Origin of the sequence: Pseudooceanicola sediminis (assembly GCF_003575965.1) — a bacterium.
Classification (GTDB): domain Bacteria; phylum Pseudomonadota; class Alphaproteobacteria; order Rhodobacterales; family Rhodobacteraceae; genus Pseudooceanicola; species Pseudooceanicola sediminis.
Genome location: NZ_QWJJ01000013.1, coordinates 57672 through 114944, shown reverse-complemented (window position 1 = coordinate 114944; position 57273 = coordinate 57672). Strand labels below are relative to the sequence as shown.

Sequence of the window (57273 nt, the reverse complement as noted above, 5' to 3'; positions counted from 1 at the left end):
ATCTGGACCGCTCCAACGCGCTGAAGCAGCGCGGGGTGCTGTCGAACCAGACAGCAGATGAATCCCAGCTGAGCTATGAACAGGCGCAGGCCGCCGTGCAACAGGCCACGGCCAACGCAGAGACGGCACGTCAGTCCCTGGCATCGGTCATCACGGGGCGAACGTCGCTGGAGGCAAATGTGCGCCAGGCCGAGGCCACCGTCAAACTGGCGCAGATATCGCTGGATAACACCCGGATCGTGGCGCCGGTCGACGGGCGGTTGGGCGAGGTTGCTGCCCACGTCGGCCAGTATGTCACCGCGGGCACCAAGCTGACGTCCCTGGTGCCGGACACGATCTGGGTGGTCGCCAATTTCAAGGAAACGCAGCTGTCCGGCATGAACATCGGGCAAAAGGTCAGTTTTACAGTCGACGCCCTGGGCGAAGCCGTGATGACAGGGCGGATCGCCAGCTTTTCACCCGCCACGGGTTCGGAGTTCAGCGTCATGGGCAGTTCCAACGCGACCGGTAATTTCATCAAGATCTCGCAGCGGCTGCCTGTGCGCATCAACATCGACCCCGATCAGGCGTTGGCGGCGCGTCTGGTGCCGGGCATGTCGGTTGTGGCCCGTGTCGATATCGGCCAGACCGAGCGTGAAGCAGCCGGGGATCAGTCGCATTCCGGGTTCGGTCTGGGCGCCGCCGATCAGCTGGCGGTGTTGGATGGGGGCGATGCCGGGTCAGCCGACCTCGTACGGTAGCGTCCCGCGGGCGTTCACGTTGATGCTGAGCTTGCGCTCCAGCGGTGGGACGGAGCGCTGGTGGCACTGTTCGCGTTCGCAAATCCGGCAGGAAATACCAATCGGCTCAAAGGCTTTTGGATTGGTCAGGTCCAACCCGTCGGCATAGATCAGGGCACCCGCGTGGGCCACCTCGCAGCCGAGAGCGATGGCAAACCGGCGTACCGGTGCGCCGAATGAACCGCCTGCCTTGCTGACGTCGCGGGCCAGCGAGACATACCGGACACCGTCGGGGGTTTGTGCAAGCTGGCGCAGGAATTGCCCCGGTGTTTCAAAGGCACGATGCACGTTCCAAAGCGGGCATGCGCCGCCAAATCGCGCGAATTGCAGGCGCGTCGCGGAATGGCGTTTGGTGATCGTGCCGGCCTGATCCACACGTACAAAGAAGAAGGGAATACCCTTGGCACCAGGTCGTTGCAGCGTCGACAGCCGATGCGCGACCTGTTCGATCGATGCACCGAAGTGCATGGCGAGGCGTTCGAGATCATGTCGGACCTCCTGTGACTTGGCCAGGAAGCGGGTGTACGGCATCATTGCTGCACCGGCAAAATAATTAGCCAGGCCGATCTTGGCTATGGACCGGGCCGTGTCGGACTGAAACCGCGCAAGATCCAGCGTTGCCTCGAGCAATTTGTCCTGCTCCAGCAGCGCGACTTGCAGCAAGAGCTGAAAGGTCTGGGTTTCCGGCGTGGCGCGGAGTGAAAGGGTCAGCCGTTTCGCTGCCGGGTCGTAGACGCGCAGGTGCTGGATGTCCGCAAATACGACGTCGATACCCAGGTTGCCCAGGACGGAAACCGCACGTACGCGCAGGTTGTTTTCGCTGCGCACCGGTGCGGCGAAGCGTTCGGCCGCGCGATCGACCGGATCAATGTAATTGTCGCAGTAGTGGAAGAAATCGCGCACCTCGTCCCACGGGGATGGCGTGCTGCGCGAATCCTCTCTCCCCAATGCCTCGTCAAGCGAGGCGAGGCGTTCGTGGGTTTGCCGATACGCCCGGTGCAGGTGCAGAAACGCCCGCGCAAGGCTGGGTGCATTCGATGCCGTCAGCCGCAGATCAGCCATCAGGGGCGCCGTGTCCGCCAGCACGGGGTCGGCCATCGCTTCTTTCATGTCGGAAACCAGGCGTTCGCTATCGCCAGTCGAAAGTTCGGTCACGTCCAGCCCGAACTCCTGTGCCAACGACAAGACGACCGAGGTCGAGACCGGCCGGTTGTTGTTTTCCATCTGGTTCAGGTAGGGCAGCGAAATGCCGAGCTTGGTGGCGAAATCCTTTTGTGTCAGCGCCAGACGTTGCCGCATTTCACGCAACTTGGCGCCAGCATAGAGTTTCTGTGCGGCCATTCCCCACCTGTCAGCGATTTGCAGTTTTGCCTGCGTCGAAGCTAACTTTGCAAATCGTGGTTAACAAGCGGTAACCCGGAGCGGCAAAACTGCCGCGATTTCACGTCATGATCCGGCGCTCACGGTGCATTACGGCCAGGATGGCGACGCCCCCGGCAATACCACAGAGCATCATGATCCAGATCAGTGGCGTGGCACCCGACGCCGGGCTGAGCAGCGCGCCGGCCAGGGCCGACAGAGCTGCGCCGCCGCCGATCATCATGGCCCCGCCGAGGCCCGAGGCGGTGCCTGCAAGGTGCGGGCGGACTGACAGCATCCCAGCATTGGCGCAAGGGATCGTCATGCCATTGCCAAGGCCCACAAAGATCATCGTACCGAAAAAGGCGTAATGGCTGCCGATCTCAAGCGTGGAAAGGATGAGCGAGACGATCATGCCTCCCGCGATCAGCATCGAGCCGATCAGGATCATCCGGTTCATGCCGACGCGGGCGGCATTCAGGCCGGTGAACCAGTTTCCGGCAAAGTACCCGATGCCGGCCGCAGCGTTGAACATGCCGAATTGCGCCGGGCTGAGGGCGAAAACTTCGGTCGCGACAAATGGGCCGCCACCGAGGTAGGCAAAAAAGGCCCCCGAGGAAAGCGCCGCCGCCATGCAGTAGCCCCAGAACCGGGGGGATTTGAACAGCTCGGGGTATTCGGCAAACTGACGCAGGATCGACAGGTCGCTGGGTGCAGCCGTTTCACCCAGGTCGACCCAGCTGATCGCGAAGATCATCGCCCCACCCGCGAACAGCAACCAGAAGGAGGCCTGCCAGCCGAAATATTGATCCAGAACGCCGCCAACGACTGGTGCAAACATCGGGACCATGGACATGCCCATGGTGACGTACCCCATCACCGCCGCCGAACGATCACCCTTGTACATGTCGCGAACGATGGCACGCGAAAGCGCCATGCCGCAGGCGACCGAGGATTGCAGGACGCGAAAGGCGATGAAGGTCGCAAAATTGTCCGCCATCAGGCAGCCGAGTGTTGCAACAAGAAAGACGGCCAGGCCGATCAGCAGGATGGGGCGACGCCCGTACTTGTCGGCCAGAGGGCCGATGAACAATTGCAAGAAACCGCTGGCAGCAAGATAGGAGGCGACCGAAAGCTGCACCAACTTGTAATCAGTGCCGAAATGATCTGCGATGTGCGGCAGCGACGGCAGGAACACGTTCATCGTCATGGCGGAAACCCCCGCGAGCATGATGAGCGTCGTGAGGTGTGGTGGCGTTCGCCGGGGTCGCTTGCCAATAGGTTGTGTCATAGGCTTCTGCTAAGCGCATGAAACGCGCATGTCCATGTGGGTTGCATGTAGTTTGCAGTTTTGCAATTTGCAGTTCAGGGTTTGTCAAGGGTTTGCAAATTTGCCCAATTTCTCTTTGTTTGCGCCCTTGTCTGCGCCTATGGTTCGGCAGCACGGTCGGCGCGAAGGCGTCGGCCAAGGTGATGGCCAAGATCGGGAGGCGAATATGAAGGACATTCTCCAGGAGCTGACGGCGCGGCGCGATACGGCGCGTCTCGGCGGGGGCGAAGCCCGCATCGCGGCCCAGCACTCGAAAGGCAAGCTGACCGCGCGCGAGAGGATCGACCTGCTGCTTGATGACGGCAGCTTTGAGGAATTTGACATGTTTGTCGCGCACCGCTGCACCGATTTCGGCATGGAAAAGCAACGGCCTTACGGGGATGGTGTCGTCACGGGCTGGGGAACGATCAACGGCCGCATGGTCTATGTCTTCAGTCAGGATTTTACAGTATTCGGTGGATCGCTTTCGGAGACCCACGCCCAGAAAATCTGCAAGATCATGGATATGGCGGTGCAGAATGGTGCACCGGTCATTGGGCTGAACGATTCCGGGGGCGCGCGGATCCAGGAAGGCGTCGCCTCGCTTGCCGGTTACGCGGACGTGTTCCAGCGCAACGTGATGGCAAGTGGTGTCGTACCGCAGATCAGCGTCATCATGGGCCCTTGTGCGGGTGGCGCGGTTTACAGCCCGGCGATGACCGACTTCATCTTCATGGTGAAAGACAGTTCCTACATGTTCGTGACCGGGCCGGATGTGGTCAAGACCGTCACGAACGAGGTTGTGACGGCAGAGGAGCTTGGCGGGGCCTCGACGCACACCCGTAAAAGCTCGGTTGCCGACGGCGCTTTTGAAAACGACGTCGAAGCGTTGGCCGAGGTCCGCCGCCTGGTGGACTTTCTGCCGCTGAACAACCGGGAAAAACCGCCGGTGCGCCCGTTCTTCGACGACGTGAACCGGATCGAAAACAGCCTGGATACCCTGATCCCGGAAAACGCCAATACGCCCTACGATATGAAGGAACTGATCCTGAAGGTCGCGGATGAGGCGGATTTTTACGAGATTCAGGAGGAATTTGCCAAGAATATCATCACGGGTTTTATCCGTCTCGAGGGGCAGACCGTGGGGGTCGTGGCAAACCAGCCGATGGTGCTGGCTGGATGCCTGGACATCGACAGTTCACGAAAAGCGGCGCGCTTTGTGCGGTTTTGCGATGCGTTTGAAATTCCGATCCTGACTTTTGTCGATGTTCCGGGCTTTCTGCCGGGCACCAGCCAGGAATTCGGCGGGGTCATCAAGCACGGTGCAAAGCTGTTGTTCGCCTACGGCGAGGCGACGGTACCGAAAGTGACCGTGATCACGCGCAAAGCCTATGGCGGTGCCTATGACGTGATGTCGTCAAAGCACCTGCGGGGCGATTTCAACTATGCCTGGCCGACAGCGGAGATCGCGGTGATGGGGGCGAAGGGCGCGACCGAGATCATTCATCGCGCAGACCTGGGGGATGCCGAAAAGATTGCGGCCCATGCTGCCGAATACGAGGCGCGGTTTGCCAATCCGTTTGTCGCCGCCGAGCGGGGGTTCATCGACGAGGTCATCCAGCCCAGGTCAACCCGCCGACGTGTCAGCCGAGCGTTCGCCAGTCTGCGCAACAAGAAATTGGCGAACCCCTGGAAAAAACACGACAACATCCCGCTTTGAGAGCAGGGGCCGGTACGCATCCAGTCAGTGAAAGGACGAAACGACAGATGCCGCGCAATGTTTGGCACAGGTTGAGGGAGGCGGAGGCCGTCACCGTGACACGGCGCCTGCCGGTGCAATTTGATCTCGAGGCCAGGACCGAGGTCGCCACCACCGGCCCGGTGTCGCTGACCCGTGTCGCCCATCAGGTCCGTCAGGACATGTGGCGGGGGTTGCAGGGGGTGCGGGGGTTCTCTCCTGCCGTGCGGGTCGAGTTGCGCACGGGCGGCGTGTGCATCATTGCGGGGGGCCGCATCGATGGCGCAGCGCCCACCGAGGCCACGCTGCACCGCTTGCAGCGTTTGCTGGAAAGTCGCGCGCATCAGGGCCGCTGGCTGCGCCATGCAGCCCTTGATCCGAGCGCCAGGGAGCGAGGCTGCGCATGCACCTGAGGATTTCCGCCTGTGCCCCGCAAATCCCGGTTTCCGCCCCTGTGAAGACGGTGTTACAGAATTTTTTTCGCGCGCCTGCGATGTTGCCGCCAAGGGCTCTTCATCTGGAGGCGTTTCTTTCGAAACCACAATATGTTGCGCGGCGGAAAGCGATGTCTGAAAAGCCTGCGGTTTTTCCATCACTTTCAGGCCGCTCCGCACGGAGTAAGTACAAAATGACGCGCCTCTGCGCTATCATCTCCTCGGGGGCCGCAAATGCGGTCCCTTCAAATGCCGCCGGCGACAAGGGATTCAAGAAGCCTGCCGGAGGCAACAGGCAAAACAGGAGACCCATATGTTCAAGAGTATCCCCTTCTTCCTCGCGGTTGGCGTTGTCACGACCATGTCCGCCTGCGCGAAACCTGAACCCGACTACGTCGTCGTGGCGCCGGAACCAATTTCGGTCGAGCCCGTCTACACCGGCAAGTACAAGTAAGCCGGCCTGCGCTGTCCAGCGCAGCTCACTACTGACGTCGGGCCTGCCCCTTGCCGCGGGCCCGGCTGATGCCTTCCTGACTGGGTTTCGCCAAGGAGGGGAGCAATCATGCTGAAGCATCGCGGGTTTCCCGGGCGTTTGCCGGGGACGGATTTCCAGTTTGTCGTGCGACGTGCCAATCCCAAAGGGGCGACACCCCTGATCAAGCGCGAACGTTACCGAGACCGACGCGCACCTGACCGGCGTGCCGACGAAGGCTTCATGGAAGCCTTGTGGCAGCAATTTGGCGATCAACCGTTCGAGCGGGGCAACCTGGATGCAGGGCGCTTGTCGTGGTTGTTCGGCCGAGAAGTTCTGCCCGCCGAAGATCCCTTCGATCCGGAAAGCTACGAAGCGCTGCTGGTCATCGACGAAGCGGCCGCGCGACTGTCCTTTCCCGGTGCGTTCGAAGAGGACGATTGGGCGTGATCTGGCTGATGCACACCGATCTTGCGCGAAACTCGGCTCAGACGGGCGGGCAAGCCATGAAAGGCTTTTCGCAGGCGTCTGATCATCGCAGCATCGATCTTGCTGCGCTGCCGGATCACTTCGCCGGGCGCGGTGTGTGTCAATACACGACCCCTTCCCCTGACGGGCGGCCACGCATCCCCAAAATGCGGCCGCCCGCTTTTTCGCGCGCGGTCCTTGGCGCGCGGCGCGGGCAGGCGCGACCAATCGTTGCGCAGGCGAAGGTGTTCGACCTTTTGAATGCTAGGATGGGTGGCTGCGCTGGTGTGTTGCTGCCCGCTCTGGGCGAATTCCCGCCGGCACGCCTGACCTACCTGTGCAATGGGGTGGAACCGCAAGGCCTGTCGTGCGTTTGCTTGTCCAGTAGCGATCAACACAAAGGAAGTATGTCATGCTCAGCAAAAAATGGATCTCGGTCGGCCTCGTTTGTGCCGCACTCGCCGCTTGCGGCCAAACCATGGGCGAACAAGCCTTGGTCGGTGGCGCAGTCGGTGTTGGCGGTGCAGCAGCCACGGGTGGCAGCATGGGGACCGGCGCACTGGTCGGTGCTGCAGCGAACGTGGCATATTGCCAGTCGAACCCGCGCTCCTGCAACTAATCGCCTAGCGCGCCTTCGCGCCGCCGTTCCCGGCGGGCGCGACAGTTATGACAATACCCCTCGCAGCGGTCTGGCCGCAGCGAGGGTTTTTTTGTGCCCGACGCCTGCCGCCAGCGGCAACAGGGCACCAATGGCATCCGGGAAGAGGGGCACGAATGTTCAATAAGATCCTGATCGCGAACCGGGGAGAGATCGCCTGCCGGGTCATCAAGACAGCGCGCAAGATGGGAATCGCGACTGTTGCGATCTATTCCGACGCGGATCGAAACGCGCTGCATGTCGAAATGGCGGACGAGGCCGTGCATATCGGACCGGCACCCGCCAACCAATCCTACATCGTCATCGACAAGGTCATGGAGGCGATCCGGTCATCCGGGGCCGAGGCCGTGCATCCGGGCTATGGCTTCCTGTCGGAAAATCCGAAATTCGCGCAGGCTCTCGAGGCGGCGGGCGTTGCCTTTATCGGACCGCCGGTCAAGGCGATCGAGGCGATGGGGGACAAGATCACCTCAAAGAAGATCGCGAAGGAGGCAGGTGTCAGTACCGTTCCGGGATATATGGGGTTGATCGCCGATGCCGATGAGGCCGTGAAGATTTCGGCAGAGGTCGGTTATCCGGTGATGATCAAGGCCAGCGCCGGCGGTGGCGGCAAGGGGATGCGGATCGCCTGGAACGATGACGAAGCCCGTCAGGGCTTTCAATCGTCCAAGAACGAGGCCGCGAATTCCTTTGGCGATGACAGGATCTTTATCGAGAAATTCGTCACGCAACCCCGCCATATCGAGATCCAGGTGCTGTGCGATGCGCATGGCAACGGCGTCTACCTGGGGGAGCGGGAGTGTTCGATCCAGCGTCGCAATCAGAAAGTTGTCGAAGAGGCGCCAAGCCCCTTCCTGGACGAGGCAACGCGCCGCGCCATGGGGGAACAGGCTGTTTCACTGGCAAAGGCCGTGGGATACGCCAGCGCGGGGACAGTGGAATTCATCGTGGATGGGGACAAGAATTTCTTTTTCCTTGAGATGAACACCCGCTTGCAGGTCGAACATCCGGTGACGGAACTGATCACGGGTGTGGATCTGGTGGAACAGATGATCCGGATTGCGAATGGCGAACCGCTCAGCATCACTCAGGACGACATTACGCTGACGGGCTGGGCCATCGAAAACCGTCTTTATGCCGAGGACCCCTATCGCGGTTTCCTGCCATCCATCGGCCGGTTGACCCGTTATCGACCGCCGTCGGAGGTCGCGGATGCCGCGCATGTCGTGCGCAACGACACCGGCGTCTTCGAGGGCGGCGAAATCAGCATGTACTATGACCCGATGATCGCCAAGTTGTGCACCTGGGCGCCGACGCGGGGCGAAGCAATCGAGGCGATGCGGGTTGCGCTGGACAGTTTCGAAGTCGAGGGTATCGGCCACAACCTGCCTTTCCTGGCGGCGGTCATGGATCATCCCAAGTTCGTAAGTGGCACGATGACGACCGCTTTCATCGCCGAAGAGTGGCCGGATGGTTTCGAAGGGGTGACGCTGCCCGGTGAAACCCTGCGCCGCATCGCGGCCAGCTGCGCCGCCATGCACCGGGTGGGCGAAATTCGCCGGGCGCGGATCTCGGGCCGGATGGACAACCACGAACGCAAGGTCGGTGACGATTGGGTGGTGTCGCTGCAAGGCGAAAAATTCGAGCTGACGGTGCAGGCCGATACCGCTGGTGCGACGATCCTTTTCGCAGATGGAACCAGTCACCGCGTCGAAGGAGCATGGACCCCGGGCGATACGCTGGCGCACATGAGGGTCGATGACGATCTGCTGGTGCTGAAGGTGGGCAAGATTTCGGGCGGATTCCGCATTCGCAGCCGGGGGGCCGACATCAAGGTGCATGTGCGCAATCCACGGCAGGCGGCGCTGGCGGCCCTGATGCCTGAAAAGGTTGCGCCCGATACATCCAAGCTGCTGCTTTGCCCGATGCCCGGTCTGGTCGTCAAACTGGATGTGGAAGAGGGGCAGGAGGTACACGAAGGCCAGGCACTATGCACTATCGAGGCGATGAAGATGGAAAACATCCTGCGCGCCGAAAAGAAGGGCGTGGTGAGCAAGATCAACGCCACCGCCGGTGACAGCCTGGCCGTTGACGAAGTGATCATGGAATTCGAATGACGCTGCTGGCCGCCCGATCGGCAGCCAGTGCAGGGACAGATTGCCCGGCCCATCGTGCCGGGACAGGAGGACACAGCCATGACATCGAAAACGAAGGATTGGGCCAAGCTTGCTGAAAAGGAACTTCGCGGTCGCCCGCTGGAGGATCTGACGTGGCAGACGCTGGAGGAAATTCCGGTCAAGCCCGTCTACACGGCAGAGGATACGGCCGATCTCCCTCATATGGGGGCGATGCCCGGCTTTGCGCCCTTCACGCGCGGCGTCAAGGCGACGATGTATGCGGGCCGTCCCTGGACGATCCGTCAGTATGCCGGTTTCTCAACTGCCGAGGACAGCAACGCCTTTTATCGCCGTAACCTGGCTGCGGGTCAGCAGGGGGTGTCGGTTGCTTTCGATCTGGCCACGCACCGAGGTTACGACAGTGACCACCCCAGGGTTGAGGGCGACGTTGGCAAGGCCGGTGTCGCGATTGATTCCGTCGAGGACATGAAGATCCTGTTCGATGGCATTCCGCTGGATCAGGTCAGCGTGTCCATGACGATGAATGGCGCGGTGATCCCGGTGCTGGCCAGTTTCATCGTCACGGGCGAGGAACAGGGGCACGACAAATCGCTGCTGTCGGGCACCATTCAGAATGACATTCTGAAAGAGTTCATGGTGCGCAACACCTATATCTACCCGCCAGAACCTTCGATGCGCATCATCTCGGACATCATCGAATACACCTCGAACGAGATGCCCAAGTTCAACTCCATCTCGATCTCCGGCTACCACATGCAGGAGGCGGGCGCGAACCTGGTGCAGGAGCTGGCCTATACGCTGGCGGACGGGCGCGAATATGTGAAGGCCGCGATAGAGGCCGGGATGGACGTTGATAAATTCGCCGGGCGGCTGTCGTTCTTCTTCGCCATCGGCATGAATTTCTTCATGGAAATTGCCAAGCTCCGCGCCGCCCGAACGCTCTGGCATCGCGTGATGACCGAATTCGGGGCACAGAACGACCGCTCCAAGATGCTGCGGACACACTGCCAGACCTCGGGCGTATCGTTGCAGGAACAGGACCCCTACAATAACGTCATCCGCACCGCCTACGAGGCCATGAGCGCGGTTCTGGGCGGCACCCAATCGCTCCATACCAACGCGCTGGATGAAGCGATTGCCCTGCCCACGGATTTCAGTGCCCGCATCGCCCGAAACACCCAGCTTGTGTTGCAGGAAGAAACGGGAGTCACCAACGTCGTCGACCCTCTTGCGGGATCGTACTATGTCGAAAGCCTGACCAACGAGCTGATCGAAAAGGCCTGGGCGCTGATGACCGAGGTCGAGGAGATGGGCGGCATGACCAAGGCCGTCGCCTCGGGGATGCCGAAACTGCGGATCGAGGAGAGCGCCGCCAAGCGGCAGGCCCTGATCGACCGCGGCGAGGATGTGATCGTCGGCGTCAACAAGTACCGCAAGGACAAGGAAGACCCGATCGACATTCTGGACGTGGACAACGTTGCCGTGCGTGAGAGCCAGATTGCCCGCCTGAAAAAGATCCGCGAATCGCGGGACGAGGCCGCTTGTCAGGCCGCACTGGAGGAATTGACGCGGCGCACCACCGCGGGGGGGAACCTGCTGGAGGCCGCGGTCGAGGCGGCGCGTGCGCGTGCAACCGTGGGAGAGATCAGCATGGCGATGGAAAAGGAATTCGGCCGCCACCGGGCAGAGGTCAAGACGCTCGCCGGGGTTTACGGCGCTGCCTACGAGGGCGATGAGGGCTTTGCCGCCATCCAGAAATCGGTGGAGGAGTTCGCCGAGGAAGAGGGCCGCCGCCCACGCATGCTGGTGGTGAAGATGGGACAGGACGGGCACGATCGCGGCGCCAAGGTGATTGCGACGGCCTTTGCCGACATCGGCTTTGATGTTGACGTCGGACCGCTCTTCCAGACCCCGGATGAGGCCGCGCAGGATGCCATCGACAACGATGTGCATGTTGTCGGAATCTCGTCTCAGGCGGCGGGCCACAAGACGCTTGCCCCTCTGCTGATCAAGGCGCTTGAGGCCCGGGACGCCGGGGATATCATCGTGATCTGCGGCGGCGTCATCCCACAGCAAGACTATGAGTTTCTGAGGGCCGCAGGGGTCAAGGCGATCTTTGGCCCGGGGACGAACATTCCCGCTGCCGCGCAGGATATTCTGAAGCTGATCCGCAGCAGCCGCAGCTGATCGGATAGGCCCGTACCCGTCGCGGAGCAGCCTTGCGGCGGGACGGTCTTGCCATTTTCGGTCGCGCGGGGAAGATTGCACGAAACACCCCGGCGGAGCCCGCAAATGAGCCTTACCATCCGCGCCATTGCCCCGCGCGACTATGCGCGTGTGCTGGAAATATGGCGCCCCATCTACCGAGAGACGACGGCCACTTTCGCGTCCGAAGAAAAGACGGACGTGACGCTGCCGATCTATGTCGAGACCCGCCGTGCGGCCGGACGCGAGACTTTTGTGGCCGAAACCGACGGTCATTTGCTCGGATTTGCCTCTTACGACCAGTTCCGTGGGGGCGATGGATACGTGCACGCAATGGAACATACGATCATTCTGGCGCCCGAGGCGCGCGGTCGCGGCGTGGGGCGGGCATTGATGCAGGCAGTCGAGGCACACGCCCTTGCGGGCGGCGCTCATGTGATGGTCGCGGGGGTTTCCGCCGAGAACACGGCCGGTGTCGCCTTTCACGCCGCACTCGGTTATGTCGAAACCGGTCGCATGCCGCAGGTCGGGCGCAAGTTCGGCCGCTGGCTGGATCTGGTGCTGATGCAGCGTATTCTTACACCCTGACCGGGAACGGACCAATGCAAATACCCATCTATGTCGTCAATCTGGATCGCCGGCAGGACCGGTTGGAGGCCCTTGGCGGCCAGCTGGATCAAATGGCCCTGACGTGGAACCGTGTGTCGGCTGTGGATGGCCATGCTGCGCCCGCAGGTCGGGTGCATCCACGCATTGCCGACAGCGATCACATCATTCCGATGGGGCGGGGAAGCCAGGCGCGGGCAACAACCCTGTTGAACCTCTGCGAAATGATCCTGTCGCAGCCGGGCAATCCCGATGATGGGGTCGTGATGCTGGAAGACGATGCCTACCTCGCCCAGGATTTCGCGGCGTTCTGTGCGGATGACAGCTGGATTCCCGACACCTTTGGCCTCGTCCAGCTGGAGAAGAGGGTCGAGGGGAAACCCAAGAAATTGCTGAGCGCGCCTGTTGCAAGTCTACCCGGCGCGAAGGTCGAGCGTCACCTGCGCCATCTGTATCTCAGAACCGGGGGGTCGGCGGCATTCTATATCCGCCGATGGGCCATGCAGAAGATCGTCGAAGCGGACTTCGAAATTCGGTTTCCCACCGATCACCTGCTGTTTTCGCCCAACGTGTCGCCCGTGTTCGGCAAGATGGGCGTCGGGATGATCACCCCCGGATTGGCCGTTCAGAACCTCGCGCTTGATTCGGACATGAGCCGGGACCGCGGCAAGCACCGTACCCTCAAGGCCGAGTTTCGCCGCGCCGTGACCGAGGTGAATTGCCTGCCGCGTCAGCTTGCGCTGCTTGCAAGCGGTCGCGCAAAGCTTTTGGATCCGGGATTTGCCGAATGACACCGCAGCGCAGCGACAGCCGCCGCCTGTCACGCTAATATATCCGCATGTCGATCTGGTCCCGCATATCAGAGGCGCTTCAGGCGCTGACAAATGGAGAGGCGCTTTCAGCCGTCTTCGACCGTCTGCGTACGCCGCCCGAACGCAGCGTGGCGTTTGCGATTGCCGTCATCGCCCTGGGTGCCAAGATGGCCAAGGCCGATGGCGAGGTGACCCGCAACGAGGTTACGGCATTTCGCGAGGTGTTTCATATCGCACCCAGCGAAGAGGCCGGCGCGGCGCGGGTCTTTAACCTGGCCCGGCAGGACGTCGCGGGATACGAGGAATACGCCGCTCGGATCGTTCGGATGTTCGGCCCTGACAGCAACGTCTTTTGCGACCTGATGGAGGGGCTTTTCCACATCGCCGTGGCCGATGGCACCTATCATGACGCCGAAGATGCTTTCCTTGTCCGGGTTGGTGAAATCTTCGGGCTGAGCACGGCGCAGTTTCGCCGGTTGCGTGCGCGTTTCGTGCCCGAGGCCGAGCGGGATCCATTTGCCGTTCTGGGGCTGGAACCGGGCACCAGTTTCGAAGAGGCGCGCGCTGCGTGGCGGCAGGCAGTGCGGGACAGTCATCCTGACCGGATGATGGCGCGCGGCGTACCCGAGGAGGCGGTGCTGATGGCGGAAAAACGCATGGTCGACATCAATAGAGCGTGGGAAGAGATCCGGCGCATTCACGCCTGAAAGGCAGATGATACATGCGTTTGGCCACCTATAACGTCGAATGGTTTGATTCCCTGTTCGACGATGCAGGCCTGTTGCAACGCGATGCCCTGTGGTCGCGCCGCCGTGACGTGACGCGGACGGCGCAGATCGATGCCTTGGGCAAGGTGTATCGCACGCTGGACGCGGACGCGGTGATGGTGATCGAAGCGCCGGACAACAGCGTGAAACGGTCCAGCGTCCGGGCGCTGGAGGGATTCGCACAGGCCTTTGGATTGCGGGCGCGCCGCGCGGTCATCGGGTTTTCCAATGACACCCAGCAGGAAATTGCCCTCATGTACGATCCGGATGTTCTGGACGTACAGCACGACCCCTTGGGGTCGCAGGCGCAGGACACGGCGCCGCGTTTTGATGGTACCTTCCATATCGACCTGGATATCGATGCCCGAATGGACCACGTCCGTTTCTCAAAACCGCCGCTGGAGCTTGCCGTGCGCACGGCCGCGGGAAAGGCGCTGCGTCTGATCGGGGCACATCTGAAATCCAAGGCCCCGCATGGCGCAACCACCCCGAACGATGTGATGCGCCTGTCGATCGCGAACCGTCGCAAGCAGTTGGCGCAGGCAATATGGCTGCGGCGCCGTATCGAAGGGCACCTGGCGGCCGATGAAAGCGTGATCCTGATGGGGGATCTGAATGATGGACCGGGGCTGGATGAATATGAAGATCTGTTCGGCCGTTCGTCTGTCGAGATCCTGATGGGTGCGCCACCCGAGGCCTGCCTTTACGATCCACATGTCGGGCAGGCCCTGAGCCGCCGTTTCAACGCGCCGCCGACGTCCGCACGGTTTCACATCGCCCAGGAAGGCCGGTATCTTCAGGCCCTGCTGGATTACATCATGGTGTCGCCGGACCTTGCGGCACGCTCGCCCAGCTGGCGCATCTGGCATCCGTTCGATGATCCGCAGTGCTGGCAAGACCCTGAATTGCAGGCTGCGCTGCTGAATGCATCGGATCACTTCCCGGTGACGATGGATATCGCGCTCTAGCGCGACTTTGCGATCTGACTGGACCGTCCTATATCAAGTGACATGAAACGTGCACTGATTGCCCTTGCGTTGACCATTTCCGTTGCCGGCTTGCCGCCGCGCACAGCCATTGCGCAGCAGGATACCGCGCCGCCCGCGTCAAAGATGCAGGAGGGCCTGAGGCAGTTCCTGGACGGGTTGTCGGATGGCGTGGGGGAGCTTGCAGACGGGGCGGGCCCCGCATTGCAGAATTTCCTGCAACAAATGGGCCCTGCCTTCGAAGACATCCTGGGAGAGATCAAGGATTTTTCCAAGTACGAGGCGCCGCAGGTACTGCCGAACGGCGACATCCTGATCCGCCGCAAGCAGGACGCACCTGAATACATGCCACCCGTTCCCGGTGAAAACCCTGACGGATCCGTCGACCTGTAACGTTCAGACGCGGGTCATTCCGATCTTGAGTGCCGTTTCGGCGTTCAATGAATTGGCCAGCGATTTGAACCTGGCCTCTGCGACCTCACCGAACAAGGGCCAGGCCTGCTCGGCCAGATGCAGCTCAAGGATCTTTTTCTTTGGGTACCAGTTCAGCTTGCCAATTTCCGCGTCGCGTTCGGGCCAGAGCATTGCCCCGAAGCGCATGGCCTTGCCCAGGATTTCTGCCTGAATCAGGTCTTCGGGCGGCAGCAGACTGTAGAGGTTCTCGAAAGGCGTGCCCTCGCGCTTGTTTCGATAGCGATGCAGCAGCGCCAGCCCCAGAAAGACGCGTTCCGAATGATTCAGACCGCCCAGGTTGGCACGGGTGGAATTGTCGAAGCAGACTTCGGCCCGGTAATCGGGATGCGCCCGCCACGTCACGTCGTGCAGCAGGCAGGCGGCCTTGACCAGACGCTTGCGCTCAGGTCGTGCGGACCTGAACAGCGGCAAGATAAAGTCGTAGAGGGTGCGGCCAAAGCCCGGAAGTCGCGCATCCTTCTGTTCGGCAAAGCGGCAGGATTCGATCAGCGGATCGCGGTCGCGCAGGGTCTGGGGCATCTGTTCGTACAGCAGGCCTTCGCGAATGCCGTAGGACGAAATTGCGATGTCATGCGGCTTGAACCGCCGCACGACCTCCAGCAGCACTTCGGAAGCCATGGGCACCAGGGACATCCGCGACGATGACAGGTTGCAGCGGCTGCGCAGTGCATTCGCGTCTTCGTCAGCGATGAACTGGGCAGTGGCACGTACGGCCTTGGCGCTCATCCGGTATTCGTGCAGCACGTGAAGTGGGTATCCGCGCCGTTCCATGTCTATCCGCGCGATCGCCCGCCATGACCCGCCAACCAGGAACAACCGGTTGCGGTCCATGCCGATCTGTTCGTGCAGTTTCTCGACCTCGGCGCGGATATAGGCGCGCCGCCCCTTCTTGCCGCCCTTGAGGTCTGCCAGTTTCAGCGGGCCGAGCGGCGAGGTCTCGCGCTCGCCCACTTTGCCGTCCGCGATGCGTGCCAGTTCCATCGACGAGCCGCCAATGTCACAGATCAGGCCGTAGGAGCCAGGCCAGCCCAGCAGCACACCCTGTGCCGACAGGCGGGCCTCTTCCTTGCCGTCGATGACATAAAGCTTCAGCCCGGTCTGGCGTTCGACCTGTTCGGCAAAGTCGCCGCCGTCCTCGGCCTCTCGCACCGCGGCGGTGGCGACAGCGGACAGGGGCGTTGCGCCCATGCCATGCGCCAGCAGTTGAAACCGGTGAATGGCAGCCAGTGCGCGCTTGCGCCCCTCGGGGTTCAGGCGACCGGTTTCCGACAGGCCCGCCCCAAGTCCGCACATGATCTTTTCATTGTAGAAATAGGCCGGGCTACGCGCCGCGCCATCGAACACCACCATGCGGACAGAGTTCGACCCGACATCGACGACGCCGACACGCGACAGCGCCCGTGCCTGGGGATCATCGAAGAGAGGACGGCCAAAAGGCCCCCAATCCGCGGAATTTTGCAGGTTGTCCCCATCCATGACCGGCGACCCTTGGCTAGTTATTCGGTTTATGTGCATCCCGAAGGCTTCGGGTCAACCTGCTTGCGGGTCATGAGTCAATCTCGGCACGTCTGATGCACCGGCGCTTCCGCGCCCCGACAGCGAGGGATTTTCCATGAAGAACCTGTGGCAGTTGAAGGGAACGGTGCCCTCGGCCACCTCTGCACGCAGGAAACGGCCATCGGGCTGCATCACCCAGCTTTGTGCCTGGTCATGCAGGTTGGCGGCCATGATCTGACGCACGATCTGATCCTTGACGGTCTGCGTCTTGCATTCGACCAGCGTTTCGACCCGACGTCCCAGGTTCCGCCCCATCCAGTCGGCCGAGGAAAAGAACACCCGTGCCCCGTTCGAGGGCAGCCCATAGCCATTGCCGAAGCAGACGATGCGGGAATGTTCCAGAAACCGCCCGACGATGCTCTTGACGCGGATATTCGGCGACAGCCCCTTGATACCGGGCCGCAGGCCGCAGATGCCACGCACCACGAGGTCAATCTTTACCCCGTCCTGACCGGCTTCGTAGAGCGCATCGATGATATCGGGCTCGATGATCGAATTCATCTTGGCCCAGATCTGTGCAGGACGTCCGGCGCGGGCAAACTCGGCCTCGGCGCCGATCATGCGGATCAGATCCTTTTTCATCGCCAGAGGCGAGATCGACAGGTTCTCAAGCCGCTCTGGCTGGGCGTAGCCGGACAGGTAGTTGAACACGCGTGTTGCATCGCGCCCCAGTTCGGCATCACAGGTGAAAAAGCTGAGGTCGGTATAGATGCGCGCCGTGATCGGGTGGTAATTGCCTGTGCCGAAGTGGCTGTATGTTACCAGGTTATCGCCTTCGCGCCGCACGACCGAGCTGATCTTTGCATGGGTCTTCCAATCGACGAAGCCATAGACGACATGCGCCCCGGCACGTTCAAGCCGCCGGGATTGCTGGATATTCGCCGCCTCGTCGAAACGGGCCTTGAGTTCGACAAGGGCCGTGACGGATTTACCCTCTTCCGCCGCTTCGCAGAGCGCCTCGACGATGGGAGAGTTCTTGGAGGTCCGGTAAAGCGTCTGCTTGATCGCAACGACGTCCGGATCGCGCGCCGCCTGCTGCAGGAACCGCACGACCATGTCGAATGTCTCGTAAGGGTGGTGGAGCAGCATGTCCTTCTGGCGGATGGCCGCGAACATGTCGCCTTCGTGGTCCTGCACACGTTCGGGGACGCGCGGGGCGAACCGCGGCCAGAGCAGGTCGGGGCGGCTGTCGAGCACCAGTTCGGACAGGGCCGAGATACCGATGAGACCGTCGACCTCGATCACCTCGTCCCCCTCGACCCGCAGTTCGCGCATGATCACCGACTTCAGCTGGGCGGGGGCACCCGAGGATATCTTGAGACGCACGACTTCGCCCCGTCGGCGGCGTTTGAGGGCTGTCTCAAACTCTCGGACCAGGTCCTCGGCCTCCTCCTCGACTTCCAGATCACTGTCGCGCAGCACCCGAAAGGTGCAGAACCCCGTGGCCCGGTAACCGGGAAAAAGGCGCTCAAGATGCACCATCAACAGTTCTTCCAACGGCAGAAAGCGGCTTTGTCCATTGACTGAGGGCACGGCCACGAAACGGTCGATCTGGTGCGGGATCGGCAACAACGCCTGAAGCGGGCGGCGGTCCCGCTTGCGTTCCAGTTGCAAGGCCAGCGAAAAACCGAGGTTCGGGATGAAGGGAAAGGGATGCGCCGGGTCTATGGCCAGCGGTGACAGGACGGGAAACACCTTGTGCAGAAAGACATCGCCCAAATAGTCCAGGTCGTCTTCGCCCAGATCGTCGCGCGACAGGATGGCGATGCCGGAGTCCAGCATCAGGCGGCGCAGGTCACCAAGCACGACCTGCTGGTGAGCCATCAGGTTGCGCGCATCTTCGTTGATACGCACCAGCTGCTCGGCCGGGCTGAGGCCGTCAGCGGCTGGCTTCGTTTTGCCCGCCTTGGCCAGTTCCCGCAGGCCCGCCACCCGCACGGTATAGAATTCGTCAAGGTTCGTGGCGCTGATGGACAGGAAGCGCAACCGTTCCAGCAAGGGCACGGCGGTGTTTTCAGCCTCTTCCAGCACCCGCCAGTTGAAGCCGAGCCAGCTGAGTTCACGGTTGAAGAAACGGGAGGGCCCGGCAGGATCTATGTCCGGCAGGTCGACCGGCGACGGCACGGGGGAGTTCAGGAAATCTGCGTCAATCATATCGCCTGCTTGCCGGAAGTTCGTAACAGTTTTACGGGGTTATCGTGATCTGGCCCTGGAAATTGCCACCCTGGCGTTACCTTATCGCCGCGAAGCTTCTTGTTCCAGCCATTCAAGGACCCTTGCCGCCATGGAGCGCGTTACGGGACGTTTTTCCGCGAGCGACTGCGCGTCCAGTGCCGCGGCAATGCGCCGGGCGGCACTGAAAGACCGTTCGATGCGGGGCAGAAGAAACGGGATGACATCGGGGTTCGGCATGATCTGATGATCGGTGAAGAACTTGATCAGCAGCCCGCCCAGCAACGCATCGTCCGGCGCGTCGATCATGACGGTGGGGCAGGCCTGCATCCGGCTGGCAAGATCCGGGATGGTCAGGGGCCAGCGAGAAGGCGCGTTGCGGGCGGTCACCAGCAACGTGTTGCCCTCGGCCAGGGTCAGGTTGTGCAGGTGAAACAGCGCCTCTTCGGCGGCGCGGTCGCCGGCTATGGCTGGCACATCCTCGACCGCGACAGGTCCGTGCGATAGCGCCGGAATGTCGGCGTGCGCAAGATCGACGGCGGACAGGATGCTGGCGCCGCTGGTGGCGGCCCAGATGCGGGTCAGGTGAGTCTTGCCCGCGCCACCGGGACCGACGAGCGCGAGTTTGCGCGCGCTCCAGCCCTGCGGCCAGCTTTCCAGCATCGCAAAGGCAACCTCGTTTCCGGGGCCGACGATGAAGTCGTCCCGGCCCATGGCGGCCTCGGCGGGCTGTAGGGGCAGGCTTTTCTGACGGTCTTTCATGGTCTTATTCCGGGTCGCGGACCGACGTCGGCGGCGTCAGGGTGGTACCCTTGTAAAGGCTGCTCTGGCGATAGCGGGCGACCATGAACCGCGCCACGACGCCAATAGCGGCCGCCAGCGGGACGGCGGCCAGCATCCCGACGAACCCGAAGAGCGAGCCAAAGGCCGACAGCGCGAAAATCAGCCAGACGGGATGCAGGCCTACGGAGCCGCCTACCAGCTTTGGCGTCAGAAAGTTTCCCTCGACCATCTGACCGATCACGAAGATCCCCGCGACCAACCCGATGGGCAGCCAGTCGCCCCAGAACTGAAACAGGGCCAGGCCGATGGCGAGCGAGCCGCCGACCACCGCGCCGACATATGGAATGAAGGTGATCAGCCCGGCGACGGCCCCGACGACCAGCCCGAATTGCAGGCCCACCAGCATCAGCGCAATGGCGTAATAGGTGCCCAGGATCAGACAGACCGAGCCCATGCCCCGGATGAACCCGGCCAGAGTCCGGTCGATCTCGCGGGCGAGGTGACGAATGGTGGGGGCGTGATCGCGGGGCAGCAGGCTGTCGATTTCCGCCACCATATTGTCCCAGTCGTAGAGCAGGTAGAACGCCACGACGGGCACGATGACGAAAAGAACGACCATGTTCAGCAGGGTGCCGACCGAGGCAAGGGCGGTGTTGAGGAACTCACCGCCCTTGGACTGGATGGTTTCGCCAACAGCGATCAGCGATTTTCGCATCGTCGAATCCTGGTCCTGCATTTGCGGGAAATGCTGGGTCAGAAAGGATTGCAGATCCTGGAACAACTTGGGCGCTGTATCGAAAAGCTGGATGGTCTGGTTGACCAGCGTCGGCACGACCAGAAGCGCCAGAAGCACGAAAATAAAGACAGCGCAAAGGGTTATGATGGCTGTTGCCAGCCCGCGCGACGCCCCGAGACGTTCAATGCGATCCGCGACGGGATCGAGGAAATAGGCAACGGCACCGCCCAGCAGGAAGGGCATGATGACGCCCCCCAGCCACCAGAGCGCGATGAAGAACACCACGGCTGCGATGATCCAGTATTTCAGCTGCTGGCGAACAGGCAGGGCCACGGGGCAGTCTCCTTCGTATCTGTCCCTATCTCACCTTGTGGCGTTGGGAATTCAAGCACCAACAGGGCCGGAGACACGCGTGATTGCGGCGTACCGCGCGTGGAATTGCCATTGCCGGTGCGCGCGCCTTTCAATAAACCAAGGCCTGATGAGACCCTGAAAGGCCCGTGTACATGCGTCTGTCCCGCTATTTCCTGCCCGTTCTCAAGGAGACCCCCTCCGAGGCGCAGATCGTCAGCCATCGGCTGATGCTGCGTGCGGGGATGATCAAACAGGCCAGCGCCGGGATCTATTCCTGGTTGCCGCTGGGGTACAAGGTGTTGAAGAACATCGAGAGAATCGTGCACGAGGAACAGGTGCGCGCGGGCCATATCCCGATGCTGATGCCGACCCTGCAATCCGCGGATTTGTGGAAGGAATCAGGGCGTTACGATGCCTATGGACCCGAGATGCTGCGCATTCGCGACCGCCAGGATCGGGACATGCTGTACGGGCCGACGAACGAGGAGATGATCACCGATATCTTCCGCTCCAACGTCAGCTCGTACAAGGATCTGCCGCTGACGCTGTACCATATCCAGTGGAAATTCCGTGACGAGATCCGCCCGCGCTTTGGCGTGATGCGGGGCCGCGAGTTCCTGATGAAGGACGGCTACAACTTTGACCTGACCAAGGAAGATGCGCTGCACGCCTACAATCGCCACCTTGTGAGCTATCTGCGCACCTACGAGCGGATGGGATTGCAGGCGATTCCGATGCGGGCGGATTCGGGGCCGATCGGCGGCGATGATACCCATGAATTCCTGGTGCTGGCCGAGACGGGGGAGTCGGAGGTGTTCTATGATGCTGAGATCACCGATCTGAAATTCGGCAAGCGCGAGATCGATTACGATTCGGTCGAAGCCTGCCAGGCTGTGCTGGAAGAGTTCACCAGCCGTTATGCCCGCACCGACGAAACCCATGACGAGGCGCTGTTCAACGAGGTCCCCGAAGAGCGTCGCCGGGTTGCGCGCGGTATCGAGGTTGGCCAGATTTTCTATTTCGGAACAAAGTATTCCGATGCAATGGGCGCGACCGTGCAGGGCCCGGATGGCAAGCCTGTTGCCGTGCATATGGGCAGCCATGGCATTGGTGTGAGCCGCCTGCTGGGCGCAATCATCGAGGCGAGCCACGACGACAAGGGCATTATCTGGCCCGAGGGCGTGACGCCGTTTCATGTTGGCATCGTCAACCTGAAGAGCGGCGACGGCGAGGCGGATGCGGCCTGCGAGGCGCTGTATGCGCAGTTCGTGAAACTGGGGCTGGAGCCGTTGTATGATGACCGCAACGAGCGCGCGGGGGGCAAGTTCGCCACGATGGATCTGATCGGGTTGCCCTGGCGGATCACCGTGGGTCCGCGCGGCCTGAAGAACGGTGTGGTCGAGCTGACCAGCCGGCGGACGGGCGAGAGCGAGGAACTGACGCCGGAACAGGCTGTTGCGAAGGTGGCGGGGATTTACGCCAACCTGTGAGCGGTGGGCCGGTCGCACCTGCGGGTGCCTCCGGCGGGGGTATTTCCGGCCAGATGAGCGAGCCCGTCGGCAAATTGCGGTCTTTTGCGCCTAAGTGATTGAAATGGCCGGATTGCGACGTCGGTATCCTGACGGTATCTTGGCTGTATGTGAACGGTGCGGAATTCGATGTTCCGGTGTCGGCGGTGCAGTGGGTTCGGCTGCGCGATGGCCCGGGAGACCCCAGGAGGCAGGGTATGTTCTTGCGCATGATTGTGCTGGCAGGTGGCATTGCCGGGGCGGCCGGGCTGTCGCAATTTCCGGAGTTTACCCAGCAGTACCGACAGCGCCTTGCCGGGGCGGTGGATGAGCTGAGCGTGGTGACGGCCGATTTCGATGCCTCTGCGGCGGCCGAAGGGTTGAGCCGGGAGGCCGCGCTGGAGAGCATGGGCTCCGATGGCTTTATCGGGCGGCGGCATCAGGACATGGCACGGGCCTTTGCGCGGTTGGAGGTCCTGCGGGCCGACCTGGCGCTGCTGAGCGGCGCGGGGGCGTTCGAGCGGGTCTATTATGCCCGGCACATGACTGACCGGGAGGTTGCGCGCCGCGCGTTGGAGGATTTCGAGCCGGCGCTGCCCGTCACCTTTGAGGGGGTGACCTTTGCCGGGGCGGGATTCGTGCTGGGGGCTGTCTTGCTGTCGCTGCTGCTTGGGCTGCTGCGCATGCTGATCTGGCCGTTTCGTCGCAGCGGCACGAAGCGGCGCGGGCGCGGTGCAGGCAGGGGTGGCAGTGACAGGGGGGGTATTGGTCGTGGGGCGCGCCAGACGCGGGGCGGTCCCGTGGTCGAGACCTATCCCAAGGTGGGCGGGCGATCGGAGCCGCCATTGCGCCGTTCGGCGCCTAAGGTGCGCCGGGGGGGCGAGGAGCCGCCGCTGAAGCGGCCCCGGTAACGACCCTGTGCTGATCCTGTCTGGGTTGCGCGCCCGGGTTTCTGCGTCGTGCCTCAGTAGCCGCGGGTCCGGTCGACGCGGAACAGCAGGTCCTCTCCCGCTTCGCCGCGACGGATGTTTTCGGCAATGACCTCGGCTGCGGTACTGGCGCGGGTTTCAGAGGCGATATGCGGGCAGACCGTGACCTGCGGATGGGCCCAGAAGGGATGTTCGGGGGGCAGCGGTTCCTGGCGGAAGACATCCAGCGTGGCGCGGGCGATCTGGCCGCTGTCCAGTGCCGCGATCAGGGCCGCGTCGACGATCAGCGGGCCGCGACCGGGGTTCAGGATACAGGCACCCTTTGGCAGCTGTGCGAGGCGGGTGGAGTCGAGCAGGTCTGTCGTTTCGGCTGTGAGCGGCAGCAGCAGGATGAGGATTTGCGCGGTGGAGAGGGCCTGTTCCAGCCCGTCGGGGCCGGAGAGGCAGGTGAGGCCGTCGATCTGTTTCTGCGTGCGGCTCCACCCGGTGACGGGAAAGCCGAGCTGGGAGAGGGTCACTGCGCAGGCCCGGCCGAGTTCGCCCAGGCCGAGGACGGTGACGGGGCGATCCTGCGCCAGCGGGGGCACGAAGGGTTCCCAGGAGCCCGACTGGCGGGCGAGAAAATAGTCGATGTCGAGGTGGTGGCGCAGGGTGTGGCCAGTGACCCATTCGATCATGCCGCGTTCCAACCCGTGATCGACCATGCGGCAGAGCGGTTGCGTCAGGGTCTGGTTGCCCACGATCCCCTCGACCCCCGCCCAGAGGTTCAGCACGGCCTTGGTGTTGGTATAGGGGGTGAAATCGGTCAGGTCGGATTTCGGGGCGTAGACGATGTAGTCGACCTGTTCGGGCGCTATATCGCGGCTTAGGGTGACGGGCAGGCCGGCGGCATCGAAGGCGCGGCGCAGGGGGGCTTCGTATTCTTCCCAGGTGGGGGATGTCGCGGCGTAGAGCACGTTGATCATGGGGCCTCCGGCAGGTCTTGCGTGTGTCCGGAGCAGGCTAACAGGATGCGCCGGGGAGGTGTAGGGCGGGGTTCACCCCGCCTTGGAGTGCCTCACACCACCTGCGCTGCGCATTAGCGGGGTTTGTGGATATGCGCGCTTTGCACCAGCCCGAAGGCCAGCATCAGCACCAGCATGGCCGAGCCGCCGTAGCTGACCAGTGGCAGGGGCACGCCGACCACGGGGGCGAGGCCCATCACCATCGACATGTTGACGGCGAAGAACAGGAAGAAGGTCGTGGTGATGCCGAGGGTGAGCAGTGCCGCGTACCGGTTCTGGTTGGTCATCGCCGAGGAGACGCAGAACATGATGATCAAGGCGTAGAGCACCAGCAGGGCGATGCCGCCGACAAAGCCGAATTCCTCGGCCAGGGTGGTGAAGATGAAGTCGGTGTGTTTTTCGGGCAGGAAGTTGAGGCGTGATTGCGTGCCCTGCATGTAGCCGCGGCCCGCCCAGCCCCCCGAGCCGAGGGCGATCTTGGACTGGGTGATGTGATAGCCCGCGCCCAGCGGATCGGTGGAGGGATCGAGGAAGGTGTCGATGCGGCGGAACTGGTAGTTCTTGATCAGCTGCCAGTCGGTGCCCCGGCTTTCGAAGACCGCCGAGACGAGGCCGACGGCCCCGGCGATGACGGCGACGAAATAGGCCCAGTGGACCCCGGCGATGAACATCACCGCGCCGCCGCCGGTCAGCAACAGGATGGCGGTGCCGAGGTCGGGTTGCTTGAGCACCAGGAAGGTGGGCACGAGGATGATCAACACGGGCAGGATGACCCAGACCGGGTGGCTGACCTTGCGCGCGGGCAGCCAGTCGTAATAGGCGGCGAGGAACATCACCAGCGCGATCTTCATCAGTTCGGAGGGTTGCAGGCGCAGCGGGCCGAGGTCGATCCAGCGTTGTGCACCCATGCCGATGGAACCGAACAGTTCGACCGCGATCAGCAGCATGAGAGAGATGCCGTAGGCGACGCCCGAGATATTGCGCCAGAACCAGATCGGCACCATGCCGACGGCGAACATGACCGCGAGGCCGAGGGCAAAGCGTTTCATCTGCGGTTCGGCCCAGGGGGTGAAGCTGCCGCCTGCGACGGAATAGAGCATCAGGAAGCCGACCGAGGCGACCGCCGTCAGCAGCAGCGCCAGCGGCCAGTTCAGATAGAGCACCTTGCGCAGGCCGGACGGCGTGGTTTTGACGGCATATTCAAGATAGCTCATGCGCGGCTCTTCTTCTCTCGCTCGACGTCGGGGCGCAGGGCGCGCAGGCGCTCCTGGCGTTCGCGCACGGCGTCGCGGTCTTTTGCGGGGTAGGCATCGAGCGGCGGGTCACCTTCGAACAGGGCCTGGAGGGTGATGTCGCGGGCGATCGGCGCCGCGGTGGAGGAGCCCCCGCTGCCGTGTTCCACGACGACGCAGACGGCGACCTTGGGGTTGTCGAAGGGCGCGAAATCGACCCAGAGCGCGTGGTCGCGACGTTCCCAGGGCAGGTCGGCGTTGCTGGTCACCCCGGCGGCGCGTTCGGCGGCGGAGATGTTGCGGACCTGGGACGTGCCGGACTTGCCCGCCATGCGGTAGCCCTCGGCGATGATGCGCGCGCCATAGCCGGTGCCGCGGCGGTTGTTGGACACCTCGAACATGCCCTGGCGGACGTGACGCAGGTTGTTGGGGTTCAGCCCGAGGCTTTCGCCCGATCCGGAGGGCTGTTCGACGCCGTCGATGCTCTTGATGATGCGGGGGGTCACGTTGCGCCCGGTGGCGACGCGCGACGCCATGATCGCCAGTTGCAGCGGCGAGGCCAGCACGAAACCCTGCCCGATGGCGGAGTTGACGGTATCGCCGATCACCCAGTCCTGCCCGCGCACGGTGCGCTTCCATTCCTTGGTGGGGGCAAGGCCGGTGGCAACGGCGGACATCGGAAGGTCGTGGTGCACGCCGATGCCCAGCTTCATCGCCATTTCCGAGATCTTTTCGATGCCGACCTGCATGGCCAGTTCGTAATAGAATACGTCGCAGGAGTGTTGCAGCGAGCCCTCAAGATTGACCGAGCCGTGTCCGCCGCGTTTCCAGCAGTGAAAGCGGCGGTTCGAAACCTCGATGTAGCCGGGGCAGTAGAAGGTGTCTTCGGGGCCGATCACGCCAGCCTCGAGCCCGGCCAGCGCCACGACCATCTTGAAGGTGGACCCGGGCGGATAGATGCCCTGCACCGCCTTGGCGGCGAGGGGGCGATACTTGTTTTCCGTCAGGGCGCGGTAATCGGTGACCGAGATGCCTTCGACAAAGAGGTTGGGATCGAAGGTGGGGGCCGAGCCGACGGCCAGCAGATCACCATGTTCGCAGTCGATGACCACGGCAGCGGCGCTTTCACCGGCCAGGCGGGCCTGCACGTAATTTTGCAGGCGGTAGTCCGTGGTCAGTTGCAGGTTGGCGCCGGGCACGCCTTCGCGGCGGTCGAGTTCACGCATGACCCGGCCAACGGCGTTGACCTCGACCCGGCGGGCCCCGGCAGAGCCGCGCAGCTGGTCTTCCATCTTGGCCTCGAGCCCGACCTTGCCGATCTGGAAGCGCGGGATGCGCAGCAGCTGATCGGGGTCTTCGAGTTTCGACAGGTCGTAGTCAGACACCGGGCCGACGTACCCGACGACATGGGCGAAATCCTGTGCCAGCGGATAGCCGCGCGACAGCCCGACCTCGGGTGTGATGCCGGGCAGGGCGGGGGTGTTGACGGCGATGCGCGAGACGTCTTCCCAACTGACGCGATCCGCCAGGGTGATCGGCAGAAACGGTGCTGACCGCTTCATCTCGGTCATGGCGCGTTCGATCTCCTCGGGGTCGAGTTTCACGAGATGCGACAAGCGGCCCAGGACGGTATCGATGTCGCCTGCGTCCTCGCGCACGATGGTGATGCGGTAGGCGGGTTCGTTCCGGGCAATGGCGACGCCATTGCGATCGAATATCTCGCCCCGGGCAGGCGGGATCAGGCGGATGTTGATGCGGTTTTCCTCGGCCAGCATTCGGAATTCATCGGCCTGATCGACCTGGAGAAAGCGCATCCGCCAGGCCAGAACGCCGATGAAGCTGGCCTGGAGACCCCCGACGAAGAGGGCGCGGCGGGTCAGGCGGCGAGAACCTGTCGCGGTATCCTTGGGCGTGCGTTTCATAGGCGGTGTCCCAGCGAGTCGACTTCGCCCACGGCGGCGCGGCGCAGGCCGAAGAACAGGATCGAGAAGGTGGCGGTGATCGGATAGAACGCCACGGTCATCACCAGCTGGCTGAGGGTGACCGACAGCTGCGGCTTGTCCAGCAGGAACAGCCCGAGCGCGAGGCGGTAGCCCAGCAGGACCACAGCCGTCGTCATCGATGCGGCCAGCCATTCGGCCAGGAAGTTGCGGTCGCGCATGGCGCGGGCGCGGCGTTTCAGGCGGTGCAGGGCAAAGACGGCAATCGCCGCCATCAGCCCCGGTGGCCGCATTTGCAGCAGGTCCGACAGCAGGAACAGAGCGGCGATCAGCAGCGTCGGCACCAGTTCGGGACGCCGGATCGCCCAAACAACGGTGAGCGACAGCATCAGGTCCGGCCCGGCCCAAAGGCGGGGCATGGTTTCAAGCGGCAGCAACCCGAACATCATCAGCACCACGAACAGGCCCGCGTAGGCGGCGCGCAGGCCCCAGATGCGGGGCAGGGAGGCGCGGATCGCCTCAGCCATCGGTGCCCCCGGTCGCCTGCGCACCGGCGGGGGGCAGGGCGGGCTGTCCTTCGGCATCGGGAGAGGCAGAGGGGTCGGTTTCCGACGCGCCGGGCAGCGGCGCGATCAGGTCGGGCAGCGGCGCGATCAGCGAGCCGGGATCACTGAGATCCTCGGTGCCGAGATGGCGCAGAACGCGCAGGTATTCGAGACGTTCGTAATCGGCCGCGAGGCGGACGCGCAGGCGGCCGTTGGCGTCTTCGGCCACCTGTCCGACCAGGAGGCCCGCGGGAAAGACCGCCCCGTCGCCCGAGCTGATCACCCGATCACCGGGCCGCACGAGGTCGGGGTTTTCCAGGAAATCGATCGGCGGCGCGGCGGTATTGTTGCCCATGATCATCGCCGTCTGCCCGGAGGGCTGGATGATCACCGGCAGGCGCGACGACGTATCCGTCAGCAGGATGACGCGGGAAATCTGCTGGCCGACGCCCGAAATGCGGCCGACCAGGCCGATGCCGTCCATCGCGGCCCAGCCATCGACGATCCCGTCGCGCGCCCCGATGTTGAGCAGCACGGACTGGCGGTAGGGCGAGCCGCTGTCGGCCATCACGACACCGGTGATATAGGTCAGGCGCGGATCGAGGCGAACGTTGTTGAGGTCGAGCAGGCGGGCGTTTTCCTGTTCGAGTTGCAGCGCGGCTTCTTTCCAGGCCTTCATCTGCTGCAACTCTCGCCGCAGTTCCTGGTTCTGGTCGTAGATGCGTGAATAGCTCTGGAAATCGCGGAGCAGGTTGATGGTGCCGGTGACGGGTGCCATGGCCCAATCCATCTGCGGCATGACCCTGTCGATCACCTGGGAGCGGAACCGTTCGACACGCGGCGAGTCGATTCGCCACACGAGGAAAATCGCGAACAGCACGAGCACCAGCACGCTGACCAGCATACGCCGCAGCGGGGTGACATAATCGTCGTCCTGTGTCCGGTCCTTGGCCATGCGTCCCCGTTGGTGACTCCGTCAGTCAAACGGTCAGAAAACATATCCCGCGTGGCCCACGCAGGGGCCGCGCATCGTGATACGACGTCAGCCTGTGGGCCTTAGCTGTCGTAGTCAATCGCGTGACGGAGCTGCTTTTCGTATTCCAGCGCCTTGCCCGTGCCAAGGGCCACGCAATTCAAGCTTTCGTCAGCGATGGAAACGCCGAGGCCGGTCTGTTCACGCAGCGCCAGGTCAAGATCCCCCAGCAGCGCGCCGCCACCGGTCAGCATGACGCCACGGTCGACGATGTCGGCGGCCAGATCGGGCGGAGTTGCCTCAAGCGCGGTCATCACCGCTTCGCAGATCTGTTGCACGGGTTCGGCCAGCGCTTCGGCAATCTGGGCCTGCGTGATCTCGATCTCCTTGGGCACGCCGTTCAGCAGGTCGCGGCCCCGGATGTGCATCGAGGTGCCGCGACCATCGTCGGGCATGCGCGCCGTGCCGATCGAGGTCTTGATGCGTTCGGCGGTGGATTCGCCCACCAGCAGGTTCTGCTGACGACGCAGGTACGAGATGATGCCTTCGTCCATGCGGTCGCCGCCGACGCGCACGGAACGGGCATAGACGATATCGCCCAACGACAGCACCGCCACCTCGGTCGTGCCGCCGCCGATGTCGACGACCATGTTGCCGGTCGGGTCGGTGATGGGCATGCCGGCACCAATGGCGGCGGCGATGGGTTCTGCGATCAGTCCGGCGCGGCGTGCACCTGCGGACAGGACCGATTGGCGAATCGCGCGTTTCTCAACGGGTGTCGCGCCATGCGGTACGCAGACGATGATCTTGGGTTTGGAAAAGGTCGACCGACGATGCACCTTGCGGATGAAATACTTGATCATCTCTTCGGCGACATCGAAATCGGCGATGACGCCTTCGCGCATCGGGCGGATCGCCTCGATGCTGCCGGGCGTGCGGCCCAGCATCAGCTTGGCGTCCTCGCCGACGGCGAGCACCTTCTTGACGCCGTCCTTGACGTGATAGGCAACCACCGAAGGTTCTGACAGGACAATGCCCCGGCCTTTTACGTAAACCAGCGTATTCGCCGTGCCGAGGTCGATCGCCATGTCCGAGGAGAAGAGCCCCGGAAATCTGTCGAAAAGTGCCATATGTGCCTGTCCCGAATCCATACCCCATTGGGCCCGCGACTCTGCCAGACCACAACCGTGGGTCCTTATAGGCAAGGCGTTTCCTTGTGGAAAGGGCAAGCCCAAAGGAATTGAGCACCAATCCGCTTTGTCAGAGGTGATTGCGCGGCATCAAGGCAGCGCGTATCGGGGGGTATGCTGTCATATCAACACATCTATCACGCCGGAAATCCCGCAGACCTTCACAAGCACGCCCTGTTGGCGGTGATGCTGGCGCGGATGACCGAAAAGGCGAAACCGATCAGTTACCTGGAAACCCATGCGGGGCGGGGCCTGTATGATCTGGGCAGCGCCGAGGCGCTGAAAACCGGCGAAGCCGCTGCGGGTATCGGGGCGCGGGGCGACTGGTTCGCGCCCGATCATCCCCTTGCCAGGGCCGTTGCCGCGGTGCGCGCCGAGCACGGGCCGGACGCCTATCCCGGGTCGCCGCGCGTCGCGGCCGAATTGCTGCGCCAGGACGACCTGATGCACCTGGCGGAACTGCATCCGCGCGAACACGACGCCCTGCTGGAGGCGATGATCCGCCACGCGGCCCGCGTCTATCGTCAGGACGGATTTGAAATGGCCATGTCGCTGTGCCCGCCCGAACCGAAGCGGGGCATGATCGTGATCGACCCGAGCTACGAGATGAAGGAGGATTACGCCACGATCCCCGATTTCATCCGCAAGCTGCACCGCAAGTGGAACGTCGGGGTGATCGCGCTGTGGTATCCGATCCTGCGGGACGCCCGCCACCACGAGATGATCGCTGAGCTGGAGGAGGCCGACCTGCCCAAGGTGTTGAAAAGCGAGGTCGCCTTTCCACCGGTGCGCAAGGGGCACGGCATGATCGGCAGCGGCATGTTCATCGTCAACACGCCCTTCGGTGCCGAGGTCGAGGCGGCGCGTCTTGCCGCATTGTTTGCGCAAGGCTGATCACGTCGCGCCGGATCGCGCTGGCAACCGGAGCGACGCGCGCTATCCTTGATCTGGACCTGGCCGGGGGATGTCCTGGCCCCTTGATGATTGGGCATTGGACAACATGAGCGGACTAATCGCACTTCTCGATGACGTGGCGGCGATTGCCAAGGTGGCGGCTGCGTCGGTCGATGACGTGATCGGGCAGGCCGTCAAGGCATCGTCAAAGGCGGCCGGGGCGCTGATCGATGATGCGGCGGTATCGCCGAAATACGTGCAGGGGTTTTCCGCCGAACGCGAAATCCCCATCGTGTGGAAAATCGCGCGCGGATCGCTGTTCAACAAGCTGGTGATATTGTTGCCGATTGCGTTGTTGCTGGCCAGTTTTGCCCCGTGGGCAATTTCGCCCCTGCTGATGCTTGGCGGCGCTTATCTGAGTTACGAGGGCGCCGAGAAGGTCTGGCACGCCGTAGCGCCGGGGCACCACGAGGCGGCGGAGCTGGTCGAGAAAAAGAAGGCCGATCCCCACCTGGAAGAAAAGAAGGTGAAGGGGGCGATCAAGACCGATTTCATCCTGTCCGCCGAAATCATGACGATCACCCTGTCGGCGCTGCCGCAGGATCTGTCGATCTGGATGGAGGCCGGGGCGATGGCCGTGGCCGGGGTGCTGATAACGCTGGCCGTCTACGGGGCCGTGGGCATCATCGTGAAGGCGGATGATCTGGGCCTTGCCATGGCGCGCCACGGCCGCCTGTCCGTGACCCGCTGGCTGGGCCATTTCATCGTGCGCGCGATGCCGGTGTTCCTGCAGATACTGGTGGTGGTCGGCACCGCGGCAATGATCTGGGTCGGCGGGTCGATCATCGTGCATGGCGTGCATGAACTTGGCTGGCACTGGCCACAGGAATTCATCCACCATGCTGCCGTTTCGGCCAGTGCCCTGGTGCCCGAGTCACTGGTGGGGGCGGTCGAATGGGTCGTCACGGCGGCGCTGGACGGGGTCGTCGGTCTGATCCTGGGCGCGGTGCTGCTGATGGTCGTGACGCCGGTGATGTCGATGTTCGGCAGCGGCAAGGACGAGGCGAAGGCCGGGGCAAAGGCCGAGGCAAAGGCCAGAGGCTGAGAGCTGAGCCTGAGTGGCGAGAGCGGGGGAAGCAGGACTTGGCAGACGTTTGGCTGCGAGGGGCATCTCTGATGACGAGGGGCGTTTGGCGGCCAGTCGCGTGAAAAAGGCCCGGAGCGATGCACCGGGCCTTTCCTCATTTCAGCATGTGCGGCGATCAGGCTCAGCCGGCATCCTTGTAGTTGATTTCACGCGCATCGGCGCCCGCGCCGACCTTGCCGCGCCGGACGAGCAGGCGGTTGAGGGCGTGGATATAGGCCTTGACGCTGGCGACGACGGTATCCGTGTCGGCGTTGGAGCCGGTGACGATGCGGCCATCCTCGTTCAGGCGGACCGATACGGTGGCCTGGGCGTCGGTGCCTTCGGTCACGGCCGAGACCTGGTAGAGTTCGAGCCGCGCTTCGTGCGGGAAGATTTCCTTGACCGCGTTGAAGGCCGCATCGACGGGGCCGTCGCCGGTGGTGGAGGCGGTCTTTTCGGCACCTTCGACCGTCATGACCATTTCGGCGGATTGTCCGCCGGTGCCGCAGACGACGCGCAGGTCCTTGAGAACAAGGAAATCCGGGGTGGCATCATCGGAGACGCGGACGAGGGCGAGAAGGTCGTCGTCGTAGACCTCCTTCTTGCGATCGGCGAGTTCCTTGAAGCGCACGAAGACGTCGGCCAGCTGGTTGTCGGCCATTTCAATGCCGAGTTCACGCAGCTTGGAGCGCAGCGCGGCGCGGCCCGAATGCTTGCCCATGACGAGGGAGGTTGCGGCGAGGCCGACATCCTCCGGGCGCATGATCTCGAAGGTCTCGGCATTTTTCAGCATACCGTCCTGGTGGATGCCCGACTCATGCGCGAAGGCGTTCTTGCCGACGATGGCCTTGTTGAACTGGACCGGGAAGCCGGAAACCGCCGCGACCCGGCGCGAGATGTTCATGATCTTGGTGGTGTCGACGCCTGTGGCATAAGGCATGATGTCATTGCGCACCTTGAGGGCCATGACGACCTCTTCCAGCGCGGTGTTGCCCGCCCGTTCACCGAGGCCGTTGATGGTGCATTCGACCTGGCGTGCGCCAGCCTCGACCGCGGCGAGGGAGTTGGCCGTCGCCATGCCGAGGTCGTTGTGGCAGTGCGTTGCAAAGATGATCTCGTCCGCGCCGGGGACGCGTTCGAGCAACATGCGGATCAGGTCAGCAGATTCGCGCGGGGCGGTATAGCCGACGGTATCGGGGATGTTGATCGTGGTGGCGCCGGCCTTGATCGCGATCTCGACCGTGCGGCAGAGATAGTCATGTTCGGTCCGGGTGGCGTCCATCGGCGACCATTGCACGTCGTCGCAGAGGTTGCGCGCATGTGACACGGTGTCGTGGATGCGCTGAGCCATTTCATCCATGGTCAGGTTCGGGATGGCGCGGTGCAGCGGCGAGGTGCCGATAAAGGTGTGGATGCGGGGTTTTGCGGCGTGCCTGACGGCCTCCCAGCAGCGGTCGATGTCCTTGAAATTGGCGCGGGACAGGCCGCAGATCACCGCGTTTTTCGAGTTCTTTGCGATCTCGGACACGGCGTTGAAGTCACCTTCGGAGGCGATGGGGAAGCCGGCCTCGATGATATCGACGCCCATGTCGTCCAGCATGGCGGCGATTTCGAGCTTTTCCTCGTGCGACATGGTCGCGCCGGGGCTTTGTTCGCCGTCGCGCAGCGTGGTGTCGAAGATGACGACGCGGTCTTGATTTGCAGCGGTCGAGGGAGTCGTATTGGTCATTGGATGTCTCTTTCTATTCTCCTGAAGCCTTGGCGCGAAGGGCTGGTCCCCTGAGCGAGTCGCGCCGATGCGGCACCGCTCAGAGGCGGATTAGGAGAAGCAGGCCAGCACGAAGCGCCCCGAAGGGAGCTGGTGCGAAAACGGTATGTGCCTGGGTCATCATGTGGCTGTCTTTACCCAAAGGCAGAGCCGATGGGAACCCGGAAAGTTCGCTGCAGGTGCGAAGGGGGCGAGGGCACGGTCTGAGGACAGGGCAGGATCTGGATATTTGCAACAGGGAAACAGGGTGGGGCGCGATGATTTTGATCCGGGGGCTCTGCGGCGGCGTAGCAATGTCATGAAACGAGCATTGATCATCGGGGCGAGTGGCGGGATTGGAGCGGCTGTGGCGATGGCCCTGGACGCGCGGGGTGTGGAGGTCGTCGGAATGTCACGATCCGTCAACGGGCTGGATGTGACGGATGAGGCCAGCGTGGCGGCGCACCTGGGGGCGTTGGAGCCGGGGTTCGACCTGATCCTGTGCGCGACCGGGGCGCTGGAGATTGATGGGGCGCGACCGGAGAAGGCTCTGAGCGCGCTGAGCGGCAAGGCGATGGCCGATCAGTTCGCCGTCAACTGCATCGGGCCGGCGCTGGTGATCAAGCATGGCGTGCGTTTGCTGCCGGCCAGGGGGCGGGCGGTGATGGCGATCTTGTCGGCGCGGGTCGGTTCGATCGGAGACAATCGGTTGGGCGGTTGGTATTCCTACCGGGCGGCGAAGGCGGCAGTGAACCAGGTCGTGCATGGGGCGGCGATCGAGCTGGGCCGCAGCCACGCAGATGCGATCTGCGTGGCGCTGCATCCCGGCACCGTGGCGACGGCGTTCACCGCGAAATACGCAGGGCGCCACCCCACGGTCAGCCCCGATGTGGCGGCGGGGCATTTGCTGGGGGTGATCGAGGGATTGAGCGGTGCGGACAGCGGTGGTTTCCGGGATTGGCGCGGCGATGTCGTGCCCTGGTAGGGCGTGGATTTGGGCGTGACGCTGGGGCGGGGCTGCGCTATCACGCGGACGCTGATCTGTGGCCATTCCCGAGGAGCCTTGCCCGATGTCGACCCATGGAGACCCCGTTCCGCTGACCGCCCGCGCCGCTGGCCCCCTGAGAGGCGAGGCGCATGTGCCGGGCGACAAGTCGATCAGCCACCGTTCGTTGATCCTGGGGGCGCTGGCGATTGGCGAGACCCGGATTTCGGGGTTGCTCGAAGGGCAGGACGTGCTGGATACCGCCAAGGCGATGCGTGCCTTTGGTGCCGTCGTCGAGGATCTGGGCGGCGGAGAGTGGCGTGTGCAGGGTGTCGGGACCGGCGGGTTTGCCGAGCCGGATGGCGTGATCGACTGCGGCAATTCGGGTACCGGTGTGCGGCTGATCATGGGCGCGATGGCGACCTGTCCGATCACGGTGACCTTTACCGGGGATGCCAGCCTGAATGCGCGCCCGATGGCGCGTGTCACGGACCCGCTGGCGTTGTTCGGGGCGCAGACGGTGGGACGTGCAGGCGGACGGTTGCCCATGACGATCGTTGGCGCCGCCGAGCCTGTGCCGGTGACCTATACGGTGCCGGTCCCCTCGGCGCAGGTGAAATCGGCGGTGCTGCTGGCGGGGCTGAACGCACCGGGCAAGACCGTGGTGATCGAGAAGGAGGCGACGCGCGATCATACCGAGCGGATGCTGGCCGGCTTTGGCGCCGAGATCACCGTCGAGCAGACGGAGGAGGGGCGGGTGATCACCTTGACCGGCCATCCGGAGCTTAAGCCGCAGGTGATTGCCGTGCCGCGCGACCCCTCGAGTGCCGCCTTTCCGGTTTGTGCGGCACTGATCGTGCCCGGATCGGATGTGCTGGTGCCCAATATCGGGCTGAACCCGACGCGCGCCGGTCTGTTTGCCACGCTGCGCGAAATGGGCGCGGACCTGACATATGAGAACCCGCGCGAAGAGGGCGGCGAGCCTGTCGCGGACCTGCGGGCGCGCTATTCCCCCGATATGACAGGCGTCGCCGTGCCGCCCGAGCGGGCGGCGAGCATGATTGATGAATATCCCATTCTGTCGGTTGTCGCCGCCAATGCCTCTGGCGTGACGGAGATGCGGGGCGTGCGCGAGCTGCGCGTGAAGGAAAGTGACCGCATCGAGGCGATGGCGACCGGGCTGCTGGCCAATGGTGTCAACGTCGAGGCTGGGGAAGACTGGTGGTCGGTCGAGGGGTGCGGGGCCGGCGGGGTCGAGGGTGGCGCCATGGTCGAGACGCACCTGGATCACCGAATCGCGATGTCGTTTCTTTGCCTTGGAATGGCCGCGAAGGCCGAGGTACAGATCGATGACAGTGGTCCGATCCTGACATCCTTTCCGATATTCGAGAGGCTGATGACGGATTTGGGCGCGGCGCTTGAGCATACGGGATGAGGCGGCGCCCGGCCGGGCGGGCGGCTCGGCTGCCGGGTGGTAGTCGAGCGTCTTAAGTGGCAGGCTAGAGACCTTCGCCGGGCGGAGGCGGAGTGCAGGGAAGGGCAGAACATGAGCTTTACCGTTGCCATCGACGGGCCGGCTGCGGCTGGCAAGGGCACGATCAGCAAGGCGGTGGCCGAACGGTTCGGGCTGGCGCATCTGGACACCGGGCTGCTTTATCGCGCGACAGGGGCCAGGGTGCTGGACGGTCTGAAGCCGCTGGCGGCCGCAGAAACGTTGCAGGCCGACGATCTGAAACGCGATGATCTGCGCACCGGGGACGTGGCGCGGGCCGCCAGCCAGGTCGCGGCGATTCCGGAGGTGCGGGCCGCTCTCGTGGCGTTTCAGCGCGCCTTTGCGCAGCGGCAAGGCGGTGCGGTACTGGACGGGCGGGACATCGGTACGGTGATCTGCCCGGAGGCCGCGGTGAAGCTGTATGTCACGGCGTCGGACAACGTGCGTGCGGATCGCCGTTATCGCGAAATGAAGGCCAGCGGCATGGATGTGACGCCTGAAAGCGTGCTGGCGGATCTGCGCGAACGCGATGCGCGCGATTCGGTTCGCGTCGCGGCGCCGATGAAGCCCGCGGAGGATGCCGTGGTGCTGGACACGTCGTTGATGAGCATTGACGATGCCGTGGCCCGGGCCGTGGCGATCATTCAGGCGGCAATGGGGTGAAGATACTGCGTGTACTGGCGCGCAAGGATTGCGCGCCATCGCGCAGCCGAGCATTTTCTTGGGAAAAAAGTACCATTTTTCAAGTGGTTGGTGTCGCGTTGCGGCGGGGCGCTGGTGGGCCGTGCCGGTTGTAACCTTTTGCGTCATCATCATATCTGGAACCAAAGCAATCCAAATTGATGGACGAAACTGATGTTCCTTGAAAAACTCGACTGGCGTTATGCCACCAAGAAAATGGACCCCTCCAAGCCCGTGGCGGAAGAAACGGTCGCAAAGATCGTGCACGCCGTGCGCATGGCCCCGACATCGAGCGGCGTGCAGCCGTTCGAGCTGTTTGTCGTGCGTAACGCCGAGCTGCGCGAAAAGCTGAAAGACGCGGCCTTCGGGCAGAGCCAACTGACAGACGGGTCGCACCTGCTGGTGTTCGCCGCGTGGGACAATTATTCGGAAGAGCGCATCGACAGCGTGCTGCAGCAGGTCCAGCAGGAGCGCGGCGAAAACGAGGGCATGGTCGCATATTACCAGCGCCTGAAGGAGATGTACCTGCCGCGCAGCCAGCAGGAAAATTTCGAGCATGCCTCGCGTCAGGCTTACATCGCCCTGGGTTTTGCCCTGGCGGCAGCGGCCGAACTGGGGGTCGACAGCACCCCGATGGAGGGCTTTGACCCCGCCAAGTTCGACGATCTGCTGGGCCTGAGCGCGCGCGGCCTGAAATCGGTCGTGATCCTGCCGCTGGGCTATCGCGATGCCGGCAACGACTGGCTGGTCAGCATGAAGAAAGTGCGCAAACCGCAGGAAACCTTCGTGACCGAGATCGCCTGATCGCTTGGGCGGCCCGCGAGGGGGCGCCCGTGGACGAAACGGACAGGGCGGGGGCGCAGGCAAACCCCGCCCCGCTCTGTCGGGTGGTTCAACCGATCGCGCCCTGTGCCGCGGCCCCCGAAAGGGGAGTGACGGGGCCAAAAGCCGCTCTGGCAAGGTGCAGATGCCTTTTGGCCTTGATTTGCGGGCATATGCGGTTTAATCACCCCCGCGTCGACAAGGCGTAAACGCCGCGCAGGAAAAATACGGGCAGGGGTCGGGAATTCTACCGGCCCTGTTTGTTTTGGGGCATTTTGTTTCGCCCACCGGACGCGCGGCAGCTAGAGAGACCAATTTCCAAGACCGGCGGAGACAACCGCTCGGCCAGCAAAAACCAAACGTTAGGAAATCAGAGACCACATGGCTCAGAACACATCGATGGAGGAATTCGAAGCCCTCCTGAACGAAAGCTTCGAAATGGACACACCGGACGAAGGTTCGGTTGTCAAAGGCAAGGTCATCGCGATCGAAGCGGGCCAAGCCATTATCGACGTCGGTTACAAGATGGAAGGCCGCGTCGACCTCAAAGAATTCGCAAATCCTGGTGAAGCGGCTGAAATCGCTGTCGGCGACGAAGTCGAAGTCTTTCTGCGCTCGGCTGAAAACGCCCGTGGCGAAGCTGTCATTTCCCGTGAAATGGCCCGCCGCGAAGAAGCCTGGGATCGCTTGGAAAAAGCCTATGCCGACGACGCGCGTGTCGAAGGTGCAATCTTCGGTCGCGTCAAGGGTGGCTTTACTGTCGACCTCGGCGGTGCCGTTGCGTTCCTGCCCGGCAGCCAGGTCGACGTTCGCCCCGTGCGCGACGCCGGCCCGCTGATGGGTCTGAAACAGCCCTTCCAGATCCTGAAAATGGATCGTCGTCGTGGCAACATCGTTGTGTCCCGTCGTGCCATTCTGGAAGAATCGCGTGCCGAACAGCGTGCCGAAGTCATCGCCAACCTCACCGAAGGTCAGGCTGTCGACGGCGTCGTCAAGAACATCACCGAGTACGGCGCCTTCGTCGACCTGGGCGGTGTGGACGGCCTGCTGCACGTCACCGACATGGCATGGCGCCGTGTGAACCACCCCTCGGAGATCCTGGCGATCGGCGAGACGGTCAAGGTTCAGGTCATCAAGATCAACAAAGAAACCCACCGCATCTCTCTCGGCATGAAACAGCTGCAGGAAGATCCTTGGGATCTGGTTGCCGCCAAGTACCCGCTGGCATCCGTGCACACCGGCCGCGTCACCAACATCACCGATTACGGTGCATTTGTTGAGCTGGAGCCCGGCGTCGAAGGCCTGGTTCACGTTTCTGAAATGTCCTGGACGAAAAAGAACGTGCACCCCGGCAAGATCGTTTCGACAAGCCAGGAAGTCGAAGTCATGGTCCTGGAGATCGACAGCGCGAAACGCCGCGTTTCGCTCGGTCTCAAGCAGACCATGCGCAACCCGTGGGAAGTCTTCTCCGAGACCCACCCCGAGGGCGCGGTTGTCGAGGGCGAAGTCAAGAACATCACCGAATTCGGTCTGTTCGTGGGTCTGCCCGGCGACATCGACGGCATGGTTCACCTGTCCGACCTGTCCTGGGACGAGCGTGGCGAAGATGCCATCCAGAACTACCGCAAGGGCGACATGGTCCAGGCGATGGTTTCGGAAGTCGACATCGAGAAAGAGCGTATCTCGCTTTCGATCAAGAACGTCGGCGGTGACAAGTTCGCCGAAGCCGTTGGCGGCGTGAAGCGCGGTGCCATCATCACCGTGGCCGTCACGGCCATCGAAGATGGCGGCGTCGAAGTGGAATTCGAAGGCATGAAGTCCTTCATCCGCCGCTCCGACCTGTCGCGTGACCGTGCCGAACAGCGCCCTGAGCGCTTCTCGGTCGGTGACAAGGTCGACGTTCGCGTCACCAATGTCGACAGCAAGTCGCGTCGTCTGGGTCTGTCGATCAAGGCACGTGAGATCGCAGAAGAGAAAGAGGCCGTCGAACAGTACGGTTCCTCTGCATCGGGCGCATCGCTGGGCGATATCCTTGGTGCGGCGCTGAAAGGCGACGACGAGTAAGGACGACCTCGACAGTCGAGAGTTTGCAGGCGGCCCCGGAGCAATCCGGGGCCGTTTTGCATGGCGCGTCGTCTCAGACGGCTGCCATGACGACGCGCAGACGTGGCCATTTGGCGGGTGTGGAGCAATGCTGCGCCTGCGAAACCGTTGCGAATCAATTCCTTGGCAGGATGGTCCGCGCGACCTGTCGGCCGGGTCGCCGCAGTGAAAAGCCGCCATTCGGGTCGGCGGATTTGTGTCAGAAGCACAAAAATCAGGGATATTCTGCCGTTCACGCAACAGAGAGGTTGTTCCCGAAAGCCTGCAAAGCCCATATAGTCTTGTGAATTGGTGAGCTTAGAAGACCAGCGCCTGGGGAGACAGAAAACAATGATCCGCTCGGAATTGATCCAGAAAATCGCGGACGAGAACCCGCACCTATATCAGCGCGATGTAGAGCGTATCGTGAATACGATTTTCGAAGAAATCACGGAAGCCATGGCCCGCGGCAATCGCGTCGAGTTGCGCGGGTTTGGCGCGTTCTCGGTCAAACAGCGCGAGTCACGCACAGGACGGAACCCCCGCACGGGCGAAGCCGTTGAAGTGGATGAGAAGCACGTGCCATTCTTCAAGACCGGCAAGCTGCTGCGTGACCGCCTGAACGGGAAGTAACATGAAATACATCCGCTACGCCTTCATGGCCGTGATTGCCATCGTGCTCGTCTCGGTGGCGTTGGCCAACAGAGACCTGATCACGCTGAACCTGCTGCCCGAGGGGCTGGCGGAAATCTTTGGCGTGAACCAGTCGATCAGTCTGCCGCTGTTCGTCGTGATCTTTGCCGGTATCGTAGTCGGCCTGCTGATCGGGTTTTTCTGGGAATGGATGCGAGAGCACAAACATCGCGCCGACGCTCGTCGCAAGGGCCGGGAGGCACATCAGCTTGAACGTGAGGTCAAGCGGTTGAAGGGTGAAAAGCACAAGGGCAAGGACGAGGTTCTGGCGCTGCTCGACTGAGCGCCTGAACCCGCCCTGTACCATGCCTGTCCTGGTTCAACCCAATCGCGCGCCACGCGTTCGCGTCAAGATCTGCGGCCTGAGCCGCCCTGAGGATGTGATCGCCACCGCCGATGCGGGCGCGGTCTATGCCGGGTTCGTCTTTTTCCCGAAATCGCCGCGCAATATCTCGGTTGAGCAGGCGCGAGAACTGGCGATCGACGCCCCCATGGGCCTGGCCAAGGTCGCCCTGATGGTCAACCCGAACGACGCCCTGCTGGACGCGGTGACCGGCGCGGTGCCTTTGGACATGATCCAGCTACATGGCGCGGAAAGCCCCGAGCGGGTGGCGCAGGTCAAGGCCATGACCGGCCTGCCGGTGATGAAGGCGGTCGGTGTGTCGGGTGCGGATGACCTGTCTGTGCTGGATACCTATTGCGAAGTGGCCGATCAGATACTGGTCGATGCCAAGCCGGCGCCGGGCGCGGATCTGCCTGGGGGCAACGGTCTGGCCTTCGACTGGCGCCTGATCGCGGGCCGCCAGTGGAAATGCCCCTGGATGTTGGCGGGCGGGCTGACCCCGGATAACGTGGCCGAGGCGATCCGCCTGACCGGCGCGCAGCAGGTTGATGTTTCCTCCGGCGTGGAAGCGGCACCCGGGCTGAAGGATCCAGCGCGGATTGCGGCCTTTGTCAGCGCGGCGCTGTCACGCCCTTAACCTCGCCATCCCTATCCTGACCTGAGTGATCTGGCGACGCGGGCTCGGCGTATGCCTCTGGTGTGATCAGGGGCGGATGCGGAATGTTCATTGCGGTTATCGGCGGGTTGCGTGTCAGGTCGGCCCTGCGCGCGCCCGAATTCTTTTTTCTGACGATGGGATCGCTGGTACAGGCGCGCCGCGCCGAGGGTGTGCTGCATGCAAGCGTCTTTCCAGCGACCGAGGGGTTCTTTTCGCTGTCGGTATGGGACAGTCCGGCGTCGATGAAGCGCTATGCGCAGTCGGGGGCGCACAAAAGGGCGATGATCCGGTCGGGCCGGGTGGCGGTAGTGTTTCCGTTTCACCATTTCCCCTGCACCGCCATCCCGACGCAGCAGGCGGCGCTGCAAATGTGGCGAGAACGCGAGGCATTGAAAAAGACGCCCTGAAACGGGGGCAATGCCTGCCCGGTGGCACCCGCGCCGGGATCAGCCCGGCGCGGGTGCGATGTTCGTTCAGCTGTCCGAGCAGGTAAAGCTGTCGGCCATCGCCGGATTATCGCCCGTGTAGACGGCGAAAGACGGGTAGGGGCAAAGCGGTCTGCTGGCACCCATGTTCGACGCGGCCTCGTCATTGGCGGTACGTACATGCGCCGTCAAAGCGCCGGGCGCCTTGTCCTGTTCGACCCAATCTATCAGTGCGCCCAGAAGATCCGCCTCGTCAGCGGCATTTCCCCCTGCGCCATGCGGCATTCCGGGGATCGTGTAGAGGCGGGTGAATTCATCTGCTTCGGGCGTATTGGAATGCAGCGTGTCGAACCATTTGATCGTGTCGAGTATGGAAAAGACAGGATCGGCCTGGCCATGAAAGATCAGCAATTTGCCGCCTTCGGCCTGGAACTCGGCCAGGGTGGGGTTGTCCGAATGGGGCGGGGTCATCACCTGCATTGCGCTTTCGGGGAACGCGGCGGTTGTGGCGTTGATGGCATCCGCGCTGGCTTCGAAATCGAAATTCATCAGGTAGTTTTCCAGCGCCTCGGGGGTGCCATCGACGTCGCTGGGCGGGGTGGTGAACACCTGCGCCAGAGATCCCGCGCCCATGACCGCGATGATTGGTTTCTTGCCCCAGGGTGGGATCGGGCTTTCAAGCTTCCAGAACCGCCAGCCGCCGCTGGCGAGGCCCGGATCCCAGGCCCAGTCGGAATAGAGCGCGGTGCCGTCGGCCAGGTGTGGACCCTTGTGGATACGGACCAGTGCCGCCGTCTGCTCCGGCCTCAGGCAATTTTCCTGCATGTCTGCCGTACAGGTCATGCTGTCGGGATCAAAAGCGGCCTGACAGCCCTTCAGGTCAAAGACCATGCCATCCTCAAGCCCGTCCAGGGCGTCGCAGGCCTGGGTAATCTTGTCTGCGGCGACGGCCATGTCCGCCGGGCTAAAGGCCTTGGCCAGCGACGGACCTGCGCTGCGGAACGATTGCACATCCCAGGCGTGTTGCAGGGCGGCGCGTGGCAGGTTGAAGCCAGGATAACCTGCCAGAATGCCATCGAATGCCCCCGGCATCCGTTCGGCAGCGACCATCGCGTGCCGCCCCCCATTCGACGTGCCCGCCCCGTAGCTATAATCGGGCGCATGGCCGTAGTAGGCGGTGGTCAGTTCCAGCGCGGCGGGGTTCAGCATGGCCACGGCACCATAGCCGTACATGCGCCGAGCCTCGAAATCGAAACCGAAGGCGTTGCCTGCCACCAGGCCCGTTTCGGGCCGGGCCGCCCCGTCGTGCCCCGCATCGGAGCTGACCACGGCCATCCCACGCGCCAGCGCGCCGGTGCCATCGGGCAGGTTGGACCACATGCCAAGCGCGGGTTTGACCTCGCCGTCATTGCCGCCGTTGAACTGGTGCATGAAACGCCCGTCCCAGGTGTCTGGCAGGCGCAATTCGAACCGCAACGCGTAGGGTTGGCCATCATCGCCGGTGCGCGCCCCCATTTCGCCGTGCAGGATGCAATGCGCCGGCAGACCATCGCCGGCGGCCTGTGCGCTGGCATCCGTCAGGGTCACGCCTTCGACGGCGATTGTCAGCGCCTCGTCGCAGGTGACGGCCCATGCGGCATGCGTCGTTCCGGCCAGCATGGCACCGGCCAATAGCAAGTTTCTCATCATGTTCTCCTCCCGAGAGGCAGGCCAGATCACCGGACCGGACGAGACCGGCAAAGTAATTGGCACTGCAAATCAGATGCTGGCGTGAAATACATCTCTGGTCAACTATTGCGCGAGTGGGGGCGCGTTGTCGCGCCACGGGACGGCTTGTCCGAACGCTGCAAAAGCCGTAAACCCAGCAGTGATCACAGAGGGAGCGACGCCATGCCTGAAGACCTTTTGAACAGCTTCATGAGCGGCCCGGATGAAAAGGGCCGGTTCGGCCAGTTCGGTGGGCGGTTCGTCAGTGAGACCCTGATGCCGCTGATCCTGGACCTGGAAGCGGAATACGAGAAGGCCAAGACCGACGACACCTTCTGGGCCGAGATGGACGACCTGTGGAAACACTATGTCGGCCGCCCCAGCCCGCTGTATTTCGCACCGCGCATGACCGAACAGTTGGGCGGGGCCAAGATCTATCTCAAGCGGGACGAACTGAACCACACCGGCGCGCACAAGATCAACAACGTGCTGGGGCAGATCATCCTGGCGCGTCGCATGGGCAAGGGGCGCATCATCGCGGAAACAGGCGCGGGCCAGCACGGGGTGGCCACGGCCACCGTCTGTGCCAAGTTCGGGCTGAAATGTGTTGTCTACATGGGGGCGACAGACGTTGAACGCCAGGCGCCCAACGTATTCCGGATGCGCCTGCTGGGGGCCGAGGTTGTGCCGGTGACCAGCGGTCGCGGCACCCTGAAAGACGCAATGAACGACGCGCTGCGCGACTGGGTGACCAACGTTCAGGACACCTTTTATTGCATCGGCACCGTCGCCGGCCCGCACCCCTATCCGGCGATGGTCCGCGATTTCCAGTCGATCATCGGCAAGGAAGTCCGCTGGCAACTGCCCGAGCAGGAAGGCGAGGGCCGTCTGCCCGATACAATCATCGCCGCCATTGGCGGTGGGTCCAATGCCATGGGCCTGTTCTATCCGTTCCTGAACGATCCGGGCGTGCGCGTCATCGGGGTCGAGGCCGGAGGGCATGGCGTGGATGACAAGATGGAGCACTGCGCCAGCCTGACCGGTGGGCGCCCCGGCGTCTTGCATGGCAACCGAACCTACCTGCTACAGGACGACGACGGACAGATCCTTGAGGGGCATTCGATCTCGGCTGGTCTGGATTACCCCGGCATCGGGCCGGAACATTCGTGGCTGCACGACATTGGCAGGGCCGAGTACGTCTCGATCACGGACCGCGAGGCGCTGGAGGCGTTCAAGTTTTCCTGTGCGACCGAAGGCATCATTCCCGCACTGGAACCCTGCCACGCATTGGCACATGTGATGAAGATCGCGCCGGACCTGCCGAAGGACCATATCATCGTGATGAACATGTGTGGGCGCGGCGACAAGGACATCTTTACCGTGGCCAAGCATCTGGGCGTTGAGATCAACACCGGCGGCTGAGGCGCGACGGGGAAACTCAGAAAGGCAGGGCATCGCGCCCTGCCTTTTCTTTCGCGACAACGGTAGGTTACCCCTCGGCGGGGTCCTCTGCATAAAGCTCCAGTACTTCCAGCGGAACGATCTCCAACGCCCGGCGATGGGTCGCTTGCAGACGGACAAGAGGCGCGCAGCCTTCGTCGTGGGCCTGGAGGAAGCGTGCCGCGCACAGGCACCAGCGATCCCCGGCCTTGAGCCCGCGAAACTGGAACTCGGGGTGCGGGGTCGACAGATCGTTCCCGACGTATTTGGAAAAGGCGAGGAATTCGTCTGTCATCACGGCGCAGACGGTGTGGCTGCCGCTGTCCTGAACGCAGGTATTGCAGTGGCCATCGCGGAAAAAACCGGTCAGGGGATCGAGTGACGCCAGTTCCAGCGCGCTCCCCAGAACGTTGATTGCGGGATCTTTGTGAACCAATGCAGCGCTCCTCTGGCTGATCGCGGGGTGAAAAAAGGGCAAGTCCTTTGGCAAGCCTAGCAAATTTAACCGCGCGGGGCGAGATGCCGTGATGTCACGGCCGCGAAACCGGGGCCTGGGCCGTGCGGTTGCGTGTGAAAGCAGCAGCCCCTTGTGCCGGGGCGCGGTGTGACATGGGTTACTTGAACTTGTCTTTCAGCCGCTCGAGGGGGCTGCGGGTATCGCTGGCCTCGGGGGATGTTTCCTGTTTGCGGGCAGGGGCTTGGGCAGGGCGCGGACCGGACCTTGCGTCGGGGGCGGCTGTGCCTCCCGAGCTGCGGGGCGGGTTCACGCGCAACGCTACGGCATTCAGGAACCTGGGACCGTCACCCGCAGCAAGTGCGGCGGCACCGTCCGAGATGCCGCGCATCATGTCGTCCAGCCAATCCTGTTCGGCCTTGGCAAAATCCGACAGGACATAGGCGGCGACGCGATCCTTGTGCCCCGGGTGACCGATGCCGAGACGGACGCGGGCATAGCGTTCGCCGATGTGTTGATGGATCGAACGCAACCCGTTGTGCCCGGCGTGGCCGCCACCCTGTTTCAGGCGGCATTTGGCGGGGGCCAGGTCAAGCTCGTCGTGGAAAACGGTGATCTGCGCGGGCGTCAACTTGTAAAAACGCATCGCCTCGCCAACCGACTGGCCGGACAGGTTCATGAAGGTCATCGGTTTGAGAAGTAATACTTTTTCGCCGCCCAGTGTGCCTTCGGTCAGCTCTGCCTGGAACTTGGATTTCCAGGGGCCGAAACCATGATCGGAGGCAATCCGGTCCAGCGCCATGAAACCGATGTTGTGGCGGTTGGCGGCGTATTTCGCGCCGGGATTACCGAGGCCGACGAAAAGCTGCATGAGACCCTCCTGCTTGGTCATACGGATTTAGCCGACACGCTGGCGCGGGTCCAGCAGATGCAGGGTGTCCCCCGGCAGTCCATAAAAAAACGACCCCCGCGTCGCGGAGGCCGTTCGATAACACCTTGAAAGGCAGCGACTTATTCTTCGCTGGTTTCTTCGGTTGCTTCTTCTTCGTCGTCGGAAGCGCGCAGGCCGGACGGCGCCGTGATGTTCGCAATCACGAAGTCGCGGTCGATGGTCGGCAGGGCGTCTTTCGGCAGGTCGACCTGGCTGATGGTCAGCGTATCACCAATCTGTTTGCCGGCCAGATCAACAGTGATGTGATCGGGAATATCACCAGCAATAACAGACAGTTCAACGTCAGCACGCACAACGGTCAGAACGCCGCCACGCTTCAGGCCGGGGGCCTCGGCGTGGTTGATGAATTCGACGGGGATGTGCAGGTTCACACGGCTGGTACGCTTGAGGCGCATCAGGTCGAGGTGGGTCGGCAGATCCTTGACGACATCGCGCTGAACGCCGCGGCAAATGACGCGGACATCATCGTGACCATCAACCTTGAGGTTGAAGAGGGTCGCGAGAAAGCGCCCTTGTTTCAACTGCTTGAGCAGCGCGTTGAACGGGACTTGAATCGCCAGGGGGGCTTCGTCGCCACCGTAGACAACACCCGGAACCATGCCAGCACGACGTGCTGCGCGAGCGGCGCCCTTGCCTGTCCCCGCACGTTCCTGGGCTACGAAATCAGGAATTTCTCCAGCCATTTGATCTCTCCTAAATGGGGCGGGCATCCTCCAAGGCTGTATGCCCGCGTTAAGTCTCGCGCGTTTAGAGGGATTCTGGGGGGTTGGAAAGAAAAAACAGCAATAAAGTGCGATTTTACCCCATGTGCCGGCCCGCGCGGGCGTATCGCATCGGGCCAAGCCGGGGCCAAGCGGTTCCGCAAACGTGAAGGGTGCGCGCGGCGGGGCGGTGCCTGCGACGGTGCCCGACAGTGGGCGAATCAGCGCCTGACCCAAGTTAACAAGGGAAATGCCGCAAATCGCAACGTCGGTATCCTGACGGTATCTATGCGGCATGTGGGCGGTGCGCGGGAAGGGGCACGGGCCGGGTTAACGCGCCGACCGGTGATGATTGGGCCCGGTGATGCTTGGGGCCGGTGATGATTGGACCCGGCGGTGAATGCGCCCTGCCGTGATTGGACCTGGCCGTGAATGCGCCCGGCCGTGATTGGCGCGCCTCAGGCCGAGGCGCGCATCGGGGCCCGACGGCTGCGGGTGCGCGGATGTGGTGCGCTGGCACCGAAGAACGAGACGGCCTCCTGCACCTCGGCGATGCCGCTGGCGAGGTTCTGGGTCGCGGCATTGGTTTCTTCGGCCATGGCGGCGTTTTCCTGGGTCACCTGGTCGAGCTGGTTCATCGCCATGTTCATTTCGGTGATGCCGTTGGCCTGTTCATGGGCCGAGATCGCGATCTGCGAGACGCTGTCGTGAATATTGCGCACCATGCCGTCGATCGTGGTGATCGACTGCCCCGCCTGTCCGACCAGGTTGACGCCCTTGACCACCTGCGTGGTGGAATCAGAGATCAGCGAGGCAATTTCCTTGGCAGCCTCCGAGGACCGCTGGGCCAGGGCACGGACCTCTTGCGCAACGACGGCGAAACCGCGCCCGGCCTCGCCCGCGCGGGCCGCTTCGACACCGGCATTCAGCGCCAACAGGTTGGTCTGGAAGGCGATGTCGTCGATCACCTTGGTGATCGAGGAAATCTTGCTCGACGATTCCTCGATCTCTTCCATGGCGCTGACTGCATTGCGCACGATGCGCCCGGATTCCTCGGTCTGGGTCTTGGCTTCGTCCGCCTTGTTCTGCGCCACGCTGGCCGTCGCGGCGGCCTGTTTGACGGAGCCGGCCAGTTCGTTCAGCGCGACGGCGGTTTCTTCCAGCGTCGCGGCCTGGGTTTCGGTGCGGCGGGACAGTTCATTCGAGGCGCTGATGATCGCGCCGGTTTCGGTATGGACCTGGGTGGCACGTTCCAGAACGGCCTGCATCGCTTCGTCGACCTTGGTGACGGCGATGTTGAATTTCTGCCTGATGGCGTCCATCTCGCCCAGGTTCTGGTCAAGCCGGACCGAGAGATCGCCATCTGCCAGCTTGTCGAGGCCGGATTGCATCGTGTCGACCGTCAGTTGCAGGGCGGTCGTGTCGATGGCGTACTTGACGACCTTCACCACCTCTCCGGCGGCATTGCGGATGGGGTTGTAGCTGGCGCGGATATAGACGGGTTTTCCACCCTTGCCGATGCGGGTGAAGTTGCCGGAGTGTTCCTTGCCGCTGCGCAGGGTCTTCCAGAACTCGTCATAATCGGGCGAATTCGCGAAATCGCTGGAGACGAACATGCGGTGATGCTTGCCGCGGATTTCTTCGGGCGCGTATCCCATGGCGGCGCAGAAGGTGTCGTTGACAGCCAGGATGTTGCCCTGCGTGTCGAATTCGATCACCGCCTGCACCCTGTTGATCGCGGCAATCTGGCTGGCGGCATCGGCGGCCAGATTCTTGGCATTGGTGATGTCGAAGGCGTATTTGACCACCTTGAACGGGCGCCCTTCGGGATCGAGGAGGGTTTCATACGTCGCCTCGAGCCAGCGGGACTTGCCACGCTTGTCGAGGCGTCGAACCTCGCCCTTTTCCGAGGCGCCCTTGGCCATCCGATCCCAGAACCCCTTGTATTCCGCGCTCGAGGCATCTTCGGGGGGTACCAGCATCCGGTGATGCTTGCCCTGCAGTTCGTCCAGCCGGTATCCCATCGTCTTGAGAAACAGGTCGTTCGCGTCGGTGATATTGCCCTGAAGGTCGAATTCGACAACGGCCATCGTGCGCCTGATCGCGTCGACCTGGCTGCGATTGTCGCGCCGGCGGAAATGGGTGTGAGAGATTTCGCGGGCGATCGAGAGGACGTGTTCGGCGGTCCCGGCGTCGTTGGTGACGGGGGTATAGGTGACGTCGAACCAGATCTCCTCTCCGTCGCTGTTGAGACGGGGGACGATGCGGTTGATCATCTTGCCGGCGGCCATGTCCCGCCAGAGGTTGCGCACCTCGCTGAGATCGTGATCCTTTTCGCGCACCATCATCAGGTAGGGTTTGCCGACGACATCGGCAGGGGTATAGCCGGTCACGCGGCAGAACTGATCGTTCACCTCGCGGATGATGCCCTCCATGTCGTAGCGCACGATGATATGCGACCGGGATACGGCCTGCACTTCGGCGGCGCTGTCGATGCTGGGCGCAGCTGGTCGCCGGGAAAATAGTCTGAGCATATGGTCGCCTCCGATCCGCGTTGGGGCGACACTAGGTCCGGTCACTTTACGCACGGTTAAGCGATAAAATTGACCCTACTTTCCGTCTTGCGACAAAGCCAATGCGTGGAACGGCCCCGCCGGGCGGGGCGGGGCCGCAGAGCGGCAGGCGCCGCACAGCGGCAGTGGCAGGGGCGATCAGTCCCGCCAGGTGCCGGCGAAATCCGCGGGGATCTTGAGAATGTCGCGACCGACATCGCGAATGTCACGCTTGCCGCAGAGCGCCATCGACGTGTCCATTTCCTTGTACAGCACCTGGAGCGCGCGCGTGACGCCATCCTGCCCCATGGCCCCGAGGCCATGCACGAAGGCGCGCCCGATGAAGGTGCCCTTGGCCCCCATGGCAACGGCCTTGAGAATGTCCTGTCCCGAACGGATGCCGCTGTCGAGGTGCACCTCGACATCATCACCGACCGCCTGCAGGATCGGGTCGAGCATCCGGATGGTCGAGAGCGCGCCGTCCAGCTGCCGCCCGCCGTGGTTCGACACCAGGATGGCATCGCAGCCGACCTTGGCGGCCATCGCCGCATCCTCGGGGTCGTTGATGCCCTTGAGGATGACCTTGCCGCCCCACATCTCCTTGATCTGTTCGATCTTCTTCCAGTCGAGCTTGTCGTCGAACTGCTCGTTGGTCCACGACAGCAGCGAGGACGGGTCGGAGATATCCTTGACGTGACCGACGATATTGCCGAAGCCGCGCCGTTTCGTTTGCAGCATCTCGAGCCCCCAGGACCACTTGGTCGCAAGGTCGGCCAGGACGGCGGGGGTGAACTTGGGCGGGGCGGAGAGCCCGTTCTTGAGGTCCTTGTGCCGCTGCCCGAGGATTTGCAGATCCAGCGTGATCACAAGGGCCGAGCATTTGGCATCCTTGGCCCGCTGGATCAGGCGGCGCAGGTAGTCCTGGTCCTTCATCGTGTAGAGCTGGAACCAGAAGGGGGCCGAGGAATTCTCGGCCACGTCCTCGATCGAGCAGATCGACATGGTCGACAGGGTAAAGGGCACGCCGAACTGTTCGGCGGCGCGGGCGGCCTTGATCTCGCCATCCGCGCGCTGCATCCCGGTCAGGCCCACGGGGGCCAGGGCGACGGGCATGGTGACCTTCTGGCCGATCATCTCGGTTTCCAGCGACCGGTCGGACATGTCGACGGCGACGCGCTGGCGCAGGCGGATCTGGTCGAAATCCGAGGTGTTCTCGCGGAAGGTCTGTTCGCTCCACGATCCGCTTTCGCAGTAGTCGTAGAACATCTTGGGCGTGCGGCGTTTGTGCAGGCGCTTGAGATCGTTGATGTTGGTGATGACGGGCATCGCGGCGGTCCCCCGGACTGTGGTTAGGATTTTTTACCAATCCGGGGGGCAGGGGGCAATGCCTGTTTGGCGCGGACTAGAGGCTGGTCAACAGCGCGCGAGAGGGATCGCCGCTGGCGGGCAGGCCCCGGCTGGACTGATAGGCGCTGATCGCCTCGCGGCTTTTCGGGCCGATAACGCCGTCGGTGCCGCCGGTGTCGAACCCCCGTGCCGTCAGGCGCTGTTGCAGGGCGATGCGGTCGTCCTTGGTCAGACCATAGGCATCGGGGGGGAAGCTGGCACGCAGTGGGCCGGCCCCGCCGATGCGGTCGGCCAGGTGCCCGACGCCAATGGCATAGGAATCCGAGTTGTTATAGCGCTTGATGGCGCGGAAATTGCCGGTGACGGCAAAGCGCGGGCCACCCGGCTGCGGCTGGATGATGTCACCGCCGGGCGCGCCATTGCCGACCTCTCCGCCCCAGCGGGCGCCCCGGGTCCAACCGTTGCGGGCGAGGTAAGCGGCGGTCGAGGCCAGCGCATCCGTCGGATCGTCCGACCAGATGTCACGCCGGCCGTCGCCGGTGAAATCCACCGCAAACGACTGGTACGATGTTGGGATGAACTGGGTGTGCCCCATGGCGCCGGCCCAGCTGCCGGTCATGTGATCGGCGTCGATATCGCCGTTCTGAACGATGCGAAGGGCCGCGATCAGCTGTTTTTCGAAAAATGCGCCGCGCCGCCCGTCATAGGCCAGCGTCGAGGTCGACGAGATCACGGGCACATTGCCGCGCCGCTCTCCGTAAAAACTCTCCAGCCCCCAGATCGCGGCGATGATTTCGGCGTCGACGCCGTATTTCGCCTCCAGCGCGGTCAGCGTGCTGCGATGGCGGGCAAAGGCGGCACGGCCCTTGGCGACACGTTCGTCCGACGCGGCGATGGAGAGGTAGTCCTCCAGCGTGCGGGTGAATTCGGTCTGGTTGCGGTCTCGGGTGACAACGCCGGGCAGATAGCCCGCGTGACGGAATGCGCGCGACAGGGTGGCGTCGGAAATCCCCTGCGCCCCGGCGCGGCTGCGAAAGGCGGCGACCCAGGCGGTATAACCCGCATTGGGGACCGGGCGCAGATCGTCCGCCAGCTCTGCCGACGCGTTCGAGCCGCGCATCACGGGGCCGCCGGCGCCGCTGCAGGCCGAGAGGCCAAGGGCGGTCAGCCCAAATCCGAAGGTTCGTCTGGAAAGGTTCATGTGCCGCCTGCTTTCTGGTTCTTGTCGACCCCGCACGCGGCATCTGCCACGGCGCATTTTGCAGCAGGGTGCCAGAAAAGCGACGGCGCGCCAAAGGGATGTTGGCGCGCCACGGGGCAGGGCGAAGGCTCGGCGTGGCTCCGCCGTCAGGCGGAATGCGCGCCGTCGGAAAGGCTTTTGACGAACCCCAGGATCTCGTCCACCGGCTTGCCGGAGGCGATCTGTTCGACAATGGCCGATCCGACGACACAGCCATCGGCGATGCCGGCGATGGCGCGGGCGGTTTCGGGCGTCTTGACGCCGAAACCGACGATGATCGGCAGATCGGTCGACGCCTTGATGCGGCTGACTTCGGGCGCAACGGCGGCGGCATTCGCCTCGGCCGCGCCGGTGATGCCGGTGATCGAGACATAATAGACAAAGCCGGAGGTATTGGTCAGCACCTTGGGCAGGCGCCGGGCATCCGTGGTCGGCGTGGCAAGGCGGATGAAGTTCAGCCCGGCTGCCTGGGCCGGCAGGCACAGCTCGTCGTCCTCTTCGGGGGGCAGGTCGACGACGATCAGCCCGTCGATCCCGGCCTCCTGCGCCTCGGCCAGGAAGGTCTCGACGCCACGGGAATAGATCGGGTTGTAATATCCCATCAGAACGATCGGAGTGGTGTCGTCGTCGGCGCGAAAGACGCGCGCCATCGCCAGGGTCTTGTCCAATGTCATGCCCGCTTCCAGGGCGCGTTGCCCGGCCAGCTGGATGGTCGGGCCATCGGCCATCGGATCGGTGAAGGGCACACCCAGTTCGATCACGTCGACACCCGCGGCAGGAAGGCCCTTCATCACGGCAAGCGACCGCGCCTCGTCCGGGTCGCCGGCCATGATATAGGCGACAAATCCCTTGCGGTTACTTTGCTTCAGCGCGGCGAAAGTGGCGTCGATACGGCTCATGTCCTGTCCCCATGATATTTTCCTCAGGGTTTGGCGGAAAAGGGCTGCGATGGCAATGGTGGAGTAGGCGGGGTCACCAAAGGGGGGCTTTGCCCCCGCGCCTTGCGGCGCTCCCCCAGGGTACTTGACGCCAGATGACAGGGAGACATGGCTCCCCCTGTCATCTGGCTGAAAATACCCCCGCCGGAGGCCCCCGACATCGGTGGACAGGGCAGCCCAGTGGGCAGAGGCGCGGATTTACCATGGAGATATGGGTGCCGCGCATGGTTCGGCTTGCGGTGTGGCCCGCAGCAAACTATGACGCGCGGGATCATTCAAAGGAGCGTCGTCATGGGATTCAAGATGGGCATCGTGGGGCTGCCGAACGTCGGCAAGTCGACACTGTTCAATGCGCTGACCAGGACGGCCGCCGCGCAGGCGGCAAACTTTCCCTTCTGCACCATCGAGCCCAACGTCGGCGAAGTGAACGTGCCGGATGCGCGGCTTGACACCCTGGCCGCAATCGCAGGGTCCAGGCAGATCATTCCGACGCGGATGACCTTTGTCGATATTGCGGGCCTGGTGAAAGGCGCAAGCAAGGGCGAAGGGCTGGGCAACCAGTTTCTGGCCAACATCCGTGAAACGGATGCCATTGCGCATGTGCTGCGGTGTTTCGAGGATGATGACGTCACGCACGTCGAGGGGCGGGTGTCCCCGGTTGCGGATGCCGAGACCATCGAGACCGAATTGATGCTGGCTGACCTCGAGAGTGTCGAGAAGCGACGCGCGGGGCTCGTGCGCAAGCTGAAGGGCAATGACAAGGATGCAGCCCAACAGGATCGCCTTCTGGCCGCTGCGCAGGCTGCACTGGAAGAGGGCAAGCCGGCGCGCACCGTCCAGGTCGATGCCGAGGATCTGCGGGCATGGAAGCTGTTGCAATTGCTGACGGGCAAGCCGGTTCTGTATGTCTGCAACGTGTCCGAGGCGGATGCGGCGACGGGGAATGCGCATTCCGCTGCCGTGGCGGAAATGGCGGCGGCGCAGGGCAATTCGCATGTCATCATCTCGGCGCAGATCGAGGAAGAGATCAGCCAGCTTGAGGATGACGAGGCCGAGATGTTCCTGAGCGAGATGGGGTTGGAGGAGCCCGGGCTGGATCGGCTGATCCGCGCGGGCTATGACCTGCTGCACCTCGAGACCTATTTCACTGTCGGCCCGAAGGAAGCGCGGGCCTGGACGATTCGTCAGGGCACGAGCGCGCCGCAGGCCGCAGGCGTGATCCATGGCGATTTCGAAAAGGGGTTCATTCGCGCCGAGACGATTGCCTATGACGATTTCGTGGCCTGCAAGGGAGAGAGCGGAGCCAAGGAAGCAGGCAAGATGCGCGCCGAGGGCAAGGCCTATACCGTCAAGGACGGCGATGTGCTGCATTTCCTGTTCAACACCTGATCGCGGGATCGAACGGGCTTGGTGCCGGGCCTGACCGGACAGTTGGGTGAGACCCTCGTTCGTGGGGGGGGCACCGTCATCTGGCGGTAGGGCGCGCCGGCCCTGGCCGCCCCGCATACGACCGGTAAAGCACAGGCGATGCCAGACCACTGGCAATGCAAAGGCCCGCCCCCGATGAGGAGGCGGGCCGAGCTTTTTCAAACCGTATCGGTTCAGCGCACGACGTGGATGATGGTGCGGTCCTGGTCGACGATGACAGGCTGGCCGTTGACGTAGGCATAGCTTTCGGGGGTGTCGGGAATATCGGCAAGGGTAACCTCTTGCGGAATGCCCGCGCCGACGACGACTTCACCGTTCAGGTACACCGGCTCGACAGGGTGCTCGGTCACGTAGGTCACGGTTTTCTCAGGCACGGCTGCGGCACCCAGGGCGGTCCCGGCCAGGACGCCAGCTGCAACAGCGGCGGGTCCACCGACCAGCGACATTGCCAGCGCGCCTGCCGTCAGGCCACCGGCGGTTGCCGATGCGGCGCGGTCGTCTTCGTTCACGTCGACCGATTCAACATCGAGGCGCTTGACGTTGTCATAGACGACGACCGGTTCGCTATCGATCGTGGCGGTCAGGTAGGGGCTGTAGGCCCAGCCTTCGGTGCCGTCGTAGGTGACCTTGCACCATTCCAGGCCGGTTGCGCATTGTTCGATTTCGACCGTTTCGTCCCCCGGGATAACGTCGAGGATCTCGGCCATCGGGCCGGGGCCGGCGCGAAGGTTGAGGTCCGTCGTGGCGGTGGCGTTGGTTGCGGCCATCGCGCTGGTTGCAGTCAGGACGGCGGCGGCGCTGAGGCCTACGATCTTGGCATACATCTTTGTATCTCCTGGTCTTTTTTGGATCTTGCCAGGGCTGGCGGCTGCCGCCCCGGGGTCGAACCGGAGTTTCCGAGGGGCGGCCGGCATGGCCTGTCCTCGCTATGAAGGGACAACGGAAGGCGGGGTTGAAACGTTCCTCTGGCTGACTTGGGGTCAGCGGGACCTTGCCGGGACAGGGCGCGGAACCGGCCTTCAAATGCAGGAAATCATAGGTGTTGGCTGCGATCACGCCGTGCTGCAAGATGTTTCAGGAAACGGGGAATTCTCTGTGTGACGCGGTCTGCCCGGTCCGACCGATGGCCTGTCGGGGAGACTTGTTTTCGGAAAGTCTGGCCCTTTTGGAGGAGGTCGCGGGCCTGTCCGGCCCATCGCAATTCAGCGCGCGCCTTTGGAATCCTGTAAAATATCACTGTGAAACGGCGGTCATGGCGTGTTGGAGCGCGATGCGGGAGAGGCCGCGGGGCGCGGAATTCCTTTTGGCAAAATCTGGGCATTTTTCACTTGTTTCTCGGTCTGTCGCCGCATAGACACGCCAACGGAGATGTGGCCGAGTGGTCGAAGGCGCTCCCCTGCTAAGGGAGTAGGCCCGGAAGGGTCTCGTGGGTTCGAATCCCATCGTCTCCGCCACCTTACCTTTTATGTTGATACTTCAGATGCTTGCCGGTTCCGGTTTTTGACCGGGCCGTCCCGGTGCCGCTGTGCGCGTGGGGATCATGGCCGGGGGTGGAGGCGTGACAGGTATCCGGTCAGTCGCAGCAGGAACCAGCAGAAAAACTGGCGTTGCGCCGAGTCATCTGCGGCCGGGGCCGTCGGGGCGAGGGCTGCGAGGGTTTGCAGGACATGCAGTCTTTGCGGGCTGAGGTGGGGCAGAAGCAGAGCCCCCGCCTGGCGCAGTGCATACCAATCGGCAACCAGAATCCCGAGTGGCACGTCCGCAAGATCGGCGGTGGCAGACGTCGGTATCTGGACGGGAACGGAGCGGTCGATGCAGGTGCGCAGGGTCACGGTGGTGCGTGCCGGGCTGAGCATCAGGGCGAGCACTGTTGCCGCCGTGGCATCGGGAAGATCACGCAGGATATCCGCGGGCCAGTGGCGCGGCAGGCGCTGCATCGCGCGTGCGCGCAGTTGCGCAAGGAGCAGATCGCCGTAGCCGTGCGCATTCAGCCCTTGGTCGTCAAGCCCTGGGTGAGGATGCAGCGCCGCCTCGGAGGCGTAGAAGAGCATGAGGTCGGGGGCCAGCGGCTGGGCCGAAAGGCTGACGGTTTCCACCGTCGCCCGGTCGGCCCCGGGCGTGGCCACCACGAAGGCGGGGGGGAAGGACACAAGCGAGGGTACGCAGATATCCGTCAGGTCTGTATCGACGGCAGGGGCGGCCCCGGCGGCAAGCGCGGGCGCCGATGCGCCGGGCCGTTCGGCGCGGGCAGCGGTGGATGGGACCGCTTGCAGGCCATGGGGCGGTCCGCCGCCGTGCACGTGCATGTGGCCACTGAAATGCTGACGCAGGCCGACCTCGGACAGGGTCTGTGCAACAGCTGGCCCGGGGGTGCGCCGCGCAATCGTGGTCTGTCCGAACATGGCGGTTTCGGCGCCGGCAGGATCGCGAAACGGATC

The 57273-nt window shown here is 63.2% G+C and carries 51 protein-coding genes and 1 tRNA gene (2 of these 52 running past the window's edge); 29 read left to right on the top strand and 23 right to left on the bottom strand.

Annotated elements, in window-relative coordinates:
* Positions 1-740, top strand: partial view of an HlyD family secretion protein gene (locus tag DL237_RS14895; protein ID WP_119399880.1) — the 3' portion only. 412 nt of this gene lie to the left of the window's left edge; only the last 740 of its 1152 coding nucleotides appear in the window; the start codon falls outside the window, past its left edge; the stop codon is at positions 738-740.
* On the opposite strand, the gene DL237_RS14890 is transcribed toward DL237_RS14895, so the two are convergent.
* Both DL237_RS14890 and DL237_RS14885 read right to left on the bottom strand, forming a co-directional pair.
* Positions 720-2120 (bottom strand): helix-turn-helix domain-containing protein, encoded by a 1401-nt coding sequence (locus DL237_RS14890; RefSeq protein ID WP_119399879.1) that lies wholly within the window; start codon positions 2118-2120, stop codon positions 720-722. The genes DL237_RS14895 and DL237_RS14890 overlap by 21 nt on opposite strands.
* A gap of 100 nt (positions 2121-2220) precedes the next feature.
* Positions 2221-3429: a multidrug effflux MFS transporter gene (locus DL237_RS14885; protein ID WP_119399878.1), complete on the bottom strand. Its 1209-nt coding sequence runs from the start codon at positions 3427-3429 to the stop codon at positions 2221-2223.
* A gap of 205 nt (positions 3430-3634) precedes the next feature.
* On the opposite strand from DL237_RS14885, the gene DL237_RS14880 reads away from it, so the two are divergent.
* From DL237_RS14880 to DL237_RS14830, 12 genes are all read left to right on the top strand, one after another.
* Complete coding sequence (locus DL237_RS14880) at positions 3635-5167, top strand: acyl-CoA carboxylase subunit beta (protein WP_119399877.1); 1533 nt, start codon at positions 3635-3637, stop codon at positions 5165-5167.
* A 47-nt stretch (positions 5168-5214) separates the two neighbouring features.
* Entirely contained in the window at positions 5215-5598 is a 384-nt protein-coding gene (locus DL237_RS14875; RefSeq protein ID WP_119399876.1) for a hypothetical protein, read from the top strand.
* A gap of 334 nt (positions 5599-5932) precedes the next feature.
* Positions 5933-6073: a hypothetical protein gene (locus tag DL237_RS20745; protein WP_199672104.1), complete on the top strand. Its 141-nt coding sequence runs from the start codon at positions 5933-5935 to the stop codon at positions 6071-6073.
* A gap of 108 nt (positions 6074-6181) precedes the next feature.
* Positions 6182-6541, top strand: a complete 360-nt coding sequence (locus DL237_RS14870; RefSeq protein ID WP_119399875.1) for a hypothetical protein — start codon at positions 6182-6184, stop codon at positions 6539-6541.
* A 430-nt stretch (positions 6542-6971) separates the two neighbouring features.
* A complete protein-coding gene (locus tag DL237_RS14865) occupies positions 6972-7178 on the top strand; it encodes a hypothetical protein (protein WP_119399874.1) in 207 nt (68 codons plus the stop codon).
* A 155-nt stretch (positions 7179-7333) separates the two neighbouring features.
* A complete protein-coding gene (locus DL237_RS14860) occupies positions 7334-9334 on the top strand; it encodes an acetyl-CoA carboxylase biotin carboxylase subunit (RefSeq protein WP_119399873.1) in 2001 nt (666 codons plus the stop codon).
* A 78-nt stretch (positions 9335-9412) separates the two neighbouring features.
* Positions 9413-11542 carry a methylmalonyl-CoA mutase gene (gene scpA, locus DL237_RS14855; protein WP_119399872.1) on the top strand — a complete coding sequence of 710 codons (2130 nt, stop codon included), beginning with the start codon at positions 9413-9415 and terminating at the stop codon, positions 11540-11542.
* A 105-nt stretch (positions 11543-11647) separates the two neighbouring features.
* Positions 11648-12148 (top strand): GNAT family N-acetyltransferase, encoded by a 501-nt coding sequence (locus DL237_RS14850; RefSeq protein WP_119399871.1) that lies wholly within the window; start codon positions 11648-11650, stop codon positions 12146-12148.
* 14 nt (positions 12149-12162) lie between these two features.
* Positions 12163-12957, top strand: a complete 795-nt coding sequence (locus DL237_RS14845) for a glycosyltransferase family 25 protein (RefSeq protein WP_119399870.1) — start codon at positions 12163-12165, stop codon at positions 12955-12957.
* Between the two features lie 47 nt (positions 12958-13004).
* Positions 13005-13685, top strand: a complete 681-nt coding sequence (locus tag DL237_RS14840; RefSeq protein ID WP_119399869.1) for a molecular chaperone DjiA — start codon at positions 13005-13007, stop codon at positions 13683-13685.
* Positions 13686-13699: 14 nt separating this feature from the next.
* The gene (locus DL237_RS14835) at positions 13700-14713 is read left to right on the top strand and encodes an endonuclease/exonuclease/phosphatase family protein (protein ID WP_119399868.1); all 1014 of its coding nucleotides are present in this window, start codon (positions 13700-13702) and stop codon (positions 14711-14713) included.
* Between the two features lie 42 nt (positions 14714-14755).
* A complete protein-coding gene (locus DL237_RS14830; protein ID WP_119399867.1) occupies positions 14756-15124 on the top strand; it encodes a hypothetical protein in 369 nt (122 codons plus the stop codon).
* 3 nt (positions 15125-15127) lie between these two features.
* Here the strand turns inward: DL237_RS14830 and DL237_RS14825 are convergent, their stop codons facing one another.
* The 4 genes from DL237_RS14825 to DL237_RS14810 all read right to left on the bottom strand — a co-directional run bounded on the left by DL237_RS14825 (position 15128) and on the right by DL237_RS14810 (position 20786).
* Positions 15128-16681 carry a Ppx/GppA family phosphatase gene (locus tag DL237_RS14825; protein ID WP_119399866.1) on the bottom strand — a complete coding sequence of 518 codons (1554 nt, stop codon included), beginning with the start codon at positions 16679-16681 and terminating at the stop codon, positions 15128-15130.
* Between the two features lie 54 nt (positions 16682-16735).
* Complete coding sequence (locus tag DL237_RS14820) at positions 16736-18916, bottom strand: RNA degradosome polyphosphate kinase (RefSeq protein ID WP_119399865.1); 2181 nt, start codon at positions 18914-18916, stop codon at positions 16736-16738.
* A gap of 81 nt (positions 18917-18997) precedes the next feature.
* Positions 18998-19696: a P-loop NTPase family protein gene (locus DL237_RS14815; RefSeq protein WP_119399864.1), complete on the bottom strand. Its 699-nt coding sequence runs from the start codon at positions 19694-19696 to the stop codon at positions 18998-19000.
* Between the two features lie 4 nt (positions 19697-19700).
* Positions 19701-20786 (bottom strand): AI-2E family transporter, encoded by a 1086-nt coding sequence (locus DL237_RS14810; protein WP_119399863.1) that lies wholly within the window; start codon positions 20784-20786, stop codon positions 19701-19703.
* Between the two features lie 173 nt (positions 20787-20959).
* On the opposite strand from DL237_RS14810, the gene proS reads away from it, so the two are divergent.
* Positions 20960-22297 (top strand): proline--tRNA ligase, encoded by a 1338-nt coding sequence (gene proS, locus DL237_RS14805; protein WP_119399862.1) that lies wholly within the window; start codon positions 20960-20962, stop codon positions 22295-22297.
* A 236-nt stretch (positions 22298-22533) separates the two neighbouring features.
* The gene (locus tag DL237_RS14800; RefSeq protein ID WP_119399861.1) at positions 22534-23226 is read left to right on the top strand and encodes a DUF2937 family protein; all 693 of its coding nucleotides are present in this window, start codon (positions 22534-22536) and stop codon (positions 23224-23226) included.
* Positions 23227-23279: 53 nt separating this feature from the next.
* On the opposite strand, the gene DL237_RS14795 is transcribed toward DL237_RS14800, so the two are convergent.
* From DL237_RS14795 to DL237_RS14770, 6 genes are all read right to left on the bottom strand, one after another.
* On the bottom strand, positions 23280-24209 hold the full coding sequence (locus tag DL237_RS14795) for a 2-hydroxyacid dehydrogenase (protein ID WP_119399860.1): 930 nt from the start codon (positions 24207-24209) through the stop codon (positions 23280-23282).
* A gap of 113 nt (positions 24210-24322) precedes the next feature.
* Positions 24323-25462 (bottom strand): rod shape-determining protein RodA, encoded by a 1140-nt coding sequence (rodA, locus tag DL237_RS14790; RefSeq protein ID WP_119399859.1) that lies wholly within the window; start codon positions 25460-25462, stop codon positions 24323-24325.
* Complete coding sequence (gene mrdA, locus DL237_RS14785; RefSeq protein WP_119399858.1) at positions 25459-27402, bottom strand: penicillin-binding protein 2; 1944 nt, start codon at positions 27400-27402, stop codon at positions 25459-25461. Before mrdA ends, rodA begins: the two co-directional genes overlap by 4 nt.
* Complete coding sequence (locus DL237_RS14780) at positions 27399-27947, bottom strand: rod shape-determining protein MreD (RefSeq protein ID WP_119399857.1); 549 nt, start codon at positions 27945-27947, stop codon at positions 27399-27401. Before DL237_RS14780 ends, mrdA begins: the two co-directional genes overlap by 4 nt.
* The gene (gene mreC / locus DL237_RS14775) at positions 27940-28920 is read right to left on the bottom strand and encodes a rod shape-determining protein MreC (protein ID WP_119399856.1); all 981 of its coding nucleotides are present in this window, start codon (positions 28918-28920) and stop codon (positions 27940-27942) included. The genes DL237_RS14780 and mreC overlap by 8 nt, the downstream gene beginning before the upstream one ends.
* 101 nt (positions 28921-29021) lie before the next feature.
* Positions 29022-30068, bottom strand: a complete 1047-nt coding sequence (locus DL237_RS14770) for a rod shape-determining protein (RefSeq protein WP_119399920.1) — start codon at positions 30066-30068, stop codon at positions 29022-29024.
* 174 nt (positions 30069-30242) lie between these two features.
* On the opposite strand from DL237_RS14770, the gene rlmJ reads away from it, so the two are divergent.
* Both rlmJ and DL237_RS14760 read left to right on the top strand, forming a co-directional pair.
* On the top strand, positions 30243-31022 hold the full coding sequence (rlmJ, locus tag DL237_RS14765; RefSeq protein WP_119399855.1) for a 23S rRNA (adenine(2030)-N(6))-methyltransferase RlmJ: 780 nt from the start codon (positions 30243-30245) through the stop codon (positions 31020-31022).
* Between the two features lie 106 nt (positions 31023-31128).
* Entirely contained in the window at positions 31129-32127 is a 999-nt protein-coding gene (locus tag DL237_RS14760) for a DUF808 domain-containing protein (RefSeq protein WP_119399919.1), read from the top strand.
* Positions 32128-32290: 163 nt separating this feature from the next.
* On the opposite strand, the gene DL237_RS14755 is transcribed toward DL237_RS14760, so the two are convergent.
* Entirely contained in the window at positions 32291-33877 is a 1587-nt protein-coding gene (locus DL237_RS14755) for a 2-isopropylmalate synthase (RefSeq protein WP_119399854.1), read from the bottom strand.
* 337 nt (positions 33878-34214) lie between these two features.
* Between DL237_RS14755 and DL237_RS14750 the strand changes: the two genes are divergently transcribed.
* From DL237_RS14750 to DL237_RS14710, 9 genes are all read left to right on the top strand, one after another.
* Positions 34215-34880 carry an SDR family NAD(P)-dependent oxidoreductase gene (locus DL237_RS14750; RefSeq protein ID WP_119399918.1) on the top strand — a complete coding sequence of 222 codons (666 nt, stop codon included), beginning with the start codon at positions 34215-34217 and terminating at the stop codon, positions 34878-34880.
* Positions 34881-34965: 85 nt separating this feature from the next.
* Complete coding sequence (aroA, locus tag DL237_RS14745; RefSeq protein ID WP_119399853.1) at positions 34966-36315, top strand: 3-phosphoshikimate 1-carboxyvinyltransferase; 1350 nt, start codon at positions 34966-34968, stop codon at positions 36313-36315.
* 111 nt (positions 36316-36426) lie between these two features.
* Positions 36427-37035, top strand: a complete 609-nt coding sequence (locus DL237_RS14740) for a (d)CMP kinase (RefSeq protein WP_119399852.1) — start codon at positions 36427-36429, stop codon at positions 37033-37035.
* 192 nt (positions 37036-37227) lie between these two features.
* A complete protein-coding gene (locus DL237_RS14735; protein ID WP_119399851.1) occupies positions 37228-37857 on the top strand; it encodes a nitroreductase family protein in 630 nt (209 codons plus the stop codon).
* Between the two features lie 399 nt (positions 37858-38256).
* On the top strand, positions 38257-39939 hold the full coding sequence (gene rpsA / locus DL237_RS14730; RefSeq protein WP_119399850.1) for a 30S ribosomal protein S1: 1683 nt from the start codon (positions 38257-38259) through the stop codon (positions 39937-39939).
* A gap of 369 nt (positions 39940-40308) precedes the next feature.
* The gene (gene ihfB, locus DL237_RS14725; protein ID WP_119399849.1) at positions 40309-40590 is read left to right on the top strand and encodes an integration host factor subunit beta; all 282 of its coding nucleotides are present in this window, start codon (positions 40309-40311) and stop codon (positions 40588-40590) included.
* A 1-nt stretch (position 40591) separates the two neighbouring features.
* Positions 40592-40933 (top strand): lipopolysaccharide assembly protein LapA domain-containing protein, encoded by a 342-nt coding sequence (locus DL237_RS14720; protein ID WP_119399848.1) that lies wholly within the window; start codon positions 40592-40594, stop codon positions 40931-40933.
* A gap of 22 nt (positions 40934-40955) precedes the next feature.
* Positions 40956-41630, top strand: a complete 675-nt coding sequence (locus tag DL237_RS14715) for a phosphoribosylanthranilate isomerase (protein WP_119399847.1) — start codon at positions 40956-40958, stop codon at positions 41628-41630.
* 83 nt (positions 41631-41713) lie between these two features.
* Positions 41714-42058 (top strand): antibiotic biosynthesis monooxygenase family protein, encoded by a 345-nt coding sequence (locus DL237_RS14710; protein ID WP_119399846.1) that lies wholly within the window; start codon positions 41714-41716, stop codon positions 42056-42058.
* A 66-nt stretch (positions 42059-42124) separates the two neighbouring features.
* Here DL237_RS14710 and DL237_RS14705 read toward each other — a convergent pair whose 3' ends face one another.
* On the bottom strand, positions 42125-43765 hold the full coding sequence (locus DL237_RS14705) for a tannase/feruloyl esterase family alpha/beta hydrolase (RefSeq protein WP_119399845.1): 1641 nt from the start codon (positions 43763-43765) through the stop codon (positions 42125-42127).
* 201 nt (positions 43766-43966) lie between these two features.
* On the opposite strand from DL237_RS14705, the gene trpB reads away from it, so the two are divergent.
* Complete coding sequence (trpB, locus tag DL237_RS14700; protein ID WP_119399844.1) at positions 43967-45205, top strand: tryptophan synthase subunit beta; 1239 nt, start codon at positions 43967-43969, stop codon at positions 45203-45205.
* A 67-nt stretch (positions 45206-45272) separates the two neighbouring features.
* Here the strand turns inward: trpB and DL237_RS14695 are convergent, their stop codons facing one another.
* The 7 genes from DL237_RS14695 to trpA all read right to left on the bottom strand — a co-directional run bounded on the left by DL237_RS14695 (position 45273) and on the right by trpA (position 53368).
* Positions 45273-45659 carry a DUF2237 family protein gene (locus tag DL237_RS14695; RefSeq protein ID WP_119399843.1) on the bottom strand — a complete coding sequence of 129 codons (387 nt, stop codon included), beginning with the start codon at positions 45657-45659 and terminating at the stop codon, positions 45273-45275.
* A gap of 178 nt (positions 45660-45837) precedes the next feature.
* Positions 45838-46548 carry an aminoacyl-tRNA hydrolase gene (gene pth / locus DL237_RS14690; RefSeq protein ID WP_119399842.1) on the bottom strand — a complete coding sequence of 237 codons (711 nt, stop codon included), beginning with the start codon at positions 46546-46548 and terminating at the stop codon, positions 45838-45840.
* A gap of 140 nt (positions 46549-46688) precedes the next feature.
* Complete coding sequence (locus DL237_RS14685) at positions 46689-47312, bottom strand: 50S ribosomal protein L25/general stress protein Ctc (protein WP_119399841.1); 624 nt, start codon at positions 47310-47312, stop codon at positions 46689-46691.
* A 476-nt stretch (positions 47313-47788) separates the two neighbouring features.
* Positions 47789-49864, bottom strand: coding sequence for a methyl-accepting chemotaxis protein (locus tag DL237_RS14680; protein WP_119399840.1), 2076 nt, complete (start codon positions 49862-49864; stop codon positions 47789-47791).
* Positions 49865-50041: 177 nt separating this feature from the next.
* Complete coding sequence (locus DL237_RS14675; RefSeq protein WP_119399839.1) at positions 50042-51208, bottom strand: alpha-hydroxy acid oxidase; 1167 nt, start codon at positions 51206-51208, stop codon at positions 50042-50044.
* Between the two features lie 76 nt (positions 51209-51284).
* A complete protein-coding gene (locus tag DL237_RS14670; RefSeq protein WP_119399838.1) occupies positions 51285-52430 on the bottom strand; it encodes a lytic murein transglycosylase in 1146 nt (381 codons plus the stop codon).
* A 146-nt stretch (positions 52431-52576) separates the two neighbouring features.
* Positions 52577-53368 (bottom strand): tryptophan synthase subunit alpha, encoded by a 792-nt coding sequence (gene trpA / locus DL237_RS14665; RefSeq protein ID WP_119399837.1) that lies wholly within the window; start codon positions 53366-53368, stop codon positions 52577-52579.
* A gap of 330 nt (positions 53369-53698) precedes the next feature.
* On the opposite strand from trpA, the gene ychF reads away from it, so the two are divergent.
* Positions 53699-54796 carry a redox-regulated ATPase YchF gene (gene ychF / locus DL237_RS14660; protein WP_119399836.1) on the top strand — a complete coding sequence of 366 codons (1098 nt, stop codon included), beginning with the start codon at positions 53699-53701 and terminating at the stop codon, positions 54794-54796.
* A gap of 212 nt (positions 54797-55008) precedes the next feature.
* Here ychF and DL237_RS14655 read toward each other — a convergent pair whose 3' ends face one another.
* Positions 55009-55659: a DUF1236 domain-containing protein gene (locus tag DL237_RS14655; RefSeq protein ID WP_119399835.1), complete on the bottom strand. Its 651-nt coding sequence runs from the start codon at positions 55657-55659 to the stop codon at positions 55009-55011.
* 540 nt (positions 55660-56199) lie between these two features.
* Here DL237_RS14655 and DL237_RS14650 point away from each other — a divergent pair.
* Positions 56200-56289: transfer RNA gene (locus tag DL237_RS14650), tRNA-Ser, on the top strand.
* 84 nt (positions 56290-56373) lie between these two features.
* Here the strand turns inward: DL237_RS14650 and DL237_RS14645 are convergent.
* Positions 56374-57273 carry the 3' portion of a metallophosphoesterase family protein gene (locus tag DL237_RS14645; RefSeq protein ID WP_119399834.1) on the bottom strand. The gene runs 897 nt beyond the window's last position, so only the last 900 of its 1797 coding nucleotides appear in the window; its start codon lies off the right edge, out of view — the gene reads right to left on this strand; the stop codon is at positions 56374-56376.

Bases quoted from the DNA above. Each gene is read 5' to 3' on its own strand.
- DL237_RS14890 (WP_119399879.1), bottom strand. From the start codon at position 2,120: ATGGCCGCACAGAAACTCTATGCTGGCGCCAAGTTGCGTGAAATGCGG.
- DL237_RS14885 (WP_119399878.1), bottom strand. From the start codon at position 3,429: ATGACACAACCTATTGGCAAGCGACCCCGGCGAACGCCACCACACCTC.
- DL237_RS14880 (WP_119399877.1), top strand. From the start codon at position 3,635: ATGAAGGACATTCTCCAGGAGCTGACGGCGCGGCGCGATACGGCGCGT.
- DL237_RS14875 (WP_119399876.1), top strand. From the start codon at position 5,215: ATGCCGCGCAATGTTTGGCACAGGTTGAGGGAGGCGGAGGCCGTCACC.
- DL237_RS20745 (WP_199672104.1), top strand. From the start codon at position 5,933: ATGTTCAAGAGTATCCCCTTCTTCCTCGCGGTTGGCGTTGTCACGACC.
- DL237_RS14870 (WP_119399875.1), top strand. From the start codon at position 6,182: ATGCTGAAGCATCGCGGGTTTCCCGGGCGTTTGCCGGGGACGGATTTC.
- DL237_RS14865 (WP_119399874.1), top strand. From the start codon at position 6,972: ATGCTCAGCAAAAAATGGATCTCGGTCGGCCTCGTTTGTGCCGCACTC.
- DL237_RS14860 (WP_119399873.1), top strand. From the start codon at position 7,334: ATGTTCAATAAGATCCTGATCGCGAACCGGGGAGAGATCGCCTGCCGG.
- scpA (WP_119399872.1), top strand. From the start codon at position 9,413: ATGACATCGAAAACGAAGGATTGGGCCAAGCTTGCTGAAAAGGAACTT.
- DL237_RS14850 (WP_119399871.1), top strand. From the start codon at position 11,648: ATGAGCCTTACCATCCGCGCCATTGCCCCGCGCGACTATGCGCGTGTG.
- DL237_RS14845 (WP_119399870.1), top strand. From the start codon at position 12,163: ATGCAAATACCCATCTATGTCGTCAATCTGGATCGCCGGCAGGACCGG.
- DL237_RS14840 (WP_119399869.1), top strand. From the start codon at position 13,005: ATGTCGATCTGGTCCCGCATATCAGAGGCGCTTCAGGCGCTGACAAAT.
- DL237_RS14835 (WP_119399868.1), top strand. From the start codon at position 13,700: ATGCGTTTGGCCACCTATAACGTCGAATGGTTTGATTCCCTGTTCGAC.
- DL237_RS14830 (WP_119399867.1), top strand. From the start codon at position 14,756: ATGAAACGTGCACTGATTGCCCTTGCGTTGACCATTTCCGTTGCCGGC.
- DL237_RS14825 (WP_119399866.1), bottom strand. From the start codon at position 16,681: ATGGATGGGGACAACCTGCAAAATTCCGCGGATTGGGGGCCTTTTGGC.
- DL237_RS14820 (WP_119399865.1), bottom strand. From the start codon at position 18,916: ATGATTGACGCAGATTTCCTGAACTCCCCCGTGCCGTCGCCGGTCGAC.
- DL237_RS14815 (WP_119399864.1), bottom strand. From the start codon at position 19,696: ATGAAAGACCGTCAGAAAAGCCTGCCCCTACAGCCCGCCGAGGCCGCC.
- proS (WP_119399862.1), top strand. From the start codon at position 20,960: ATGCGTCTGTCCCGCTATTTCCTGCCCGTTCTCAAGGAGACCCCCTCC.
- DL237_RS14800 (WP_119399861.1), top strand. From the start codon at position 22,534: ATGTTCTTGCGCATGATTGTGCTGGCAGGTGGCATTGCCGGGGCGGCC.
- DL237_RS14795 (WP_119399860.1), bottom strand. From the start codon at position 24,209: ATGATCAACGTGCTCTACGCCGCGACATCCCCCACCTGGGAAGAATAC.
- rodA (WP_119399859.1), bottom strand. From the start codon at position 25,462: ATGAGCTATCTTGAATATGCCGTCAAAACCACGCCGTCCGGCCTGCGC.
- mrdA (WP_119399858.1), bottom strand. From the start codon at position 27,402: ATGAAACGCACGCCCAAGGATACCGCGACAGGTTCTCGCCGCCTGACC.
- DL237_RS14780 (WP_119399857.1), bottom strand. From the start codon at position 27,947: ATGGCTGAGGCGATCCGCGCCTCCCTGCCCCGCATCTGGGGCCTGCGC.
- mreC (WP_119399856.1), bottom strand. From the start codon at position 28,920: ATGGCCAAGGACCGGACACAGGACGACGATTATGTCACCCCGCTGCGG.
- DL237_RS14770 (WP_119399920.1), bottom strand. From the start codon at position 30,068: ATGGCACTTTTCGACAGATTTCCGGGGCTCTTCTCCTCGGACATGGCG.
- rlmJ (WP_119399855.1), top strand. From the start codon at position 30,243: ATGCTGTCATATCAACACATCTATCACGCCGGAAATCCCGCAGACCTT.
- DL237_RS14760 (WP_119399919.1), top strand. From the start codon at position 31,129: ATGAGCGGACTAATCGCACTTCTCGATGACGTGGCGGCGATTGCCAAG.
- DL237_RS14755 (WP_119399854.1), bottom strand. From the start codon at position 33,877: ATGACCAATACGACTCCCTCGACCGCTGCAAATCAAGACCGCGTCGTC.
- DL237_RS14750 (WP_119399918.1), top strand. From the start codon at position 34,215: ATGAAACGAGCATTGATCATCGGGGCGAGTGGCGGGATTGGAGCGGCT.
- aroA (WP_119399853.1), top strand. From the start codon at position 34,966: ATGTCGACCCATGGAGACCCCGTTCCGCTGACCGCCCGCGCCGCTGGC.
- DL237_RS14740 (WP_119399852.1), top strand. From the start codon at position 36,427: ATGAGCTTTACCGTTGCCATCGACGGGCCGGCTGCGGCTGGCAAGGGC.
- DL237_RS14735 (WP_119399851.1), top strand. From the start codon at position 37,228: ATGTTCCTTGAAAAACTCGACTGGCGTTATGCCACCAAGAAAATGGAC.
- rpsA (WP_119399850.1), top strand. From the start codon at position 38,257: ATGGCTCAGAACACATCGATGGAGGAATTCGAAGCCCTCCTGAACGAA.
- ihfB (WP_119399849.1), top strand. From the start codon at position 40,309: ATGATCCGCTCGGAATTGATCCAGAAAATCGCGGACGAGAACCCGCAC.
- DL237_RS14720 (WP_119399848.1), top strand. From the start codon at position 40,592: ATGAAATACATCCGCTACGCCTTCATGGCCGTGATTGCCATCGTGCTC.
- DL237_RS14715 (WP_119399847.1), top strand. From the start codon at position 40,956: ATGCCTGTCCTGGTTCAACCCAATCGCGCGCCACGCGTTCGCGTCAAG.
- DL237_RS14710 (WP_119399846.1), top strand. From the start codon at position 41,714: ATGTTCATTGCGGTTATCGGCGGGTTGCGTGTCAGGTCGGCCCTGCGC.
- DL237_RS14705 (WP_119399845.1), bottom strand. From the start codon at position 43,765: ATGATGAGAAACTTGCTATTGGCCGGTGCCATGCTGGCCGGAACGACG.
- trpB (WP_119399844.1), top strand. From the start codon at position 43,967: ATGCCTGAAGACCTTTTGAACAGCTTCATGAGCGGCCCGGATGAAAAG.
- pth (WP_119399842.1), bottom strand. From the start codon at position 46,548: ATGCAGCTTTTCGTCGGCCTCGGTAATCCCGGCGCGAAATACGCCGCC.
- DL237_RS14685 (WP_119399841.1), bottom strand. From the start codon at position 47,312: ATGGCTGGAGAAATTCCTGATTTCGTAGCCCAGGAACGTGCGGGGACA.
- DL237_RS14680 (WP_119399840.1), bottom strand. From the start codon at position 49,864: ATGCTCAGACTATTTTCCCGGCGACCAGCTGCGCCCAGCATCGACAGC.
- DL237_RS14675 (WP_119399839.1), bottom strand. From the start codon at position 51,208: ATGCCCGTCATCACCAACATCAACGATCTCAAGCGCCTGCACAAACGC.
- DL237_RS14670 (WP_119399838.1), bottom strand. From the start codon at position 52,430: ATGAACCTTTCCAGACGAACCTTCGGATTTGGGCTGACCGCCCTTGGC.
- trpA (WP_119399837.1), bottom strand. From the start codon at position 53,368: ATGAGCCGTATCGACGCCACTTTCGCCGCGCTGAAGCAAAGTAACCGC.
- ychF (WP_119399836.1), top strand. From the start codon at position 53,699: ATGGGATTCAAGATGGGCATCGTGGGGCTGCCGAACGTCGGCAAGTCG.
- DL237_RS14655 (WP_119399835.1), bottom strand. From the start codon at position 55,659: ATGTATGCCAAGATCGTAGGCCTCAGCGCCGCCGCCGTCCTGACTGCA.